This is a genomic window from Arthrobacter bambusae, assembly GCF_022606295.1.
Classification (GTDB): Bacteria; Actinomycetota; Actinomycetes; order Actinomycetales; family Micrococcaceae; genus Arthrobacter; species Arthrobacter bambusae_A.
The window spans coordinates 54,293-109,899 of sequence record NZ_JAHHZS010000010.1 but is presented as its reverse complement, the minus strand read 5'-3'; the positions used below and the strand labels follow the sequence as shown (position 1 = coordinate 109,899).

Sequence of the window (55,607 nt, the reverse complement as noted above, 5' to 3'; positions counted from 1 at the left end):
TTTTGATCCAGATTGATGCCCAGGGGCAGGTGGAAAGGGTGGAGTCCGAGTTTTTCGAGCCCGTCGGAGAGTTCCTGGATCCGTGGTTCGTGCTTCACCGGCGGGTGCGCATAGTCGCGGCTCGATGGCCCGGCGAAGGGATCCTCACCGTGCAGGCCGTGGACCATGAACTGGTGTTCGGCCTGGACATAGTAGGGTTCAAGATCTGCATAGCTGATGGGCCATGCCGGCGAGATCCCGCCGTGGTGGCGGATTTGTCCGAAGTCTTCCGGGGTAAGCCTGAAAAGCGCAGCCCCGTAGACCTTCGAATTGCCGCCTACGTAATAGTGCAACCCTGGATGGAACGGTTTGCCGGTCCGGTCGTAGAAGGTTTCGGCTGCTGTGTAGCGGCCCTTGGCGAACACCTCGCGGGAGTCCCAGTTGGCCCGCTCGCGCTTGAGGTAATCGCCCCGTTCCAGGAGCAGGATCCGCTTGCCGGTCCTGGCCAGTCTGCCGGCAAGGGTGCCGCCGGCGGGTCCGCTACCAATGACGACGACGTCGTACGCGTCACCTGCGTCGGTGGAGTGCGCGTTCACAGGCCGACGCTCCCCTGCATGATGCCGCCATCGACGAAGACGGAAGTCGAGGTCACATAGGCGGACGTGTCGGAGGCAAGGACAACGGCCATGCGGGCGATTTCCTCCGGCTTTGCCATGCGTCCGAGCGGTATGGCACCATTCAGGGACTTCAGCTTCCCGGCATCAGCCATGGTGGAGGCATTGATGGGAGTTTCCACCGCGCCGGGGCACAGGTTGAGGACACGGATACCGTGCTCGCCAAGTTCAACACCGGCCGTGCGCGTGAGCATCCTCATCCCGCCTTTCGAGACGCAATAGGCGGTGTTGCCGGGCATCGGCCAATCCTCGTGGACGGAGGAAACATTCAAGATCACCCCGCCACGGCCTTGGAGGATGAACTGCTTCGCCGCCAGTTGGGTGCCGAAGAACGCGCTCTTGAGGTTGATGTCGAGCACTTTCTGGTACTGCTCCTCCGAGGTTTCCAACACTGAGGTCCGGGTTTCGATCCCGGCATTGTTAACGAGTACATCCAAGCTACCGAAGGCTTCGACTGCCTTTTGCACGAGTGCCTGCAAACCCGCGAGCGAGCTGATGTCGGCTTCGAGTCCGACAGCTTTCCCGCCAGCCTCCTCGACGCGGGCGATCAGGGATGAGGTCTCTTCGGGGTGCGCTACGTAGTCGATGACAATGTTGGCGCCCTCGGCCGCCGCGGCGAGCACGATCGCTTCACCGATTCCGCTGTTGCCGCCCGTCACTATGACTGTCTTGTCTTTCAGGAGCATGGCTGTATTCCGTCCTGTTGAGTTCTCCGGCTGATGCCGGGCGCTTGTACCGGATGATGATGGTCCGGGAGCGTCCGGTGTGGATGTAGGGCTCATGGTACCCAGTCCAGCTGGATGCACATGGGGTGGCAGCCACAACGGTCCAGCCGGGGGCGACACGCCACCGGAGCCGGCGCCCCTTTGGGGCTCGCGTCAACTCGCGGCGAGGACGCTCTTCGTGACTGGTGGAGATTGGCTCAAGGATCCCCTGCATGGGCTTTGCTTGGACCTCCGGAAGGCGTGCGATGCAACAAGGCCAACGCCCGCGTAACCGACATGTCCGCCCGGGCGACTATCAAGGCTGTCAGCAAGGCAGCGGCAACGTGCGTGTCCAGCATCAGATCCGGTGAGTGCCCGGACGAAACGAAAGGCACCGCGGTCAACTGCCCAGGCTGAAATCCCGTCACCCCATGCTGATGCTGGGCAGGTGCCGGAACCGAGAAGTTTCCGGAGAGCCGGTCGAAAGCCAGATGCAGAACCTGCTGGGTCACGCCGCAGAGTATGAGCAACAACCAGTTCGGCAGATATATCCGGGACACCAGCGAGGCGCACATGCTCAGCAGAGCCGTCAATGCGATCAGCACCGGGGCTCCGGGAGATACTCCACCTGAGACCAGGTGGGCTGCCAGCCCCAGTCCGACCGCCGCCGGCCCGACTTCCCACCCCGGGAATCTTCGACGTCCATGGGATTTCTGCTCATCCACGCCCGGTCTCTCCGTTCCGTCGTTGGACGGGTTCCGCTCTCCTCCATGGTGCCGCCGTTTCGCACCCGAAGGAAGGCTTTCCGGGGCACATTCACCCGATTGGCGCCTGCGCTCCCGCTCAGCTCAACGATGTGTCGGCATCGGCGAGACCCACGCAATAATCATCGGTTATTTGAGAACAGCGACGGCGAGCGCGCGTACCCGCACCCCTTGGAACCTTTCAGGGTGAGTGCTTCGTGATCCGGATCTCGGCGCGGGCGGCCGAAGACCCGACGGTTCCCGAGGGGAGAGCGACCCGGGCCGACACAGGCCCAACCACAAAGTGGATCTGCTCCACGTGTGGGCTCCCGCATGAAAACGAAACACTCACCTTGGAACTGCTGCTGGAGCCTTGCTGGGAAACAGTCAGCAAAGCCTGGGGTGCGCCCACGCAGGCCGCGGTCACAGAGTAATCCCCGCTGTCCACGGCGTTATACCCGACTGCGAATGCCGATGGTGGGCCGGTAAGTCCTCCCGATCCCTCCAGCACCGTTCCAGCGGGCTTGAGCCCCATGACTTGCCGGAGGTCAGCCACTGTCGAAGAGGCCCCAGTCAGCGCTGCCGGGGTTGTCTCGGATTGTGGCGAGTAGGAACACGCGCTCAGACCGGCTATCAGCAGGACCGATGTGGCCGTAGCCGCGGTTCGCACTGGACGGCCTTCCATGCAACGGTCCCGCCGATTTACACCTCTCCGGACCTTTGACGCCATCATCGTTGCCCCCACACGCCTCTTTGGCTGAATTGAACAAACAGTAGCCCCTAGCCAGGCGCGGCGGAAGCGGCATCCTGTTCAGAGCCAGGCTAATTCCCGGATCTAGGATCTGGATCGACTTTGTCTTGCCAGGAATCGCGTCCAAAGCACGTGGACAAGTCCAGTGCCACGTGCTGACATGTAGGCATGCAGCCCTCGGCGCGCGATAAGCGGATCCGGATCTGCGGCGGACTGGTCATCATGGCCTTGGCGATCCTCTCGCTGGTCATGGTTTTCGCGTCCGGCCGCGAGCATTGGGCTGATATTCCTCTGGACGCCTTATACGGAATCCAGGCGCTGTTCACACTGGGCGCAGGCATCTATCTCGCCAGCGGCTGGCGCAAGGCAGCTCAAATGGTGATGGCTCCAGGGCGGGCCCGGCGTATTGCGCTGGCCGCTATTGCCGTGGCCGGAACAGCCGCAGTCGCCTGGGGATTCACGAACGGCGCCAAGGCTCTCATCACAGCTGCGTTGTGGCCGAACATGGTTGGCTTGTGGACTCTGCTGCAGTTCAGGACCATTGCCGAGCGCTTCCAACACAAGGAGCAATGGACCACCGCGTTGACCCTCGAGTTCGCTTTGGAGTCCCTGGCCCGGGTCTTCCGTCAGCCCGGGCTGAGCGTGACGACGGCGCGCCAGGACGTGTGGGTCGAGATAGAAAGGGAATGGAACGGAGGAACCTGGTCCCACAAGGACGCAGCCCGTTATATGAAATCGGCGACGGGCCTCCATTTTCGGATTGAAGAGATCGTCGGCGGGACCCGGATCACTGCCAACAGCGGAGACCGGACCGTGGGAGGCATGTACGACGTTCTGAAGCTCTCCGAGGAGATGAGCGCGACCGCGGTGGAACTGGCCCGGCAAGCAACCGCCCGCAACCACGAGGGCTGACACTGTCCTGGCTTTCAATCCGGATGCTTGCCCTCACGAACGTACGCAGATCGGACAGGACTCCCGCGTCCCGGGCCTTGACCGGAAACGTTCCCAAGTGCGTGGCTACCGCGGGGCGGTCAAGCGGGCGCCGACGTGCTTTGGCGCACCACCAACTCCGGCTCCACCACGGTGGCGCCGGTGCTTTCCCCGCCCTCGATCCCGCGCAGTATGAGGTCCATGCAGCGGCGGCCGAGTTCTTCGAAGTCCTGGTGCACGGTGGTCAACGGCGGTGTGAAAAACCCTGATTCCGGCTGGTCATCGAAACCCACCACCGAAACATCGCCGGGCACGCGGACACCGGCCTCGTTGAACGCACGCAGCACGCCCAAAGCCATCTGGTCATTGCCCACAAAGAGTGCCGTCGCGGTCCTTTCACCGGCGAGCTTCCTGCCGATCTCATAGCCGCTACCGGCGCTCCAGTCCCCCACCACCAGCAAGTCATCCTCAAGGCCCGCGGCCCGCAAGACCGCACTCCACCCTTCGGTCCGGGCCGCCCCGTCGATCCAGTCCTGCGGGCCCGCCACATGCCCGATCCTGCGATGTCCCTGATCCACCAGGTGCCTCACGGCCAGTTCCGCGCCGCGCTTCTGGTCCACCATGGCTCCGCCGACGGAGGCGTCGCCCAGCGATCCCGCGGCCACTACGGGAACCCCTGGGTTCATTTCCGCCACCGCCGGCAGGGACTCCGAATGCGGCACGATCACCACGATCCCGTCCACTGACTGGTCCAGGAAATGCCGGACCGCATCAAGGATCACCTCGCGGTTGACCGTCCTCAAGGCGGCGATACTGACGAAATAGCCGGCATCCCTCGCCGCCTGCTCGACGCCCAGCAAGGTGTTCGCAGGGCCGTATTGAGCCAGCTCGCTCGCCAGGACGCCGATGGTCCGGGAACGCCGGGTCACCAGGCTCCGTGCAGCAGTGTTGCGCCGGTATCCCAGTTCGGCAATGGCCGCCTCCACCCGCTCACGGGTCCCCTTGCTCACGTTGGGGTGGTCATTGATCACCCGGGACACCGTCTGGTGCGAAACTCCCGCCCGCTCCGCCACATCCTCAAGCCGAGGCAAGCGCCCGCTGGTATTTGTCATGGGGCTATTGTGGTCGATCCGGTGCGCAACCACGCAACGCGCCGCGAGCACCAGGCTTCCGACGAGCTGACAACAACGCTGTCACGACGACCACGCTGCTTGCCGTCTTTTCCGGTCCCAGACTGTCCATGCGATGAGGGCGGCGAAAGCGATCACTGCCAGGGCGGCGGAAAGCCCCACCATGACATCAATGGGCAGCAAATAGAGTAGGACGGCCCGTACGCAGGCTTCGGCAATCAGTCCCGCACCCCAAACGGCGGAGACCTTCAGGTGCCAGCGGTGCGCCGCCGGATTACTGTGGAAATCGCGGTCCATTTCCGCGGCGCGCTCCGGTCTCCACGTCTTGGCTGCGTCCAAAGTCAGGGGATGACCCAGCGCGGCCAGAACCAGGAACGAAATGCCCATGCCACCGGTGATTGCCGAATCCTTGAGCAGCAGAAACCGCGGGTCACCGGTGAGGAAGGACAGAACCAGCCCGAGTCCGAAGACGATGACCATCAGCATCGCAAACGGGTTCAGGGAGTGCCGTTTGGAGGCTGTCCAGAACAGCCGGCAGCCAGCTGCCGCCGTCGCCGCCAGCAGCGCAGCCCAGTCCGTGGCACCGGCTAGGTGCAGGGCGTAGTAGACAGCCAGCGGCGCCCCCACGTCCCAGGCGAGGCCGCGCACCAACGTACGCATCATGAATGTCGGACGCAACGGTCCCGAAGCTTGCTCAGCGTTCATTGGCGCGCGTCCATTTACGGAAACAGGGCCGTTCCATTGTCCCGATTGGCGGAATCGCCGCAACGGCGACCGCACCGAAATCGATGATCACCGGAGCCGCCATTTCAGCTCCTCCTCCGCTCATGACCGAGAGCTTCATGCGCCAGCAACGCCATGCTAGGTCCGTGCAAGAAGCCTCGTCAACGGGTCGCGGGCTCGCCTCACTTCACGAGTGCGCCTGCGTCGCCATCGTAAGGATTTCAGCCCCGCCCTCGGTGATCGCGATCGTGTGCTCACTGTGTGCTGTCCGGCAGCCTGTCGCACTTCGGAGCGTCCACCCGTCCGCGTCCGTGATGAGTTCGGCGGTGTCCGCCATGACCCACGGCTCGAGTGCCAGCAGCAGCCCTGGACGCAGTTCATATCCGCGTCCGGGCCGTCCGGTGTTCGGAATGTGCGGGTCCTGATGCATCGTCGATCCGATGCCGTGACCGCCGAACTCGGTGTTGATCGGGTACCCCGCCTCGCTCAGGACGGAGCCGATGGCATGGGCGATGTCGCCGATGCGGGCCCCCGGCACGGCAGCAGCTATCCCTGCGCTCAACGCGCGCTCGGTGGCGCCGATCATCGCGACGCTCGCCGGGGGCCGGGAGTCCCCCACGATGAAACTGATGGCAGAGTCCGCGGCGACCCCACCCTTGGAAACGGCGAGGTCGAGAGTCAACAGGTCGCCGTCGGCAAGCGAGTAGTTGCGTGGAAGTCCGTGGAGCACGGCGTCGTTGACTCCCGTGCAGATGTAGTGGCCGAACGGTCCACGACCGAAGGAAGGCGCGTAGTCGACGTAACAGGACAGTGCACCCGCCTCGACGATCATGGCCTTGGCCCACCGGTCGATGTCCAGCAGGTTCGTGCCGACCGTGGCGCGGCTCTTCAGCGTCTGCAGGATGTCAGCGACCAGCGCGCCTGTCTCTTTTGCACGTGCCAGTTCAGCGGCATTCAGAATCTCAATCATCCAATAACTATACCGGCCATATTATCCCGGTATAATCGGAACCATGGTCAGATTGCCGCTCACATTAGACGAGGTGGAGCGCGGACGGCGCCTCGGTGCCCTGTTGCGTCGCGCCAGGGGCCAGCGCTCGATTCTCGACATCGCCCTCGATGCGCAGGTCTCACCGGAAACCCTCCGAAAGATTGAGACGGGCCGCGTAGCGACCCCTGCCTTCCCCACCATCGCCGCGATCGCCGAGGTCCTGGGGCTCTCCCTCGATGTGGTGTGGGCCGAGATCAACCTGCCCGAACGTGGCGCCGAATCGACCCTCCCTGATCACAAGACACGTGAGCGCTTAGCCTCGTAATTCCCGCAACTGCGTTCAATTCTTCTCCTTGACCGCTATCTGTGTGGTGTCGCGTTGGGTGGCGGCCCAGCTGGCGAGGAGTTTCAGGGCGTCCTCGGAGGGGGTCCCGGGGTCTGCTGTGTAGACGTTGATGCGCAATCCCGGGTCCGTGGGTAATTCCAGGGCCTCAAAACTCAGGTCCAGGTCCCCGACGATCGGGTGGTGAAGGTGTTTGCGGCCGGCGCGATGGTACTTCACGTCGTGACGGGCCCACCGGGTCCGGAACTCCTCACTGCGGGTGGAGAGTTCCCCGATGAGGTCCGTGAGGTCCTTGTCGTACGGGTTCTTTCCGGCCGTGGAGCGCAGCACAGCGACGATATCGTCCGCTGCGCGTTCCCAGTCGGCGAAGAACTCCCGCGCTTTCGGGTTCAGGAACGTGAAGCGCGCACTGTTCGGCGGGACGGCCACCTCCGCCATCATGTCCAGATACAGGGCACGGCCCAGGTCATTCGCGGCGAGGACATCCCCGCGGTCGTTGCGGACCCACGCCGGAGCGGCCGTGATCGCATCGATGACCCGCTGCACACTCGGCCGCACTGTCTGCGGGCTGTGCCTGCGCCGCACCCGGGGAGAGGCAGTGGCGGCGCGGGCCAGATCAAAAAGGTGGGCCGTTTCGGCGTCGTCGAGCTTCAACGCGCGTCCGAGGGCTTCAAGGACACTGTCCGAGGCGCCGGAGAGGTTTCCCCGCTCCAGACGGATGTAGTAATCGATGCTCATCCCGGCGAGCATCGCGACTTCCTCCCGGCGCAGCCCGGAAACCCGCCGGTTGCCGCCGTAGACCGGCAGACCCGCCTCATCCGGGGTGATCCTGGCCCGGCGGGAGGTCAGGAACTTCCGCACGTCCTCGCTGTGTGTCATGGCAACCACGCTACGCCCGGTCGACGGCACGAGGGAGGCACTGACGTTACCCGGAACGGCCATGACTCCCGCCCCGCACGGAATCACGGTTGCATGGAAAGCATGAAACCTGAACCTGCAACGGCTTCCCACCCTGCCGGACACCCACATCAAGGGGGTACTGACGTGCCCTTCCACAACCCCGCACAACTGCATACCGTGAAAGGCATGGACATGGAACTTACTCTCAATAACGGCGTCACAATGCCAGCGCTTGGCCTGGGTGTCTTCCAAAGCGCCCCGGAGCAAACGACGGCGGCCGTTGAGGCCGCACTGGCCGCCGGCTACCGGCACATCGACACTGCCGCCGCATACGGCAACGAGCGGGAAGTCGGCGAAGGCATCCGCCGCTCACGCCTCGATCGGGCAGAAGTGTTCATCGAGACCAAAGTCTGGGTCAGCGACTATGGCTACGACGAGGCGCTCCACGCCTGGGACAAAGCGACCGGCAAACTCGGCGTCGACTATCTGGACCTGCTCATCCTTCACCAGCCCGCCCCGGACCGGTTCGAAAAAACCATCGCAGCGTACAAGGCACTGGAGGCCCTGCTCGCCGACGGGCGGGTGCGGGCGATCGGCGTCAGCAACTTCATGCCGCACCACCTGGAGCAACTGCTCGGCTCGACCGACGTCGTCCCAGCGGTGAACCAGGTCGAACTTCACCCCTACTTTACCCAGCCGGCAGTCCAAGGCGCCGACGCCGAACACGGCATCCTCACCCAGGCCTGGTCGCCGATCGGAGGGATCACCTTCTACCCAGGATGGGGTGGCCAGGAGCGGCGGAACGTCATGGAAGACCCCGCGATTGCAGCCATCGCACGGACTCACGGCAAGAGTCCGGCCCAGGTCATGCTCCGCTGGCACCTGCAGCAAGGCCGCTCCGCCATCCCGAAATCGACCAACCCGGCACGCATCGCCGAGAACTTCGACGTCTTTGGTTTCGAACTCAGTGCGGCCGAACTCGCCGCCATCGACGCGCTCGACACCGGCAACCGCAGCGGTCCGGACCCGGACGAAGCCCGCGAGGAGCGTTTCGCCATGGTCATCCCCGAAGCCTGAGACAGCCAGAAGCTTTAGACAGAGAGAAGGAACCAGCATGGAGTACCGTTCCCTTGGCCGCACGGGTGTGCAGCTCAGCCCCTTATGCCTTGGTGCGATGATGTTCGGCCCGTGGGGCAATAACGACATCGCCGACTCCGTCCGGATCATCCACCGGGCCCTCGACGCCGGCATCAACGTCATCGACACCGCCGACGTCTACTCCGGCGGGGCATCCGAGGAAATCCTCGGGCAAGCACTGGAAGGCCGCCGCGAGGACGTGTTCCTTGCTACGAAGTTCTTCATGCCCATGAACGAAGACGATCCCAACCAGCGCGGCGGATCCCGCCGCTGGATCATCCGGGCGGTCGAGAACTCCCTTCGCCGCCTGGACACCGACTACATCGACCTCTACCAGGTGCACCGGCCCAGCCCCGACACCGACGTCGAAGAGACCCTCGGCGCCCTCACCGACCTCGTCCGCCAAGGCAAAGTCCGCTACATCGGCTCCTCCTCCTACTCCGGATCCCAGATCGTCGAAGCCCAATGGGCATCCCGGGAACGGAACCTGGAGCGGTTCGTCACCGAACAGCCGCCGTATTCGATCCTGGTCCGCGGCATCGAAGAAGACATCCTCCCCACGGTCCAGCGACACGGCATGGGCACCCTCACCTACAGCCCGCTCCGCGGAGGCTGGCTCTCCGGGCGCTGGCGCAAAGACTCCGCGTCCGCACCCACCTCCTCCGCGCGCCCTAGCGCCCGCTTCGACATGAGCAGCCCGGCCAACCAACGAAAACTCGACATCGTCGAAGACTTGGCCCAGCTCGCCGAACAAACCGGCCTGACCCTCATCGAGCTGGCCATCGCGTTCGTGATCAACCACCCCGGCGTCACCGCCGCCATCGTCGGACCACGCACCATGGAACAGCTCGAGTCCTACCTGCCCGCCGCGGACATCACCCTGAGCACAGACGTACTGGACCGCATCGACCAGCTCGTCGCACCAGGAGTCACCGTCAACCCCGACGACAACAGCTACGGAACCCACGAACTCACACCGCAGGCCCGACGACGGCAGCAGCCGTGACGGCGAGGGGGGTGCGCCGCGATTCCCCTCATTCTTTGAGGGCGGCCCCGTGACGCATGCCGGCGGTTTCCTGCCCGTCGTCAAGGCCATGGGGCCGATGACCCAACACGATCGTGGAAACGTCGGCTTCCGAGGCCGCGGAGAAGGGACCGAGCCGCCCGTCGACAGCCCACCGGGTTTCCTCTTCTATCAAATCGGCGTTGATCCGTGCACCGGTCATGACGCCCTCGGCCGCCGCGGTGATCACCTGGGCCATCACATTGGAGACATTGCCCGCTGCGTACACACCCTGGACGGCCGTCGCACCCGTGGCATCCGCCTCGATAAACCGCCCCATCCCCATGGGGTGCGCCTGAGTACTCAGCCCGAGTGATTGCACGACCGCGGACCTGGCCTCCATCCGAGTGCCGACAGCGAGGGCCTGCATGTCGAAGGAGGAGCCCTGGCGGAGCGTGAGGCCCGCGAGGACTCCGTCGACAGCGTCAACAGAGGCCACGGCGCCGTCGACGACCCTCACGGACCGGGCGCCGAGCTTGTCCCATTCCTCGTCAGTGGGTTCCACCGTGTCATTGAGGAAAAGAGTGATGTCCGGGGACCACTGCCTGAACAACAGTGCCTGATGGACGGACATCGGACCGGTGCCCAGCACTCCAATCCGTTTCCCGCGGATTTCCCAGCCATGGCAGTAAGGACAGTGCACAACGCCCTTTCCCCATTGCTCACGCAGTCCGTCGATGGGAGGCAGTCCATCGGTCAATCCGGTGGTGACGAGGAGGCGCCTGCCGGAGAACCGGCGGCCATCTCCGAGCATCACTTCGAATAAATCCGTGGTGCGCCGTGCCGAAACGGCTTCGCCGTCAATGACGGTTCCCCCGTAGGAGACTACTTCATTGCGTCCGATGGACAGCAGCTCCGACGGGCTCATACCGTCCCGTGACAGATAACCGTGCACGCCCGCTGCGGGCGCGTTACGGGGTGCTCCGGAATCGATGACCAGCACCGAGCGCAGCGCGCGGCTCAGCGTCGTTGCCGCGCTGAGGCCCGCAGCGCCGCCCCCGATGATCACAACGTCATACCGCGCGGTGTCCATACTGATGTGCCCTTCGTTTGTCCTGAAAGTCCGCCGCCAGCGTCCTGCAGCGGTTACAAACCAGCTTTCACCTCACGAGAGGAAACTGGCAAACAACTTTGCTGATATGGCAAACTGCAGAGATGGCAAATGAGCTTGATGATGTTCTTGGAGCTGTCGGTCCCCGGCTTCGGGCACTCCGTACGGAAAGGGATCTCACCCTCGCAGAGGTATCCACCGCCTCCGGAGTATCGGTCAGCACCCTGTCCCGGCTGGAATCCGGCCAACGCAGGCCAAACCTAGACATCCTGCTGCCCCTGGCACGGTTGTACGGTGTTCCCCTTGACGATCTGGTCGGCGCCCCGCCCACCGGGGACCCGAGAATTCACCTGAGGCCGATCACCCATGGCGGCATGACGGCCGTTCCCCTCACCCGCCGCCCCGGCGGTCTGCAGGCCTTCAAGATGGTGCTCGCCGGTGATGCCCGCGGAGCCGAACCCGATCCGCGCGTTCACGAAGGCTACGAATGGCTTTACATCCTCAACGGACGGCTGCGCCTGGTGCTGGGCGACAAAGACTTCGAACTCCGCGCTGGCGAAGCCGCGGAATTCGACACCCGCACACCGCACTGGTTCGCCAGCGCCGACGGTAAACCCGTCGAATTCATCAGCCTGTTCGGGCAGCAGGGCGAGCGGATGCACGTACGCGCCCGTCCCAAGCCCTCATAGCCTGACGATAGTGCCGGGCCCCATCCTCATCACTTCGGCGTTCCCCGCGTTGCGCACACGGTGCAGCTACACCGGTTTGTGATCGGTACCCGAATCTTCCGCGCCCGACAGGAGTGCGTAATATCCCGGAACCCACTGCGGAAGACCGCTGGCGTTCATCGGGACCACTTCGATGTTGACCGGGCCGTCCGCAATCAATCGCCAGTCCGAGTGCGAAAAGACGCGCTGGCGTTCCGCGGAACCGAAATGCCCGGGCCGTGGAAGGTTTTCCAAGGCGCGCCGCAGCTGCACGGGCATGCTTTGCCGGGTGGCGCCGAGTTCGGTCAGGTAACCGAGGCTGTTTCCACGGAAGTTGGTTTCAGCCAGCAACAACCTGCCCCTGTTCCCGATGACGGTCCGCAGGTTGGCGGCCATGGCAGCCTGCTTGCCGGGTTTCAGGACGTGGAAGACCCCGCGGACAAAGACGTTGGCGGGCCCCAGCCGCTCCAGCAAGAGCTCTCCGGCCCCTGCCCCCGCCGCATCCAGAACCATGAAATCGGCGTTTTGGACGCCTTCTGCTTCCCTGCTGGCCATCTCGATCGCCCCCTTGGATACGTCGATTCCCAGGACCCGGGGAAACATGCCTGCAAGCCAGCGGGTGTGCGTGCCGTTGCCGCACCCGACGTCAACCACCGGAAGATCCGGATCAAAATGAGCCCCAATCGCGTCGGAGTACTGACCATGCTCGGCCGTGGAACCGGAGTCCCACAGCACGTCCCCGGAACGCCCAGTGGTGCGGATTCCACGCCAGTATCCTTCCCACGCTGTGTCCGGATTTCTGGGTGCCCGGGAAGCAAGGCGGACAACTGTGGGGACAAGCAGCATCTGGTCCCAAAGCTTTGACATGCGCTAACTCTACAGACGCCGTGCGGGCCGGCGGAGCTGATCCGGTATTTCCACGGGAGGTACCGGATATCCATAGAAGTACCCCTGCCCATAGAGGCAACCCATGGCCCCCAGCTGCGCCGCCTGTTCGGCGGTTTCGATGCCTTCCACGGTGGCGTTGAGCCCCGCAGCGAAAATCAGCTGCAGAATCGCAGAGACAAACTTTTGCTGCCGTGGATCCGACTCCATGCCCTTGATGAGGGACTGATCGACCTTCACAGTGTCCGCCGGAAGCGACCTGAGGTAGCTGATGGACGAATAGCCCGTGCCGAAGTCGTCAATTTGCAGCCCCACACCCAGCTCCCGGAGTCCGCTGAGGACCTGTTCTTGTCCGGTCTCACGGGCCATCAGCACGGTCTCGGTGATCTCCAAGACCAAACGCCGCGGCTCCACGGCGTACCGTGCCAGCGTGTCCCTGATGTCGTCCAGCAGGTCTGTCCGAAGCAATTCCGCGGCAGAAAGATTGATGTGCAGGCAATAGTCTGGCAGGTCCGGATCTGTTTGGCTCCAGCGCACCATTTGGGCAATACCTTCATGCAGCACCCACCGTCCCAGCTCAAAGATCAAGCCGGTTTCTTCTGCGATGCCAATGAAGCTGCCCGGCATGATGGTTCCGCGGACAGGGTGGTGCCATCGGACGAGGGCTTCGACGCCGATGACACGGCCGGAGGCCAATTCGACCACCGGTTGATACAGCAGCGCCAGCTCCCCTCCGGCAACAGCGGTGCGTAGCTCGGCGGTTATTCGCGACCGTTCCTGAACGGCGTCGAGCATGTCGGGGTGGAAGAGCTGAACATTGTTGCGGCCCCGCGCCTTGGCCTGATACATCGCAATATCGGCATCGCGCATCAGCTCCTCAGCCCGACACCCCGGAGTACCGATGCACACGCCGATGCTTGCCATCGCCCACACCGTTTCCATCCCGATGCACATGCTGTCCTGCAGGTACTCCGATGCGCGGTGCGCAATTCGAAGAATCTCAGCTTCCGTGGCTGCGGCAATGAGGATGGCAAACTCATCCCCGCCCAGGCGGGCCACCGTGTCCGTCGCCCTGACGGCGGAGCGGAGGCGCTTGGCAACTTCCACCAACACGGCGTCACCTGCGCTGTGGCCCAGGATGTCGTTAATGGCTTTGAAGGAGTCCAGATCCAGGAGCAATACGGCCGGAGCTTTTCCGCCGTTCGCGCTGGACCTGACCGCTTCCTGGATCCGCTCGGTGAGCAGCGTCCTGTTTGCAAGACCGGTGAGGGCATCCGTCTTGGCCATCTGTTCCAGCTCGACCTGTGTTCGCCGCAACATGGCCGTGCGGGCGGCCACCCGCTGTTCCAGATCCGCATGGATGTGGCCCAGTTCCTCCGCAAGCAGGTTGACGCCGGTGATGACAGCATCAATGTCGTCACGATGCGACGACGGTTCAATGCGGGCTTCCAGGTCACCCGCGGCCAATCGGACAACCCCATCAACCAGCAGCTGCAGGCGCGGGTCCTCAACGCTCTTCTTCGAGCTCATGCGATCCCAGCGTGCAGAAGCCGGAAGCACATCCGCGGCTCACGCACCCGCATCAAGCCAGTCCATGGCCTCACTGCGCGACGTGAAGAAACGAGTCGGGCAAGGCGGGACGTGCACTCCGAGGAAGAAGTTCGCGAGGACCCGGTCCACGGGCGACGTGCCCAACAAAGCTATGCGCGACGCGCCGCAGGGAATAGACCACACGCCCCTGGCCTCCCGGCTTACGGAAGCGACTGCTGCCATGTCGACAAGCATTGGATGCTGCTCCTGCTGGCATAGCTCATTGACTTTCGCCATGGCTTCGCGGGCGTCGTCAACCTGGATGGCGACCCCGGGCGCCCAACGCAAGTGGAGAAGTCCGTCGGCCCTCAAGACGACACTGGACTTTTCACCGTCCGCTGTTTCCGGTACCACGCTCACGTCCTCCCCCGGGCAGCCGCCGATCTCTTCGGCAACTCCCAAAAAGTAATCCGGCTTCCCGGCTTCCCTTGAAACGACGCCGGGGGCCGAGCTTTCGCCAACCCCGCCAGCGTAGCTTTCCCGCGCGTTTGTCCTCAAGCCCCTCCCCCGCTCACAGGCAGAGTTCGAGAGCGTCGAGCAATCGCTTCATCGAGCCGCCGAGGTTCCAGTCCGTAGCCAGACGCTCAAGTTCGCGGCGCGAGTCGTCGTCGACCGGGCGCAACCGCGCTCCCGCCTCCTCAAGGGTGGGCAGTGCGAGGTCGCGCACGACGTTCACAACAACGGGCGCGACCGCCAGATAGTCTGCGGACGCGGCGAGTTTGGACCTCACCGACGCCGCCAATCCGCTGCCGGGATCCGCCGCTGCAGCGAGCAACGCGTCGAGCGTGCCGTATGCCGCCAGCAACGACGCCGCTGTCTTTTCGCCAATCCCGGCCACGCCCGGCAGCCCATCGGAGGCGTCGCCGCGCAGCGTCGCGAAATCGGCGTACTGCTCGGGCAGCACGCGATATTTGCCGACGACGACGGCGTCGGTCACGATCTCGAGGTTCTTCATGCCTCTCGCCGTGTAGATGACGCGCACCTCGCCGGCGTCGTCGACCACTTGGAACAGATCGCGGTCTCCCGTCACGACGTCGACAGGAAGCTTCGCGTGGCTCGCATAGGTGCCGATGACGTCGTCGGCTTCATGTCCCGCGGCCCCGACGACGGCGATGCCCGCGAGGCCGAGCACCCGCCGGATCATCGGAACCTGCACCTGCAGCGCGTCCGGCACCACTTCGACGTCGGGAGCGCCCTCTACCGCCTCCGCGACACGATGCGACTTGTACGTCGGGATGAGGTCCACCCGCCACTGTGGACGCCAGTCATCGTCCCAGCACGCCACCAGATGCGTCGCCCCATAATCGGTGGTAAGCCTCGCGATCATGTCGAGCAGGCCGCGAACGGCGTTCACCGGCGTACCGTCGGCCCGGCGGATCGAATCGGGTACGCCGAAGAAGGCCCGAAAGTACAGAGAGGCCGTATCGAGGAGCATGAGGCGGTGAGGCATAACCGATCCTTGCATCAACAAACCCGATCCGGCGATCCGCCCCGCCGCCTGCCCCCTGAAACGTGTTGCAGCCAGACCGGAATTGCCCTTGCCGTTGCCGCCGTCCGGGAAGGTAATGGTGGTGGAGAACGCGCCCGTGCCGTCGGCATTGACGCTGAAGCTCGGCGGAGCGGGCCACCCTCCATCCGAAGCCTTCTTGCCGCCGGTCCGTTGGAAGGTGATGTTGATGGTTTCGCCGGCGATGTAGCCGCTTCCGGAGAAAGTAATGGATTCGCCGCGGGCTACGGTGCCGTCGGAAACGGTTCCGTACCCATTGCCCGGAGCCGGGTAGGTGGTCGCTGCCACGGCCGGAGGGGCGCCAGCCCGTGCGGGTGAACCTACGGTCCATCAGAGAGGGAATCCAGGCAGACCGTCGATGCTCCGAGCGTTCCTTTCGGCGCGGTAGGCAGACATGCCCTCCACGCCCTTTTTCTCTGCCTGGAGACGGAGAAGGTCGCGCTCTCCGGTCATCTCCATGACGGGAACGCCCCATCCGCATGAGTCGCTGACGCGTGTGACATCCACAGAGATGACCGCCCTGGTGCTCGGGTGGTGCGGATGGAGTGCCACCACCTCTTCGAATACAGCATCTCCCGGAAGGAACACTGAGCCGCGGCCGTGCAGGCGAACGATTCGGGGCCGGGGGCCAAACGAATTGAACATGAGGCACACGCGGCCGTTCTCCCGGATGTGCGCGATGGTCTCGACGCCGCTGCCGGTGTAGTCGACCCAAGCGACGCGATGGGAATCCAGGACTGAGAACGAGTCGTGGCCGCGGGGGGACATATTCACATGCCCGTCTGCTCCGAGGGGCGCGGTTGCGACAAACCACATGGGCTGTTCCTCGATCCACGCCTTCAGCTTCTCATCTATGGAATCAAATATTTGGGCCACGACCTGAGCTTAGTGGAACGGGATGCGGACCCCGCGCTTCGTCAAGGATCAGGTCCGCTCGAGGAGCTGCTGGTAAAGCGCACGGGTACCCGGGCCGGGCGAGACACCTAGCTGGTCGCGAAGAAGATCGGACAGCCGGCCGTACACGGCCAGCGCCTCGGCCAGATTGTCCTGGGCGGCAAGAGCCTTCATCAGGAAGCGATGCCCACTTTCGCGCAAAGGATCCAAGGCGATCAGCCGGCGGCCGGCACGGAGCGCTCCGGCAAGTTCCGCGCCGCCGAGGCCGAGCTCGGCGGCGGCGTAGCATTCCAGGGCCCGCAGCCGGATCTCGACGAGTTGGTTCCGGGTCTGATCGATCCAATCCGCGTCCTCCCCCGGCAGGAATCCACGTTCGGAGACGAACAGGGCCAGCAGAACCGGTCCCCAAGCCCGGGCCCAATCCTGCTGGGCCACCGCAGACTCTGCCCGGTGGATGGCGTCCACCGCAGCTTCGAGGTCAATCCATGCGTCCGGGAGATGCAGTTGTACAGTGACGCGCCCATCCACTGTCTCCGGACCGAAGACATGGCGAATCTTTGAGAGCAACGGATTCAGGCGCGCGTCGATCCCGGCTGAATCGGGAGAGTTCCACAGCGCCTCGGCGAGTTCCTCGCGGGGCACCTGCCGGTGCCGGTTGACGACAAGATAGGTGAACATCAGGCGCCCTTGACGACCCGGCAGGCCGTGATCAAGCCTGACACCGTCCCGCTCTATGACCAGTGGCCCGCAGATCTGGAGACGCAGCGTTGACTGCACGCTCATGACACCATGATCTCATGCGCCCTCGTCGCTCCGGAGAGGGCCCGGCAATGTTTGGGAGGTCGTCATGGCGAAGCTCATCCGATGCGAATGTGGGTTCGTCGTCCGCGGCGATACGGATGAGGAAGTGATCGGAGCGATCCGCGGCCACCTGGCCAGGGACCACCCGGCCCTCCTCCAAGCCGTCAGCCGCGAGGATCTGCTCGGGTGGATCCAAGTGGAGTAGGCGGACGCCCGACGCCAATGTAGCGCCAACTTTGAGCCAATATTGGGCCAATGACAAGCGCGCAGAATGTGGACATGCTCATCGAACCCATCTGGCTGGCAAATCACCTCTACGATCCTGCGGTCCGCGTCGTCGAGGTTGATGTTTCCGCGACCGCCTACGACCAATGGCACATCGACGGCGCCGTCCTGTGGAACATCTACGCCGACCTGAAAGACGAACGGTACCGCCCGATCGACGGGGACGCGTTCGAACGGCTGTTGGTCCGCTCCGGCATCGGGCCGGCGTCGACGGTCGTATGCTACGGCTACGCTCCGGCGCTCGGCTACTGGTTGCTCAAGTCGTACGGGCACGCCGACGTCGGCATCCTGAACTGCTCCCGCGACGCCTGGCGCGCCCAAGGACATCCCTACGGCACGTCCTCGATCCCTGTGGCAGAGGCTCCGTACCGGCTCGCCGAACGGGACCAGCGGCTGTTCGTGGACATGCGCGCCGTGCGGCAGGCCATCGGCCGCCCTGGAACGGCGATTCTGGATGTCCGTTCCGAGGCCGAATTCGTCGGCGAACGGTTCTGGCCCTCCGGCGGAATGGAGCCGGGAGGGCGCGCCGGCCACGTCCCAACGGCCGTCCACCGGCCGTTCGGTGATCTCTACGACCAGAACGGCGCCTTCCTCCCGATTGACGAACTGCGTCAGGCGATGCGCGTGTCCGAGCTCAACGACCAAGACGAGCTGATCACTTACTGCACCGTCGGGGGCCGCGCGGCCACCGCTTGGTACGTTCTCACCGAAATTCTCGGACACCACGGTGTCCGGGTTTACGACGGATCATGGGCCGAATGGGGTCTGTGCCCCGACACCCCGGTCGAGGCACCGCACGCTTCAGCGCGCTAGTGCTGCAAAAGCGCTCACCGCGAGCCGGAATCCGGAGAATAATGGCGGAAGGAGACCAAATAGGTCCGAAAGACTAGGAGCAACGGTGAAAGCCATCGTGTACGAAAGGACCGGGCCGTCGTCGGTCCTGGCTCTGCAAGACAAGCCACTGACCTCACCGGGACCGGGCCAGGTCAGGGTCCGGGTGGTGGTGTCCGGAGTCAATCCCACAGACTGGAAGTCCCGGGCCGGCAGCGGGACCGGAAACAAGTTGAAGGAACCAAAGGTGCCCAACCAGGATGGCGCCGGCGTGATCGACGAGCTCGGGCCCGGAGTAACGGGATTGTCCATCGGAGATCGCGTGTGGCTCTGGGACGTTGCGTGGGGCGGCAATGAGGGCACAGCCCAGGAATATGTGGTGGTGCCGGCGGCGCAGGCCGTCACACTTCCGGACACGGAATCCTTCGATACTGGCGCATCCCTGGGAATCCCGGCGTTGACCGCACACCGTGCGCTGACAGCCAATCAAAACGGACCGGCCAGGCTCTCCCCTGGATCTTTGGAAGGGAGCGTGGTGCTTGTCACGGGAGGCGCGGGCGCCGTCGGGCACGCGGCCATTCAGCTCGCCCGCTGGGCGGGGGCGACGGTTATCACGACCGTGAGCGGGGAGGAGAAAGGTGAACTTGCCCGTCAGGCGGGTGCGCACTGTGTGATCAACTATCGCACTGCCGACGTCGCGCAGACCGTGTATCAAGCAGCCCCCGGAGGCGTTGATACGATCGTCGACGTCAATGCTCCGGCGAACATCGGCACTGACCTCGAGGTGCTGAAGCCCGGGGGAACCATTTCCATTTATGCTGCTGCACCCGGTGAATCCTTGGCCATTCCCATTCGCGAGAGTATGGCCAAAAACGTTCAATACCAGTTCGTCCTCACGTACACCGTTGCCGATCAGCAAAAGAAGGCGGCCGTTGCGGCCGTCACCGATGCACTAACCGCAGGGGCATTACGTGTCGGCAACGAACACGGGCTCCCGTTAGTCCGCTTTCCGCTTGAGGAAACCGCGGCAGCCCACGACGCCGTCGAGCAAGGCTCCGTCGGAAAGATCCTGATCGACGTGTCCGATTCTTGAGTGAACCCCTCCGGGTGACGGCCGCGACCAAGCGCTTGACGACAGAACCGGGGCGAATCACCCCTTATCTGAGGGGTTCGATGTTCCCGTCACCTTGGGCGTGAGCGGAAGGTCGATGGATCCGAATTCAAATTCGTCTTCCTCCACTGCGGCCGCAATATCGTCGGGCTTCATCGCGAGGCTGACCGCGTAGTAGAACATGATGAGGCTGAAGACAACCACGAAGAGAATGTCGATCCACTCAGGCAGGACGTTGAGGGATCCACTTCCGTAGCGGCCCAGGAGCCCGATCACAAGGATGCCGATCAGCCACGGCCAGATCCAGGATGCGGCACGCCAGTCGATGTCGCGGCGTTGCTGCAGGGACTTGGAGCGGCGGAGCGCAATTTCGAAAATGATGCGGCCCAGGAGAATCGCTGTCAGCAGCTTCCATATCGCCTCGAACCCGGACCAATAAATGATCAGGTTGGCGGCCACGAACCCAAACGGAGTCAGTATCGACGGCCATGGAACCCGGTACGGGTGTTCGCGCCCGGAGTGCTGGCGGACAAGCGCACCCAGGGAAACCGGAGCGAACGCGTACATGATGGCCGTAGCATCGGTGACCAGCCCGACCAGGGACTGCCAACTGGGGAACGGCAACAGGGCGATCATTCCCACCACGAAGGACAGCAGGATGGATCCGAACGGAACGCCCCGCTTGCTGACCTTGGTGAGCGAGCCAGGCAAGGCGTCGTCCTCGCCGAGCGCGTAGGAAATCCGTGCGGAGGTTCCGACGTAGACCAAGCCTGTGCCGGCTGGAGAGATGACAGCGTCGATCAGAAGAACGGTGGCCAGCCATCCCGCTCCTGCGGCAATGGCCAGCTCGTAGTAAGGACCGAATGAACCGGCTCCCACCGGGTTCTTCCAATCATGAGCGATGTCACCAGGGTTGAGGGCCCCGATGAACGCCACCTCCAGAAGGATGTAGATCGCCGCGCCGACGAACATCGCGATGATGATCGCCCGCGCAACATCCTTCTTGGGGTTGCGGGCTTCGCCTGCCATCTGGGCGGCCTGTTCGAACCCCTGAAGCGCAAACACCACCCCGAGCGGAAGTGCGGCGAAAATCCCGTGAATGCCGTTCGGCGCGAAGCCACCCGCCCCCTGGCTGAAGTTCCCCGGGTGGAAGGTCAGGATGATGAGCACAACTATCGTGAGGACCGGAACCGCCGTCTTCCAGATCACCAGAATGATGTTGCTGTCCGAGAGCCACTTCGCGCCCAAGAGATTGACTACCGTGAAGAGTGCCAGCGAGAGAACTGCGATGAGCAACCCGATGGGAGTCAGTGTGGAGTCAGGGTTCACCATTTTGATGCCCGAAGCCCACGGTGCGCTGGCAAGATAGGTGATGCTCCCCTCTACCTCGATGGGAGCGATCGTGACCGCCTGAAGGTATCCGGCCCACCCCGCGGTGAATCCGGCAAGGGCACCGAATGCGTAGTGCGGGTACCGCGCCGTGCCACCGGCCACCGGATAGGCCGCCCCCAGATCGGCATGAATGAGGGCCAGAACCACCAGCAGGACCGCCGCGAGCAACCAGGAAATGATCGACGCCGGACCTGCAGTCTGCGCCGCACCGAGGGCACCCAGCAACCAGCCCGACCCAATGATCGAACCGAGGGAAACAAACAGCAATCCCCAGAACCCGACCACCCTTTTCAGGGCATGCAACCGCCCCTCGCCGGGCCTGACGACAACCTCACTTGCCATACAAACCACTCCCTCGGAGGGTCGCATACAGTCATGATCCTTTGACGATAGCGACGCCGCCGCGAACTGGAAAGAGGCACCGCGAGGAAACTCGCTAAAGTGCTCGGGAAATTTCCGGAGGGACTCTGAGCTGGGGAAAAGCCGGGCGGTCGGAGCGAGCCCCGAGCCGGGTTCCCGGCAGCGCGCCACTCCTGCGTGCCACGGAAGCCACACTCCCCCTGAACCTTCGTCCACTGTTGCCTTGCATCCAGTTTGACAGACGGATCGTTCCGTCACAAACTGTTTGAGAACGATCCATCACATCGGACCGACGCCCTGCTTACTCAGCGGAACAAGGAGGAATCCGAGATGAACGGCATTCGCGTAGCGGTCATCGGCAACGGAATTATCGGCAGGACACTCGCCGCCCGATTCGCCGAAGCAGGCCACACGGCCACCATCGGTACTCGCAACCCGGGCCGGGACGGCCTGGAGGACGCCCGCCACACGGGAGCCCGCGTTACGAGTATTGAGGAAGCCATCGACTCCTCCGAGGCCGTCGTGTGGGCGATCAACGGCGCCGCCATGGTCGAAGCCATCCCCGCCTACGGCCGGCAACTGGCGGACAAGGTGGTTATCGACGCCACCAACAACATCGGCGCCCCGACCATGAACAGCCTTGATTTGATCGCCGAACACGCCCCCACCGCCCCGGCGTACCGAGCGTTCAACAGCCTGGGTTGGGAAAATTTCGAGGATCCTTGCTACGGTGAAGAAACGGGCGACCTCCTCTACAGCGGGCCCGCGGGCCCCTCCCAAGCCGTCGCCGAAGCCCTCATCGCGGCCACCGGGCTGCGCCCGATCCGGGTCGGGGACAACGACAAAGCGAAAATCGTCGACGACTTCGTCACCCTCTGGTTCACCCTTGCCTTCGAAGCCGGGTTCGGCCGCAACCTCGGATTCAAAATCCTCACCCGCTGACCATTCCTGCAGTCACATCCCGCAGTCGGTTCCTGTACCCCAATCCGTACTTGACCATCCGCACTGAACAAGGAGATCCATCCATGAAGACCGCCATCCTCGGAACCGGCACCGTAGGCCGCACCATCGCAGCCCGCCTCGCTGAACTTGGCCATGCCGTCACTATCGGCACCCGTGACCCCGAGGCCACCTTGGCCCGCACCGAGCCCGACGCAATGGGCACCGCACCGTTCGGGGCCTGGGCCGCGGAAAACCCCGGTATCACCCTGGCAGCCTTCGCCGATGCCGCCGTCGGCGCCGAGATCATCGTCAACGCCACGAACGGCGGCGCTTCCCTGGACGTCCTGGCCCAGGCCGGGGCCGGAAACCTCGACGGCAAGATCATCCTGGACATCGCCAATCCCCTCGATTTCAGCAACGGCATGCCCCCTACCCTGTTCGTGAAAGACACCGATTCCCTCGGCGAGCAGATCCAGCGCACCTTTCCCGCCGCGCGGGTGGTCAAGGCCCTCAACACCATGAACACAGCCCTCATGACCCACCCGGACCGGTTGGCCGAGGCCAGCACGGTCTTCGTCTCCGGGAACGACGCCGACGCCAAGGACACCGTCACCGGGCTCCTGAAGAGCTTCGGCCACCAGGACGTCATTGACCTCGGCGACATCACCACCGCCCGCGGCACCGAAATGCTCCTGCCCGTCTGGCTCCGCCTCTGGGGCGCCCTCGGGACACCGGACTTCAACTTCAAGATCGTCCGCTAGATCCTCCAGACCTGGCCGTGCCGGACCGGCTCGATCGTCGATCCGGCACGGCCGCGAATCCATAAACCTACTCACGAAAGGCATCTCGCCATGAAAGCTGTTCAATTCGCCAACCCCGGAACCTCCCTTGAGACGGTCGAACTCGATGTTCCCGAGGTCCCGCGCGGGCATGTCCTGATCAAGGTCGCTGCCAATGGCATCTGCCACAGCGACTCCATGGCGGCCGCGGGCATGTCCTCCTCCTACCCCCGCACCCCAGGCCACGAAGTCGCCGGAACCGTGGAGTCCGTAGGCGAAGGCGTCACCCGCTGGACTGAAGGCCAGCGCGTGGGCGTTGGCTGGTTCGGCGGGGCATGCTTCGAATGCGAATCCTGCCAGCGCGGGGACTTCATCGCATGCACGGTCGGAAAGGTCACCGGCCTGAGCTCTGACGGCGGTTACGCCGAATACCTGGTCGCCCCCGCCGACGCCGTCGCCCTCGTCCCCGACGCGCTCAGCTTCGCCGAAGCCGCCCCGCTGATGTGCGCGGGAGTCACCACCTTCAACGGGCTCCGCCACAGCGGAGCCCGCCCCGGGGACCGCGTCGCCATCCTCGGCCTAGGCGGCCTGGGCCACCTCGGGGTCCAGTTCGCCGCCAGGATGGGCTTCGAAACCATTGCCATCGCCCGCGGCGCCGAAAAGGAATCATTCGCCAAGAAACTCGGCGCACACCACTACATCGACAGCACCACCACCGACGTCGCGGCCGAACTCAAGCGACTCGGCGGCGCCACGGTTGTCCTGGCCACCGTCACCGACGCCCAGGCCATGTCGGTCACCATCCCTGGACTTGCGTCCCGGGGCCGGCTCGTCGTCGTCGGGGTCCCGCACGAACCCCTCGCCGTCAGCGCAGCCGACCTCGTCATGGGCAGCAGCTCCGTCGCCGGCCACGCCTCCGGCACCGCGAAAGACTCCGAAGACACCCTCCGCTTCGCCGCGCTGACCGGCGTTCGCCCGATGATCGAGACCTACCCGCTGGAGAAGGCAGCCGAAGGCTTCGACCGCATGATGTCAGGCCAGGCCCGCTTCCGCGTCGTCCTCACCAACGACTAACGAAGGCCCGCGCATTGTTGGCGCCCGTGTCCATTCCCGACACGGGCGCCAATCGTGCCGCCACAAAGATCCATTCCTCTATTGCCGCTTGGCCCGGATCTGTAGGCTCAGCCACATGGAGAATTCAGAGTCGAGGCCCGATACCGAAGTGCTCAGTGTCCATGAGTGCTGGAGATACCTCCGTTCCGCCTCCGTCGCCAGGGTTGGCGTGGTCAGTGGCGACAGCGCGGAGATCTTTCCCGTCAATTTCCTGCCTGACGAGGGAACGGTAATATTCCGGACCGGACCGGGCACCAAACTGGACGCAGTCCTGGCCGGGAAAACGATCACCTTGGAGGCCGACGGTTTCAACACCTATGGCACCATCGCTTGGAGCGTCATCGTCAAAGGCCATGCCGAGATCGTCACGAAGGCCGACGATCTTCAGGAGTCCGCAGCAATGGAACTGTCTCCGTGGGAACCTGGCACCAAAGACCATCTGGTCCGGGTCACGCCCGCGGAATTGAGCGGCCGAAGGTTCGTGATCAACGCACCCTCCGAGTGATCGGACCCGCAGGATTCCTGGTCCCGAATCCGACCGTCGCCTCCCTGGCCCCACGGCGCAACCCGGAGGCGGGGCATAAGGGACCAAAGACTCTGTGATCTACTCCCCGTGCTTCGCATTCTGGAAGAGTCAGGCCGATTCCGGCCTGACCGGATCGAAGCAAGGAGGCAGCCATGACGGACTTGATCAGGTGGTTCGATAACCGCCGTTCACCCATTGAGATGATCGAACGGCTTTTCGAAGGTGATGTGGCAGCATCCGGGATCCGGGTCGAACAGTTGGTTGAAGGCACTACCCTGGTGGTTCGCGCCGAACTGCCGGGGATCGATCCGGAGAAGGATGTTGAAATCACGCTTGGGGACGGGTTTCTTGAAATAAGGGCTGAACGGCAGGAGAAGAAGGAGCAAAGGGACAAGGGCAGCTACAGATCGGAATTTCGCTATGGTTCCTTCGTCCGCAGGCTGCCAGTGCCGGATACGGTCCAAAAGGACGACGTCTCCGCTTCATACAAGGACGGCGTCCTCGAAGTGAGGGCCCCGATTCCGGAGAGGGTCCAACCCTCCTCGGCTCACAAGATCCCGATTACGCGGGAGTAGGCCACACGGTCCTGCCGCCGGGCCGGACCGTGCCTCCCGCTGGCGCGGATCCCGGCTGTGACTTTCGGCCCTACAAGCCGCGACAGCCCCGGGCCACGCTAGCGGGGTACGGATTCAACCTTATCGCGGGAGGAAAGTCATGGGCGGGGAAGCATCCACAGCCAGGATCGTTGTTGGCGTTGACGGATCGGAAGCCTCCATCGAGGCGCTGAGGCAAGCTCAGAGCCTCGCCGTGCCATTGGGAGCGCAGGTAATAGCTACGGTCTGCTGGGAGTTCCCCCAGGTCTATGGCGGCTACGTGGCCATGGGCATCGACGACTTCGAAGAAAGTGCCAAACAGGTCCTCAAGGAATCCTTGGCGAAGGTGTTCGGTCCGGATTTGCCGGACAACGTCGTCTCACGCGTTGTCCGCGGTCACACACGGGAATCCCTCATCGAAGCGAGCCGGGAAGCCGACCTGATCGTTCTCGGCAGGCGTGGCCACGGAGGATTTGGCGGGCTCTTGATCGGATCGGTGAGTTCCGCCTGCGTCGCCCACGCCCACTGCCCGGTCCTTGTTGTCCATGCTCCGGAAGCGAGCTGATCGGCGCGAGGAGAAACCAATGTCCGTTCCCGAGATGGATCCGGGCCGCTTCGACGGCGCCCGGCACGTCACGCAGGAGCTTAGCCAGGAGCGGTGCTGGGAGTTGCTGTGCTCTCAGGACACAGGCCGCTTCGGCTTCAACTACAAGAACAGAGTGATGATCCTGCCCGTCAGCTACCTCGTCCACGGCCGGGCAATCTACTTCCGCACCTCCGCTGCCGGGACCATCGGCGACGCCGTGCCTCGCCTGAGTTCATCGTTCGAGATTGATGGGGCACGGCCCGACCGGAGCGAAGGGTGGTCGGTCCTTGTCAGCGGTCCTTCCTCACACGTGGACGAGCCGGCGCTGCTGACCTATCTTTCGGGGCAGGTCATGGAAGAGCCCTGGGCAGGCGGCCCAAGGAATGACTTCATCCGGATCCACGCTGCGGTAGTGACTGGCCGACATGTGCATCTGGCCTGAATCCGGTTTCGGGCGCCAGGCGTCGACGGCGTCCGCGCTATTTGCTGTTCTTGACCCGGCGTATCCGGGTGATGATGGTGGGGCACGCCAGTTGGGCAAGGACTGCGTGGGCGGTTGAGCCCAGCAGGAGACGCTTTAGTCCGCCCCTGCCGCGGCTGCCGAGGACCAGCAGCTTCGCTGTCGATGCGGCTTCAGCGAGGGCCTGGGCCGGGGGATCGGTGGCCAGGACTTTGTGGACCACGAGGTCGGGGTACCTTCCCGCCAGGCCGGCAACTGTCTCGGCAAGGACCACCTGTTCTTCTTCCATGAACTGCTCGACGAAACTGCCCTTGGGCAACCCCTTTTGCAACCAGGCACCTGGTATCGGGCAGGCGTGCAGCACGGCCAGTTCCTGCCCTTCACGATCTGCCTCTGCCTCTGCGGCAGCGAAGGCTACCGCTTGCGTTGATTCCTCCGAACCGTCCACTCCGACGACGACTCCGCGGCGGGATCAATACGGTTCGAACATCAACTGTCGGTTCCACCTCAACTACCCGAGCTCTGCGGGTCCAAGCAGCGGAGAAGAACTCGGACGCCGTCGGAACCTCGGGGAACCGATACACTTCGAGGCCACGTACGCTCCGGTGCCCATGATAATGAATCCCGTGATTCCCAAAACCGGGGCTCGGGCCGCGACACCCGTCAGCAGGACAAGGCATCCGACGAGTGCGGTGAAAATGCCTGATGCCAAGTGCCTCCCGGCAGCAGGCTCAGTCATCGATTTCATCTTGGACGCGAATTTCGGATCATCGCGTTCCAGTTCCTGGGCGAGCTGTTCCAGGGTCTTCTTTTCGTATTCAGAGAGAGCCATCACGGGCCTCCTTTGCCGGCGTGGGTGGAAACTATTGGTGCTACAGCGGGTTGTCGAGCGGGACTGCTTCGAGATGTTCGGGAACCCTCGCGTTCCAGCCCAGTTCACGTTTGATGCGACGCCGCAGAGCATCGGAGGCGGCAGGTTCGCCATGGGTGATATAGGTCATCTGCGGTGCCTGGTCCGCTGCGTGCATCCAACGGATGATTTCGTCGGCGTCGGCATGCGCTGAGAATCCTTCAATGTGTATGACCTCGGCCTGGATGGGGACGTCCTGGCCGTAGATTCTGAGCTCCTTCGCTCCGGCCGCCAGGTCGGCACCGCGTGTTCCTCCGGCCTGGTAGCCGCTGAGGACGATGGCATTTTTCGGATCCGGACCATAGGCCTCAAGGTGGTGAAGGATCCTTCCTCCCGTGAGCATGCCGCTGGCGGAGATGATGATCATGGGTCCTCCCCTCAGATTGAGAAGCTTGGAATCGTCTGCGGTGCGTGTCATGGTGGCCAGCTTGTACATGTCTTCGAACTCGTCCACGAGCAGTCGGTGTTCATCCGCATGCTGCCGGTACATGTAGGAAGCGTCGATGGCCATGGGGCTGTTGAGATAGACCGGAATGTCCGGAATAAGGTGCTTGTGACGGAGCCTCGTGAGGTGGAGCATCAGCGTTTCTGCGCGGCCGACGGCGAACGCGGCAATCATGACGACTCCCCCTCGTTTGGCAACGCGGGACACGACCGCTCCGAGCTCGGCCTCCGGGTCCTGGTCCGGGTGGCTCCGGTTACCGTACGTAGATTCAGTGACAAGAATGTCGGTGGCCTCCAGTTCCCGCGGCGGGAACATGAGGGGATCGTCGGCACGGCCCAGGTCTCCGGTGAAGTGTATTGAACGCCCGTCTATGTCTAAATGGATTTGGGCTGCGCCCAGGATGTGTCCGGCCGGAAGGAAAGCGGCCACGATGCCGTCTCCAAGATCCAGCGGGGTATCGAAGTCCCGGGGCTCGAAAGCGTTCAAGGACCTGACCGCATCTGCCGCGGTGTACACAGGAAGAGCGGGAACATGCGCCGAGGAGCCCCGGTGGTCAGCGTAACGCGCTTCCTCTTCCTGAAGATGGCCGCTGTCCGGTAGCAGCAGCTTGCACAGTTCACTGGTTCCGTGGGTAGCGTAGATCGGCCCCGTGAAGCCGTCCCGGACCAGTGCCGGAACATATCCGGTGTGGTCAAGATGCGCGTGGGTGAGCAGCACAGCATCGATGGAACCGGGCGGGACGGGAAACGGCACCCTGTTGCGGTCCCGGATACGTTTATAGCCTTGGAAGAGGCCACAGTCGACAAGGATCCGAGTGTCCCCGGATTCGACGAGATAGCGGGACCCCGTGACAGTGTCCGTCGCTCCCAAAAACCGCAGTCGTGCCGGGCGTGTGCTGTTCATGTTGCCTCCTCGATATTGGCAGTGCCGGGCATCCGGGCGCTGCCGGATGCCCGGACCGGAATTGCGCGGCTACGGGGCCGGCATCACGTGGTGATGACGGTATTCCTCCGTGCTGGGCTTGATCGCCAAGGCCGTGACCACCACGGCGACCGCGCCCGGGATCCAGGCGCTCCAGGCGCTCCCCGTCATGGAGGTGAAGCCGGCAATCCAAGGCGCAACGAGGAGGACGACGGCGAACGCAGCTTGCGCCCATTCGGCGGCCGGCATCCCCGGCCTGGCCAGGTTGGTCACACCGGCGGCGACCAGCAGGACACCGAGGATGACCATGAACGCTGTGGACGATCCACCTTGACTTGTCCACAGCACCGAGAGTGCGGCATAGGCGCCGGCGGCGATGACCGTCCAGTCCTGCCAACGAGTCCACTTCTTCATCTGGATCGTGCTCCTTTGATCGGTTGGGTTTTTCTGATGGCCGCCCCGGCGGCGCCGGGACGGGGCTCCGGGTGTGCGGTTGCATCGGGCGCGTGGACGACGAGAACGGGACAATGGGCGTGGGCGACGCAGGCCGCGCTGACCGAACCAAGCAACAGGCCGTTGAACCCGCCGTGTCCGCGCCGTCCGACGACCAGCAACGAGGCGAATCTGCTGGCGTCGACGAGCGACTGCCGCGCGGCGCCGAGGACGAGCCTGGTCCGGACGTTTCGAGGAATTTGGGAGCCGAAGGCCCTCGTCATGGCGTCACGGAGTATTTCGGATGCCTGATGGCTGAATCCGTCCCGCCCCATCATTTCGTAGGTCTCATGACCCACGGGAAAGTCCCAACATGCCCACGCCTCGACGTTTGCTCCCAGTGCTGATCCGAGGCGGTGGCCTTCGCGCAGGGCCTCTACGGAGGCATCAGAGCCGTCGACGCCGACGATGATCTTGCCGTGCCGGGCTCCCGTGGTCATGGTGTTCCCTTCCGTTCCGCGTTTTCTCTAAGAATGGGCAGAAAATTCCCCGTCAAACAGGGCCGAAAGTCATGGCCCCGGCTTGGGTCCTTCGGCCCTTGTTTGCCATTGGCGGGCACGGAAAAATGACATTGCCGGGCAAACCATGACGGGCCGGCGGGACCGCAGCCACGGGCTGCCGGACAGGAGGATCATGGATGGCCCAGTACGATCCCCCAGCGATGCCCGGTTCGTCGGCGTACCGCCGATCCGTGTGTATGTCCTGGACGATCATGAGCTTGTCCGCAGGGGACTTCAGGAACTGCTGGAAAGCGAAGGCTTCGTGGTGGTTGGCATGTCCGGTTCGGCGGAGGAGGCGGTCCGACGCATTCCTGCGTTGCACCCGGATGTGTCGGTGTTGGACGCCCGATTGTCCGACGGCACGGGCATTGAAGTATGCCGGGATGTCCGCTCCGTTGACCCCACACTGAACTGCCTGATTCTGACCAGTTACGACGACGAACAAGCTCTTCGTGGAGCGGTCCTTGCGGGGGCGGCGGGGTATGTCTTGAAGGAAATCGGCGGCACCGACCTGATAGGTGCGCTCCGGCGCGCCGCGCGAGGCGAGTCCTTGTTTGATGGCGGGGTGAAGGCGCAAATCATCCGGCGCCTCACGGAACGCCATCGCGTAGATCCCAGGGTCGCCTTGTTGACTACCGAGGAGCGGCGGGTCCTTGACCTAGTGGGCCAGGGCCTGACCAACCGGCAAATCGGGGAACTGATGCAGCTCGCCGAAAAAACCGTGAAGAACTACGTTTCCTCGATGTTGGCGAAGCTGGGATTCGAACGTCGCACCCAGGCGGCGGTCCATATTGCCCACGGACCAGATACGGACCGTGGAACCGTCCGCTGACGGTCCGGCGGACCGGAACCTCAGTGGACCGGAACCGACCACACCACGGTTGTGCCCTTCGTCGGGGCGCTGGTCACCTCAAACGAACCGCGCAGCTCCAAGGCCCGCTGTTGCATGTTGACCAGACCATTTCCCGGGACAGCATCCCTGAAGCCCCTGCCGTCGTCTTTGATGATCAATGTCAGCATGCCATCTTCCACCGAGACGGAAACGCTCATTGCCTGCGCCTCGGAATGACGGACCGCATTGCTGAGGCCTTCGGAAATGACCGCCAGCGCGTTGATGACGATTCCGTCGTCGAGCACGGAATCGACTGCCCCGATGATCGTCAGGTGAGGGGCGAAGGGCAGCGACCTGGTGGCAGTGCGGACAGTCTGCAGTATCCGGCTGCTCAGCAACTCCTGCTCCCCGGAAGAATGCAACGAGTAAATGGTGTTTCGGAGGTCCCTGATGGTTTCATCCAGTTCCGCGGTGACCGCATTGATCCGAGTCAAGGCAGGTTCGCCTGTCGTGAACCGCCGCAGGCTCTGGATGCTGAGTCCAGCAGCGAAAAGGCGCTGGATGACAAGGTCGTGCAGGTCCCGGGCGATGCGATCCCGGTCCGAGAAAACCACAAGCTCTTCACGGAGCCGGTGAATCCGGTCAAGCTCCAAGCCCAAGGCCACGTGCGAACCAAAGACTGCGCCCATCTCCACATCCGTCTTCGCAAAGGGCCCCGTTCCAGGAGATCGAGCCAGAACCAGAAGCCCATGGTGGGCGCCCTGGGCGCTGAGATCGATCGCCAGGAGTCTTCCGATGGACAAGCCGTGAGCCGGTCCGAGGAGGTCTCCCGCTTCGTCGATGCAGGCGGGCATCCCGGTGGCCGCGACTGACCTGATGACGGCGGAATCCATAGGCAGGATGTTTCCGGCGAAATGTGCGCTTTCAGTCCCTGCGGCACCCGCGACACAATACGAGCCCACGCCCTCATCTGGAACGAGGATCAGGGCCAGCTGGGATTCCGATTCCCGGAGCGCCCGGTCGGCAATCTGGTCGAGCCCGACAATTTCCGGCTCCGCCGTCCGGTCTCCGCCGATCATCCGGCCGGTCACATCCATGCAGGCCTCAAGCCAGGACGAGCGTCGGCGGGCGTCCTCATAAAGCCGTGCGTTCTCGATGGCCACACCAGCGGCGGCGGCCAACGCGACGGCAAGATCCTCATCTTCGGGAGTGAAATCGCCGCCTCCTTCCTTTTCGGTCAAATAGAGATTGCCGAAAACGACGTCCCGAACGCGCACAGGGACACCGAGAAAGGATTTCATGGGTGGATGGTTCTCGGGGAATCCGTAAGATTTGGGGTGCTCGTGAAGATCATGAAGGCGAAGCGGCGCAGGCTCCGTAATCAGCAGGCCGAGGACACCATGCCCGGTCGGTAGCGGGCCGATACGGCTGGCAAGGTCCTCGTCGATGCCGACCGTGACGAAGTGACTTAGTGATTTGTTCTCACCGATTACCCCCAGGGCCCCGTAGCGGGCGTGCAGCAACCGGCAGGCGGACGTCACGACCCTGTCCAACACAGCCTCGAGGCTCAAATCTTCGGCGACCGCGACAACAGCTTCGAGCAGTCCGCGCATATGCTCCTGGGCTTCGAGGAGTTCTCCCGCCCTGGACAAGAAGTCCCGGAGGAGGTCTTCGATCCTGATTCCGGGGACGTGCGGGCGATCGGCCCGCACAGGATCTGGAGTAGAACCGTTCATTTACTGCCTTTCGAGCGGTATTGCCACACGGGGCAGGTACCCGTGTCGCGCCAGGTGGCACATCCGATGCCAGACTACTACCGAGTCCCGTGCTCGCCCAGATGACCGCGAGGCGATGGGCCTTTGTGCCCTGTTTCCCTCTCATCCCCGGGCGTAGCCTCTGCGACATGACCAACAAGCCATCAACACCTGAGCCAGAGATCCTGCAACCTCAACAATGCTGGGAACTCTTGCGCGGCGTCTCCGTAGGACGCCTCGCAGTCTGGGTAATAGACCACCCCGACATCTTCCCGATCAACTACAAGGTCGACCACGGTACCCTCGTCTTCCGGACCGGAGAAGGAACGAAGCTCCACTCAGCCCTCGGCGAAACACCCGTTGCGCTGGAGGCCGACGGCGTCAATCCGGACAACGGGGTGGCGTGGAGCGTGGTCGTGAAAGGGCAGGCTGGTGCCATTAAGCTCACCCAGGAGGTCCTCGATACGGTGGGTTTGCTCCTTTTCCCCTGGCAAGCGGGCCGCAAAGACCACTTCATCCGCATCGTCCCGACGTCGATCACCGGGCGCCGCTTCACCGTCACCCCTCCCCTGACCTGGTGGAGTCCCTTGGACGACGCCACCCGCGCCGGACTCGAATGAAGGGGCGCACGGCGGGCCTAAAGCCCCTAACGACGTCGGACAGCCGCCGGTAGCGTCAGGCTCATGAACCCTCAATCAGCGGATGCGATCGAAAGACTGAACCCTGAGGAATGCCTTGAACTGCTTGGCCAAACCACCGTTGGCAGGCTGGCCGTGATTGTCGAGAACCATCCGGACATCTTCCCGGTGAACTACATCGTGGACCACGGCTCCATCGTCTTCCGTACAGGGATCGGCACGAAATTCTGGAGCTCGATGCGGGACGCCTGCGCTCTCGAAATCGACGGCTTCGACGCGGGCTCCGGGAAGGCCTGGAGCGTCGTTGTCCGCGGCCAGGCGCACCTCATCGTCGACCGGGAGGAAAAGTCAGCCGCCGACGCCCTGCACCTCGATCCGTGGCAGCCGGGCAGTAAGAGCCACTATGTTCGCCTCACCTTGGATGCTCTGACCGGGCGACGTTTCAAGACCACCCGGCCCGACATCTGGGATACCCCCGTGTGGGATGCCCGCTCCGAACTCTTCCACTGACTTGCCGTTGCTTCCCGGTGTCACCGGGGGCACGGCTTGCACTCTTTGAATGGATCAATCATGAAAGCACTCGTCTATGGCGGACCAGGACAAAAGTCTTGGACCGACGTTCCGGACCCCATCATCATCCATCCAACCGACGCCATCGTCCGCATCGACACAACCACGATCTGTGGAACGGACCTCCATATCCTCAAAGGCGACGTACCGGCAGTCCAGGAGGGACGGGTCCTCGGGCATGAGGGCGTCGGAACGGTCACCGAAGTGGGTTCCTCGGTAACGGGACTAAAGACCGGAGATCGCGTCATCATCTCCTGCATCAAATCCTGCGGACACTGCGGCAACTGCAAGAAGGGCCTCTACTCGCACTGCGCCGGGGAGGAAGGCCAGTCCGGAACGGGTTGGATATTCGGCCACCTCATTGACGGCACCCAAGCCGACTACGTGCGCGTCCCTTACGCGGATAACTCGCTCTACAAATTGCCTCAGGGGGTCACCGACGACCAAGCGGTCATGCTCTCCGACATCCTGCCCACGGCGTTCGAAATCGGCGTCCAGGCCGGTCACGTCAAGCCAGGTGACGTCGTCGCTGTCGTCGGAGCCGGCCCCATCGGCCTCGCTGCGATGGCCACATCGAATCTCTACGGCGCCGCCACGATCATCGCCATCGACCCGAACGAAGGCCGCCTTGCCCGAGCCCGGGAGTTCGGCGCAACCGAGGTCGTGAACCCAGACGATCCCGGGTGGATCAGCGACGTCATGTCCCACACCGACGGCGCAGGAGTGGATGTCGCCATTGAAGCAGTCGGAATCCCGGACACCTTCGACATGGCCTTGCGGCTCGGGCGCCCGGGCGGAAATGTGGCCAACATCGGCGTACACGGTAGATCCGTTGAACTGCGCCTCCAGGACCTCTGGATCCGGAACCTCAACATCAGCATGGGCCTGGTCAACACCAACACGACCCCGATGCTGCTCCAGCTGGTGGCCCAGCACAAGATTCCCGCCGAGAAATTTGCGACCCACCACTTCCCCCTGGCACAGATCATCGATGCCTACGACACCTTCTCCAGGGCGGCTGAAACACACGCACTGAAGGTCATTCTCAACCGGGAATCCCACCACTAGGCATCATTTCACCCTCCCTGAGGCTCGTCCCTGAGGAGGCACACCCGAGCGGGGCGGCTCCCATGGCCTTGATCCTTCGTTTTCCCCTGGTAGCGTCCACGCTCCTCGCTGGATTGTGCGTTGGGGTATTGCTGGGCCTCGGTCAAATGCCTGCCGCACAGGCAACAGCGACTATTTATGCACTGGCTGTGGCCACGTACCGGGCCGTGTCCATGATCAGGGATCTCTTCCGGGGACGGTGGGGCATCGACCTGCTGGCGGTGACGGCCATCGTCAGCACCCTCGTGGTGGGGGAATATATTGCGGCCCTCATCATCGTCCTCATGCTCACCGGAGGAGACGCCCTGGAGGAATTTGCCCACGGACGGGCTACGCACGAACTGAAAGCCCTCCTTGAGCGGGCTCCGCGGATCGCGCACCGCGAGACCCCGGGCAACCCTGTGGAAGAGGTTCCCGTGAGGAGCATCCGTTCCGGAGACACGCTGTTGGTCAAACCGTCCGAAATCGTCCCGGTAGACGGTCTGTTGCTCTCCCCCGCCGGGACTTTCGATGAATCCTCCCTGACTGGCGAAAGCCTGCCGGTCGAGCACGGCAAGGGCGACGCCCTCATGAGCGGATCGGTCAACGGCGAAGAAGCCGTTCGCATGGTCGCGAGCGCCACTGCCGCAGACTCCCAGTACGGCCGAATCGTGGCCCTGGTCCAAGAGGCTGCGGCGAGCCGCGCACCGACAGTCAGGCTTGCGGACCGTTACGCCGTGCCATTTACGCTGTTTGCGTTCCTGCTGGCCGGAATCGCGTGGTACGTCAGTCAGGATCCAGAACGATTCGCCCAGGTGTTGGTCGTTGCGACACCGTGTCCCCTATTGATCGCGGCCCCTGTAGCATTCCTTGCGGGCACCAGCCGCGCAGCCCGCTCGGGGATCATTATCAAGAATGCAGGTACCCTCGAACAACTTGCCCGAGTCCGGACTGCAGTCTTTGACAAGACCGGAACCCTCACGCACGGCCGCCCCGCCCTGCAGGCGATACGGGTCGCCCCGACCGCCGCAGAAGGGACCTCTCCCGGGCGAATACTCCAACTCGCAGCGTCCGCTGAACAGTCTTCCTCCCATGTGCTGGCGGCCTCCGTGATTGATGCCGCGCGATCCTGCGGCCTGCTCCTGCTCCCCGTCAGCAGCGCCAATGAACACGCGACGCAAGGTGTCACGGCTGTCTGTGGGGACCAGACTGTGGTGGTTGGGAAAGCTGGCTTCGTTGGCTCGGCCACGACCGGCTTCGAACAAGCAGACGTGGCCAGCGGGCAACTTCGGATCTATGTCGGAGTGGACAAGCGCTTCGCCGGAACGCTGATCATGAGCGACCCTCTGCGGGAAAACGCGGTAGCCACCCTGGCCCAGCTGCGACGCCTCGGCGTGCGCGAAACCTTGCTCCTGACCGGTGACACTCTTTCCACCGCGTCACATATTGCGGCCGAAGCCGGGATAACGCGGGTCTTGGCCGATTGCCTGCCTGCCGACAAGGTGGCTGCCGTCGCTGAGTTGAACCATCGCCCCGTCATGATGGTCGGTGACGGCGTCAACGATGCACCTGTCCTGGCCGCGTCCGACGTGGGAGTAGCAATGGGTGCCAAGGGAGCCACCGCAGCCAGCGAATCAGCCGACGTCGTCATCATGCTCGATGACTTATCCAAAGTGGCAGATGCCGTGGACATCGGCCGGCGCACCATCCACATCGCCCGAACCAGCATCTGGACAGGAATTCTCCTCAGCGCGGGGTTGATGGCAGCTGCAGCATTCGGCTTCGTCCCGGCAGTGGCCGGCGCTCTCCTCCAGGAACTGGTGGATCTCGCGGCAATCCTGAATGCGCTCCGGGCCCTGGGACGCAGCCGAACGCCGGGCGCCTATTCGCCAGAGCCTGTTCTCCTACCCCTCCCGTCTCCGAAAATTAGACCGTGACTTTCGGCCCTAGCCTGCCGGTCGCCCGCCAGACAGGGTGGAGCAATGAACACAGAACCATCGTCGAATCGGATCATTGTGGGCGTGGACGGCTCCGAGTACTCGTCGGCAGCCTTGCGATGGGCAGGACGGATGACTGAGCGCCTGGACTTGCCGCTGGAAGCTATTACTTGTGTCGGCATGCCGGATCTCTTTTTCTCCTCGCGTATGGAGCAAGGGATCAGCAAATTCTCAAGCGAATTGGAAGAATCCGCCAGGCAACTGGTAGAACAAGCGCTTGACCGGGCTTTCGACGCGGATAGACCAGAGAACCTCAGCATCACAGTCAAGTTCGGGGCACCGGCCAAGGTCCTTGTCGAGGAGAGCAAGAACGCCCAGCTCCTCGTCATTGGCCGCCACGGAGAGGGCGGGTTCCTGGATCAGGCAATCGGTTCGGTAAGCCGGGCATGCGCGGCGCACTCACAATGCCCCGTGCTGCTGGTGGACCAAGAGGTCGACAACACCTGAGTCCAGTGTCGCTCGTTTCCGACCCCTCCCGGGTTGAGGACAGGAATCTGCTGACCCGGCTATGGGGAAAAGTCATGGCTGAGCGGTGGGCGGGCGGAACTCGGAACCTCTTTATCCGCCTCCCTGTGATAATGGTCGGCACGATCTCCACGAAGACCCGTTTTCCGGTGAGGTAGGTCCTTTCGGTCATTCAGAAATTTGTGAAAACTACGTACGTATATGGCATGGACACCGTCAAGGATCCGCGGGCGCAGTCGGTCCCCGGTCACGGCGGCGTCACGAGCGTCGCTAACGGGACTTCCGGCCCTGCCGGGCTGGACCAAACGAGCAGAGGATGGTGCGTAAAGCACCCGGAACGCGGGAGCCACATTTCATGGAGGCGGACAAAGTCATGAAAAAACCAATCGTTGTCGGCGTCGTTGACACCCAGGCGAGCCGGGCCGCGCTGGCTTGGGCAATGAACCGGGCGGCACGACGGAAACTCCCGGTGCTGCTCGTTCACGCCGTCGACAGTCGATGGCTCGACGAATCAGCCCATTCCAGCGAGGTGATCAAGGCCGCAGCAAACGAACTGCTGAGCAAAACCGCAGCATATGCAGGCGAATTGGAGCCATCGGTCCAGGTAAAAACCGTGCTGTTCCCCGGCAGCCCCGGGCAGGCACTCAGGAAGCAATCCAAAGGAGCCTCGATGGTAGTCATCGGAACCGGGCACAACTGGCCCGGAGGACCCGTCGCTGACAGGGCACTGCAGATCGCCGCCGTCGCCCAGGGCCCTGTCGCAGTAGTCGGGGAACAGAACATGACAGAGCGCCGCGGCATCGTGGTCGGCGCTGACGGTTCCGAAGAATCAACGCAAGCAGTTTCCTTCGCCGCCGCCGAAGCGGACAGGGACAACCAGGACCTGACAGTAGTTCACGCCGTCCCCGCGCCGCCGCTCATCCACCGAGCCATGCCAGCGGCCGACGTCGCCGAGGACATCCTGGAAGAAGAACGAATCGTCCTCGCCGAAACCGTCGCCGGTCTGGCCGAAAACTACCCCGACCTGATTGTCCACCAGGTTCTGGTATCCAACAACGAACCGGCAGAAGCACTCACGGAAGCCGCAGCCAACGCCACCATGCTGGTACTGGGAAGCCGGGGAAGAGGCAGCTTCAAACGCCTCCTCATGGGATCGACCGCCCACACCGTACTCAGATCCCTGCCCTGCCCAACCGTCATTACCCGCGTACGACGGGCGAAACTCACAGGTTAAAGCGAATCAACGGCGGACGGAGGGCAACGCGGTATGGTCACAGGTATCTACGTCAGTGCTGTCACACCGGAGTCCGGAAAATCGTTGGTGAGTCTTGGGCTGGCCGACACCCTGCACCGGCATGCAGATAGGGTCGGCTTCTTTCGACCGATCGTGGAAGGCCCCGACGCCGGCCACGATCCCATGATTCTCCTGATTCGGGAAATGTATGGGCTCAATCCATCCCTTTGCCTGGGTGGAATCACACTCCCCGTGGCGCTTGGCTTGTTGGGCGCCGGACGAGGTGACGAGATATTCGGGGACGCCGTCGTGGCGTACGGCCAGATCGCGAAGCAGTGTGATGTGGTGATCGTCGAGGGTTCAGGCCTCAGGGGCCACGACGCGGCCGCTGAATTCGACCTGAATGCCAGGCTTGCCAACAATCTGGGATTGCCAGTGCTGGCGGTGGTCGGCGCAAAGGGGCTGTCTTCCGAAGAAACTGCCGATGCCGTCGATGTGGCGCGCAAGGAGCTTGCTTCCATGCATTGCTCCCTTCTATCCGTCATGGTCAACCGGGCCGACGCCAGCACGGTCGGCGACATCCATGCCGCATTGCGGCCGGGAGTCAGCAGACGTCCTGTCTACGTCATTCCGGAAATAGCAGAGATATCGCGGCCGACGGTGGGAGACATTTCGGCCGCGCTTCGCTTGAGCCACGCGGGCGGCAGCACAGAGCTTGACCGCGACGTCGGCCGGGTCACCGTGGCCGCAATGACCGTAGGCAATTTCCTGAGTGGGCTCGGTACGGGGGACCTGGTGATTGTTCCCGGAGACCGGGCAGATGTGATGGTTGCTTGTTTGGCGTCTGCCTTGTCGCCCCAATTCCCCACCCCGAGTGCCATGATCCTGACCGAGGGGTTGGACGCGGATGCCCATGTCCGTCCACTGCTCAACCATGCACCGTTTCCGGTATTCACCAGCGAAGAAGGTACGTACACCGCGGCCCATTTGACCGCGGGCGTGCGCAGCGAAATACACGCCGGCCAGCACCGCAAGGTGGCGGCCGCACTCGGCGCATGGGCGCGCTGCGTTGACGAGCGGGAAGTTCTGGAAAGATTGTCCTTGCCAAGGCCAACCACCGTCACGCCTTTGCGCTTTCTGCACGAACTCATCGAGCGTGCCCGGGTACAGAAGCGGCGGATCGTCCTCACGGAGGGAGAAGACGCCAGGGTGCTCCGCGCCGCTGAGCTCCTGCACCGGAGGGATGTCTGTGAACTGATCATCCTGGGGAACAAGGCCGCCGTCGATGGGTTGGCCGCAGCTCAGGGGATCGACCTTGACGGGCTGGTTGTTGTGGATCCGGCAACGTCGAACTTGCGCGAGCGTTATGCAGCGGAATACCAACGGCTACGGGCGCACAAGGGAATGGTCTTGGCGCGGGCGCGGGAAATCATGCTGGAGGGAGCCTATTTTGGCACCATGATGGTTCAACTGGGCGAAGCGGACGGGATGGTTTCCGGAGCGTCCCACACCACGGCGAATACCATCCGTCCGGCCCTGGAGTTCGTGAAGACCCGGGATGGTGTGCGCACGGTGTCATCGGTGTTCTTCATGCTCTTCCCCGACCGCGTCCTCGTGTATGGCGACTGTGCCGTCATCCCTGAGCCGACGGAGTGGCAGCTTGCCGATATCGCGATTGCATCCGCAGACACCGCCGCGCAGTTCGGCGTGGAGCCCAGGGTCGCCATGCTGTCCTACTCCACTGGAGGTTCGGGCACAGGCGGTGCGGTGGACAAGGTGCGCCGCGCGACCGCTTTGGTCAAGGCGGCCCGGCCGGAGCTTCCCGTTGAGGGCCCAATCCAATATGACGCCGCCGTGGATGCCGCAATTGCCAATTTCAAATTGCCCTCGTCCACCGTTGCCGGCCAAGCGACGGTGTTCATCTTCCCCGACCTGAATACCGGCAACAACACGTACAAGGCTGTTGAGCAGTCGTCGGGGGCGGTCGCGGTCGGGCCCATCCTGCAAGGCCTCCGCAAGCCGATAAACGATCTCTCCAGGGGTTCAACGGTGGAAGACATCATCAACACTGTTGCCATCACTGCCGTACAGTCCCAAGTTGCCGCCCCCCTGGCACGAGACCAGGCTTGACGCAGCCTGTCAACGCGACGGGGCACTGCCTACGCGCACGCTCGTCCGGCCACGGTGAGGGCTACCCTTCCTCAGGCGGGGTGACCGTTCCTGCAGTGTCGCCGCCGTCGATGACGAACTCGGCTCCGGTGACGAACGAAGACTCATTCGAAGCCAGGTACAGGACGAGGTCCGCGACTTCCCCCGGATGACCCATCCGGCTGAGCGCCACGTGGCTCATGTCCATTGGCATGTCGGCCGCCATCGGGGTGGAGATGACTCCGGGATGGACAGAGTTCACCCTGATGCCGTGGCGCCCCAGATCCAGCGCGGCGCTCTTGGTCAGTCCGCGCACGCCGAACTTCGAGGCAGTGTACCCGGGGATCTGCTCATAACCCCGGATCCCGGCAATCGAGGAAATGTTGATGATCGAGCCGCCCTTGGACTGCCGCAGGGCCGGGATCGCGGCCTTGATTCCTTTGAACGTGCCGGTCAGGTTGACGCCGATGACGTTGTCCCACTGCTCCAGGGTGTAGTCCTCGATGGAGGCGAAGTTCACGATCCCGGCATTGTTCACCAGGATATTCAGGCCTCCGAAGGTTTCGACGGCGGCGCTCACCGCTGCCTCCCAGTCCTGCGGGCTGGTCACGTCGAGATGGACGTAGAGCGCGCTCGAGCCCATGCGCTCCGCGGTTTCCTTTCCCTCTTCGTCCAGGATGTCGCCGATGACAACTTTTGCACCTTCACCGTGCAGCCGGGAGGCCACAGCGGCTCCAATACCGCGTGCGCCTCCGCTGACCAGCGCAACCTTGTCGATGACCCGTTCCATGTGATGCTCCTTCAGTGTGACGGCGAGGACTCCAAGCAAGCTCAGGCTCGACTCTTGATCGCTTTGATCTAAGACTGGGCCCGCGCATCGGTCCTCGACAGGGCCGAAAGTCACAGGCCCGTCACCAGAATCAATCCGCTGCGGCAGTGACTTCCTTCTCCAGGCGTTCGACGTCGTGCCGGTGGCACAGTTCCGTAGCGGGGGTCATCGCGGCCGCGCTTCCCGCCGCGACAGCCGAGCTGAAGGCCGCCTCAACAGGGTGCCCCTGCGCCAACCGCAGCACGAACGCTCCAAGGAAACTGTCACCGGCTCCGACGGTGCTGAGCACCTGCACTGGCGGCGCCTGCAAACGGGTTACGCCCTTTTTGGAAGCCAGCACGGCTCCGGCGTCGCCAAGGGTCAGCGCAACATATTCCGCACATCCGTCGGCAACGAGTGCCAAGGCGGCATCGACCTGGCTTTCTTCACTCTGAAGCAGTGCTCCGAAGTGTTCGCCCAGCTCGCGCCGACTGGGTTTGACGAGAAAGACACCCTCGGCAAGCGCTTTGGAGAGGGCCGGCCCCGAGCTGTCCACAACGCATCGTGCATCGCCTTTCCGCACGACGCGGGCAATCCGGGCATAGAAGTCCTCCGGAACTCCGGGCGGCAAGCTGCCGCTGGCCACCACGTATCCGCCAACCGGAACTGACCGGGCAACGACTTCCAGGCAGGTGCCCCATTCCCCTTCGCTGAGCTCCGCGCCTTGGAGTACGAAACGGAATTGGTTCCCGGTCGAATCCTCATCCACGGTGAAGTTCTGTCGGGTGTCCCCCTGGACCGGTATGACCACCGAAGGGATCCGCTCAGCTTCTATCAGCCGCCGGTATGCTTCCCCGGTGGGTCCGCCTGCACTGTATACAGCCAGAACATTGCCCCCGAGCCGTTGGATTACCCTGGCAACATTGATGCCCCCGCCACCGGGGTCGAGGCGGCTGCCGCCGCACCGGAGCTTATGACCGCTGTAGACCCGCTCAGTCGAAGTGCTGACGTCCAGTGCTGGGTTCACCGTGAGGGTAAGAATCGGCTTCGCACGCGTTGGCTGGGGGGCTTCCATAAGAGCAAGCATAGGAGCAGCGATTCCTTACAGGGGCGAACCAGGTTTTGCGATTCGGGCAATAATCTGATCCGTCCAAGCGTCAATGGCAGACCAATCCCGCAGGTCCCCGAAACGGCCGCCGGCGAGCCGGAACATGAATCGGAGCGGCGCCGGCATCTGCGTGGCCCTGTAGACACCGGAGAAGACCTTGTGTCCGCGCAGCGGGACTCTCTCGGACAGGACTCTTCCGAGCCGCTCCTGTTGTATCGCTGCACCGCGCTTACGAAACGGCTTTGGCAACGCGTCGGCCATCCCGACGCTGAAGGCCCAGACGGGTCGCTTGGCCAACTCAAGTTCATGGCGTGAGAGGAACAGCAAAGCCGGAGGCAGCCATGCCTGGTTGTGGATGGCGCTGCCGACCACAATGCCCTCATAGCGGGAGACGAACACCACCTCCTCCACGGACCGGCATTCGACGTCGCCGAGCGCAACCTCCATGTGACTGTGACAGGTTTGGATGGCCCCGGTAGGACGGATATATCCGGCCCGACTTCATGACTCGCCGGGCACCTTGTGACGGTTATTCGTGGCCCCACCTTCAACGTTGGATTCATCAATGGATGGATGCGGCAGAAGGCTGGTCTGGATGGAGTCGAGAGTGGAGTTGTTCGCACAGATCCGAAGAGACGCCCGGGTTGAGGGCCTGTCGGTTCGTGCACTGGCAGGCCGGCATGGGGTTCACCGAAGGACGGTGAGGCAGGCCCTGGAGTCCGCGGCCCCTCCGGAACGCAAACCACGGCGAGGGGTCTCCTGGCGGCTAGAGCCGTTCAAACCCGCGATCGATGCCATGCTGGTCGAGGACACCACAGCGCCGCGGAAGCAACGCCATACGGCTCGGAGGATTCTTGCCCGGCTCATCGAGGAGCATGGTGCCCAGGGGCTGTCGTATTCGACGGTGCGTGATTACGTGCGGGTCCGTCGGGCGCAGATCGATGTCGAAGCCGGTCGCCGGGTTGAAGTGTTCGTTCCGCAGGAACACGCCCCCGGCGCGGAGGCAGAAGTGGACTTCGGCGAAGTCTGGATCATGCTGAACGGGGTGAAGACGAAGTGTCACATGTTCATCTTCCGGTTGTCCCATTCCGGCAAGGCCATCCACCGGATTTACCCCACCCAGGCCCAGGAAGCGTTTCTGGAAGGCCATATCGAGGCGTTCAACGAGATCGGCGGGGTGCCGGTTAAACACATCCGCTGTGACAACCTCACCAGCGCCGTCCGGGCTGTGGTGTTCGGGCAGGGCCGGAAACGAACGGAGAACGACCGGTGGGTGTTGTTCCGCTCGTTCTACGGTTTTGATCCTTTCTACTGCCAGCCAGGTATTGCCGGGGCTCACGAGAAAGGCGGAGTCGAGGGCGAGGTGGGCTGGTTCCGCCGCAACCGGCTTACCCCGATGCCCGTCGCGAGATCCCTGGAGGAGCTCAACCACCGGATCCGGGCCTGGGAGGTCCAAGACGATCAGCGGCGGATCAATGACCGGATCCGCACCATCGGCCAGGACCTCGCCGCCGAGCGCCCGTTCCTGGCACCGTTGCCGGCCGAAGAGTTCGATCCCGGTCTGGTGCTGAACCCGAGGGTGGACCGGTCATCGATGATCACGGTGCGGATGGTGAAGTACTCCGTGCCCGCGCGGTTCATAGGCAGAAGAGTCCGGGTGTCCTTGCGGGCATCGGAGCTTGTAGTGTTCGACGGCCGCGCGGTGGCGGCCCGGCATCAGCGGATCATTGCCAAGGGCGCACAGTCGGTCCAGCTGGACCATTACCTGGAGGTCCTCAAAACCAAGCCCGGCGCTTTGCCTGGCTCCACCGCGTTGGCCCGGGCACGGGAGTCCGGTGCTTTCACCAGCGCCCATGAAGCCTTCTGGGCCGCCTCGCGCCGGGTCAATGGCGACGCCGAGGGAACCCGTGAACTGATCGACATCTTGCTGCTCCACCGTTCCATGGACGGAGCAGACATCGAGGCAGGGATCACCGCGGCATTGGGAGTGGGCGCGGTCAGCGCCGACGTCGTCGCTGTCGAAGCCCGCAGACACGCTACAAACGTTTCGGCGGGTGAGGGCGGTTCGGACCGTCATCACGGTGCTCATGACGAGGTAAATGTGCAACGGGTTGTCAGTCTCACCCAGCGGCGGCTCATGGACCCCGCCGCTGTTATTGCGGGGCTCCCGGAGGACGCTCGCCCTCTTCCTTCGGTGAGTGTTTATGACGAGCTGCTCGCCAAACGCAACAAACACCCGGACAACGCGTCGAAGGAGAACATCTCATGAGCCCCACCGCCCCTGCCGTCACCATCACCCCGACACTGCGCCGTCGCCGCGGCCTGACCGAACAAGCCGCGGTCGCGGCCGTGGACCAGGCCTGCCGTCGGCTGCGCCTGCCCACCGTCAGGGCGGTCCTGGACGAAGCCCTCACCGTCGCAGGGAAGGAACAACTCTCCTACCAGGGTTTCCTGGCCGAACTGCTGCTTGCCGAGTGCGACGACCGGGACCGGCGCTCCTCCATCCGCAGGGTCAAAGCAGCAAACTTTCCAAGGAACAAATGGCTCGGAGACTTCGATTTCGATGCCAACCCGAACATCAACCCCGCCACCATCCACACCCTCGCAACCGGGGACTGGATCCGCAAAGGCTCACCCCTGTGCCTGATCGGGGACTCCGGAACGGGCAAAACCCACCTGCTCATCGGGCTAGGCACCGCGGCCGCGGAACAGGGCTACCGGGTCAAATACACCCTCGCCACGAGGCTCGTGAACGAACTCGTTGAAGCCGCCGACGATAAAGTCCTGGCCAAAACCATCGCCCGCTACGGCCGCGTGGACCTGCTCTGTATCGACGAATTGGGCTATATGGAACTGGACCGCCGCGGCGCCGAACTCCTCTTCCAAGTCCTCACCGAACGCGAAGAAAAGAACTCCATCGCCATCGCCTCCAACGAGTCCTTCTCCGGCTGGACCAAAACCTTCACCGACCCGCGCCTCTGCGCCGCAATAGTGGACCGATTGACCTTTAACGGCGCCATCATCGAAACCGGCACCGACTCCTACCGGCTCGCCCACACCATCGCTCAACAGGCCGCCAGCTAATCGGGGTGCGGCCAATGTGGCCGTTGCCGCCAGAGGCCCTGCAGCGTAGATTCACAGCATGCCCGGGCTGCTGACCCGGTACCAAGCTGGATTGGGCTCTGTCCCATGGGGGTCGGTTAGTATGTCCGAAATTAATGAGAGCCTCGAACGTGCACGGGCAGCGGTGAGATTCGCCCTATCGCATCCGCCCAGCCGGCTGTTCGCGGTCTATACGCAGGAAGACGAGGCACGGCCAACAGAGCGTTTTGCCGGGCTGTTGCGCTTGTATCCGACGCTGGAACCGCTTCTTCCGAGAGACGGGAAGGAAGTTGTGTGCTCGCGTGAAGGTCTGGAACGGTTGGACGAGGCAATCAGAAACCGGTCTTATCCCGCCGGCGACGTTGATGACTTTTCACGTGACGTTGCGCTCTACTACGCGGACACAGTCCTGGCAGCATTCCCTGGTGCATTCTGGATCGTTGAACCAGGAAGACTCCCTAGGGTTCAAGTTCCGGGCGGGCATTACATTGACATGTTTCAAATTGCGGCCGACCGGATCCACGCCGCCGAGCCATTTCTCTGCAAAACCTATGACAGGGTTATTCAGATGCCGGAAGCCGGAGGCGGGTCCGCAAAGAACCCGGCCCCCGGCTCTGGAACTTAGTTGCCGCAGGCCCAGAAATACGTACCGTCGTACGCGGCAGCCGTGTACCTCGTACCCCCGGAGTACAACTCACCGGTAGTGCTTCCCGAGAAACCGCTGTTGTTTCCGGTTGTGCACGTGAAGGTAGCAGCCGACGTCAAGGAACTGACGTAATAGGCTGCGTTGCTGCCCTCGCCGACTTGGTCCCACCAACCCCAATATGTGTCGTACTTGTTCAGGATGGAATCCATCCCGATGTAGTAGACACTGTAAGTGCACGAGGTGAGCGCTGAGTGCACAGCGCTGCTGTAAGTGTTCGAGTGGTAATCGAAGTAAGTGATCACGTAAAGGCCGCACCCGCTGGGAAAAGCCATGGGTGTCACCGACCCAGCCTTCTTACCTGCAGCCTTCGCCGGGGCTGGTTCGTAGGCGACTTTTTGTTCGCCAACGATCTTGCCGCCGTTGACACGAATTTCTTCCTTCACTTTGGCCAGGTGAGCGTCGAAATCTGCCTTGACTTTCGGTGACGACGCTTCAATCGGAAGTGGAGGAGCAGGCATGTAGCTCCCCGGATCAGCCGTCGTGGGGGCCGCGTTTGCACCTCCAATGCCCAACAATGCACTGAAAACAAGGCCGACCGCCATTGATAATGACATGATTCTTGCTCGTTGAGAGACCTTATTCACAACAATCCTTCCCCAGTCTGATCTTGACCATTCGTCAAAAGACCAACCAACGCAAGAAGGCGTGATGTGCTTCGAAATCCAGCCCCCAAACGGAAATCGGTCACATCGAAGGCCGCTCCCAAAACCTCAAGTCCAAGCGACTATTCGGGAGGGCACAAAGACGTGCTCTGATTCTGCAAGTGGCAGCAACGGAAGTCAACGGAAATCTCGGACCGATTGTCGGCCGGTCGATTCATCAGATTCGCGAGGGACAGCCATGGAGGCGGGACAAACGCAGTCCGCGGGGTGGGGCCAGAAATACCCGTCCTACCGGGGCCAAGAATACTTGACACAATCACTCCATGCGTGAAGCAACACGTTGAGCTACTTCCCGGGTGGACCCCAGGGCACTTGCGTAGGCAACAAGGTAGGTCATGCTCCAAGACTGGGCCTGATGATGGGCCCCTGCCAGAGCCAAAAGTCATCGGCCTATTGCCGACGCCCTCCCGGTCCTCCGAATGCCAAGGCTTCAGCCCGCCATGGCGTCCGGTGCGAGCAGGAGGAACTTCCGGAGCTCCCCGGCGGCCAAGAGGACCCTCTCGGAACCGACCCGGATGCAGACACCGGCCGCGTCTCCGGGTGCAGCCGAGACAGTCAACGTGCTGTGGTCGAGGCTGACTTCAAGCAACTGGTCCCGATATCGGACACGAAAGGACACCGCTCGTATCCCATTGGGCATCTTCGGGGAGAAAACGAGGGCATCCCTGGTGATCCTCAACCCGGCGAAGCTGCGCTGGATAACGTCGATCGTCCCCGCCATGGCGCCAAGGTGGATCCCTGTGTGTGTGGTGCCTCCCTGGGTGTCGTCAAGGTCAGCCGTGAGCGCTTCCCTGAAGGTGCTCCAGGCTCGGTCCGGGTCCATTGCAGCCAGCACCGAGGCATGGGCCACACGGCTGAGGGTGGAACCGTGGGCAGTGCGCGCGAGGTAGTACTCGACCGTCGCCGCGAGCTGATCCGTACTCACTGAGTAGCCCATCCGGGCGAGGAACAGCATGAGTTCCTGCTCCCCCAGCAGGTACAGGAGCATCAGCACGTCGGCCTGCTTGGCCAGCCGATACCGGTTCGTGCTGTCTCCTTCTGCTTCCAGGATCAAATCGAGGCGTTCGATATTCTTGTACTTGGACCGGTAATGTTCCCAGTCGAGCTCCTGCAAGTCTTCGTAACCGTCGAACTGGCTGATGATCCCTTCAGCGTCGAACGGCACGAATATCCTCTTGCTGACGTGGAGCCAGGTTTCCACCTCGGACGAGTCCACCGACAGACGCCCGCGAAGCTCCTCAAGGTCGTGTCCGTGAAGCATCGTCATGATCTCGTGGGCCTGTTCACAGACCCACGCGGCCATGACATTTGTGTAGGCATTGTCGTTCAATCCCCCGCCAGGGTCGTCCGGGTAGCCCGTATGGTACTCATCAGGACCCATGACTCCGCGAAGATGGAAGCGGTCCTGCTCGCCGTCGTATTCGGCCATGGAGGCGACGAGCCGCGCCACTTCCACAACCAGCTCGGCGCCACGATGCAACAGCCAGGCCCGGTCCTGCGTGGCCAGAAAGTACTGCCATGCATTGAACGCCACGGCCAGGCCGGCATGCCGCTGAAGATGGGAGTAGTCCGGTACCCAGCGGCCGGATCGCCGGCTGAAAAGCCAACGCGGAGTCTCCTCCCTGCCGTCACTGCCGCTTTGCCACGGGAACAGGGCACCCCGGAACCCCGCTGCGGCAGCCGCTTCCCGGGCGGCTGGCAGCCGCCGCCAGCGGTAGTCGATGAGAGAGCGGGTAACAGAGGGCAACCGTGAGGTAAGCAAGGGCAGAACGAAGAGCTCGTCCCAGAAGATGTGCCCGCGGTAACCTTCCCCATGCAGCCCGCGGGCTGGCACACCGGCATCCAGCTCCGCCGTGTGCGGGCTAAGAGTCTGCAATACGTGGAAGACGTGGAGGTTCAGGATCAGTTGGACCTGGAGGTTCCCGTCAATGGTGACGACGAACAAATGCAGCAATCTTCCCCACACGGCCTCGTGCTCGGCGAGCATCACGTCGAAGCCCTGCCCGGCGGCACTCAGCACGACCCTCGCACCAGACGCCGGGGAGGAGACGGCACGGTCGCGCGAGCTCACAATTGCCGCCGTCTTGAACACCGTAAGCGGCATTCCGTCAGTCAGCGCAACCTCAAACGAACGATAGTACATTCCGGCTTGCTGACTGGGCGTTCCGTTGCCTTCCAGCCCGGAAACCCGGGTACGTAGCGCGGTCGCGATCCTGATATGGCTTTGGATCGTCTCTACCTCGACCACCGGTATCGGTTCCCCTGGCCCAGACCCCTTCAGGACGAGCAGGTGATGGTGGGAAAGGAGCGCGTCCTCCGGGACATTTTCGTTGGACACGCCTGTGTCCACTCCGCTCCGGATACCCACGGACCCGCCCCAGCCCCTCGGTGTAATGGTTGTCTCCAGCGCCATCAGGTGAGGTTGGGCCATCGAGACGAACCGGCGCTGAACCAGTTCCAGCCGCCTCCCGTCAGTTGCTTCCAAGAGAACTTCCCGCCGTAGGGTGGCACGAAGCAGGTCAAGCACCCGCCGCTCCCGGCGGATCTTCAGGCCTCCCCGGGACCACCAGTCGGTCCCATCCAGCCGGACATCCAGGACAAGCCAGTTGGGAAGATTGACCATATGTTCGTCTTCGCTCGCCTGGCCTTGGATGGTACTCACCAACCTGTTGTAGACACCGGCGAGGTACGTGCCCGGATAGTGGACCTCGCTCCCCCGGCTCTCCGGGGCAGCTCCGCGTACGGCCACGTACCCGTTGCCGAGCGTGGTCAAAGCTTCCCGGTGGCCCTCGTGGGCCGGATCATAGCCTTCATATACCAAGCGCCACGGGTCGGTGAGAACCCGTCCCAGATCCAGCTCGCTCACGTCATCAAGCACGACGTCGGCACCCGCCGCCTCCAGCGCCGACCTCCTGGCGTGCGTCCTGTCTATACCGACGACGAGCCCGAATCCCCCTTGATGCGCAGCCTCCACGCCGGCAACGGCATCTTCAATGACGACGGCGCGGGCAGGCGCGATTCCCAGCCGGTGAACGACTTCAAGGAACAATGCCGGGTCAGGTTTGCCCGCAAGCCCCAACTCGCCGGCAACAGCACCATCGATGACCAGGTCGAAAGCATTCGATAACCCGGCGGCGGCGAGGACAGCGGACGCGTTCCGGCTGGACGTTGCAAGAACCACGGGCACCCGTCCTGAGCGCAGCCTTTCAAGAAGAGCAACGGTCCCCGGAAAGACCGCCACACCCTCGTTTCCAAGCCGCTCACTGAACAACTGGTTCTTGCGCTCAGCAAGGCCGTGGACCGACCATGCGGCAGCGGGGTCCGAGACGTCACCCGCCGGCAGTTCGATCCCACGGGACGCCAGGAAAGCTACTATTCCGTCCTCCCGCGGCCTGCCGTCGACATAGTTCTGGTAGTCAATGCCGCTGAAAGGCTCCTTCCGTATCTCTGGCGGAATACGGTCATCCTTCAATACCTCGTTGAAGAGGTCCCGCCAAGCTGCCTCGTGCACGGAGGCCGTGTCTGTGACGACGCCATCAAGATCAAAGATCACGACGTCAAAAGGCGACAAGGCGGCAGCGGCGGTTGGTGACTCCGTCATGACCCATCCCTACCAACCATCGGTCTTTGCAGCCGGTGGTAGTGGTCCCGGGGAGGGATTTTGCTCAGCGAACGACGAGTACAGCACACGGGGCGTGGTTGATAACCTGAGTCGAGACCGAACCGAGGTGCAGACCCGGAAACCCGCCGTGCCCACGGGACCCGACGATGATTAGTTCCGCGTCCTTGGCGGCGTCGAGTATGGCTGACGCCGCTGAATCATTGTGGACGACATGCCCAGTGGCAGCTATGCCCTTATCGGCGGCTGTCCTCAATGCGTCAGCCTGCAGCGTCCCTGCAAGTCGTTCGGGGGAATCTTCGGCCACGATCTCGCCGACGGCTGTTTCCAACACCGCCGGGTACCAGGACATCGGCGGCTTGCCCCACGCTGTGACCAGGCGGAGTTCGCCGTCGCGCAGGCCGGCCTCGTCTAGGGCCCACTTCAGCGCGTTCCGGGAAGGTGCGGAACCGTCAAAACCAACCACAATCACGAATGATCCTGTACCGGCCATCTCATTATCCTTTCGCTTCCCCACTGGGTCCGGACGGGTTGCCGCGGCTGGCGGCCACGTTATTCCGGTTGCACGTCGAGCTGGTTGTGGACCGCGGTCACATGCGGTGAGGACCACGCAGCTTTTCCTGCCGTTTTCCGTTCGTTCCAGTTCGCGACCCTCCCGGTGAGGGTCACTTCGGTCCCATCCACTTCGACGAGTATCTTTTCTGCGTCGAGCGCCGCTTGGCGGGCAATGGCGTTCTTCACCCGGGTTTTGGTGTCGAAGGCCGAGGCCCGCTCTTTGAGGGTGATGAGGTTCCGGACTGACTTGACCCCTCGAAGGTGTTCAACGGCGTGGGATGCCGCTTCACGCTCATAGTTCCAGTCGACAATTCCTGTCAGGGTAATGATGTGGTTGCTGACTTCTGCCGTTATCGACCCAAGGGTCTGCACGGAGTTTGCTTGAAGCGCGCTCTGCGCAGCTTCGGCAATGTCGGTGTCAGTGACCGGTCCGCCGAGGTAGTGGACCGTCAGATCATCCGCGAGAGCTGTAACCCCGCGGACCCGCAAGGCTGCCTTCTTTGCTGCCAGACGGACGGAATAGCTAGGGACCTCACCTGTCAGGGTCACGACTCCTGAAGTGACCGCGACGCCGATGTGGGAGGCATCTACCTCGGGCGTCCAGTCGAGCTCGTTCAAGACCGCTTGCTGTAGGTCATGATCGGTGCGGGGGGAACTGGTGGACATGGTCATGGTCGCTCCTTGGCGTTTCGTCTGGGCGGTAGATTTGCCACGAGCCGGGCCTCGGCTGTTGCAATGCGCGGGACTGTGCGGAGGAAGCTGTCCGGGTTGAGTGAGATTGAATCAATTCCTTCACCAACGAGGAACTCAGCGAACTCCGGAAAGTTACTGGGAGCTTGCCCGCATATTCCTATCCTGATGCCGGACGCGTGGGCCTTGCGGATGACGTCCCTGATCATCGTCATCACGGCCTCGTTCCGTTCGTCAAAGAGTGCAGCTAGTTGGGCGGAGTCACGATCAACGCCCAGGACCAGCTGGGTCAAGTCGTTGGAACCTATGGAGAAACCGTCGAACCGGCGGGCAAACTGTTCAGCCAGGATGACGTTGGACGGGATCTCGCACATCATGTAGACCTGAAGCCCGTCTTTTCCCCGTACCAGGCCATTCTCGGCCATCACGGCCAAGACCCGGTCTGCTTCATCTACGGTCCGGCAGAACGGCACCATCACCATGACGTTCATGAACCCGCAATGTGCGCGAAGCCTCTTGATTGCCCTGCACTCAAGATCGAATCCCGGGCGGTACTGCGGATGATAATAGCGGGACGCGCCCCGCAAGCCGATCATGGGATTCGCCTCCGTTTGCTCGAATACAGACCCTCCCATCAAATGCGCATATTCGTTCGTCTTGAAATCGCTCAACCTCACGATGACCGGAGCCGGATGGAATGGCGCGGCAAGCTTGGCAAGACCGAGGGCAAGGGTGTCCACGAAATACTCGGCTGGGTTGTCATAGCCGTTCGCCAGCTCGGTGATCGCGCGGCGTTCCCCGGCATCGGTGATCCGCTCAGGGAATACTGACGCCATCGGGTGGAGCCGGACCATGTCGTTGATGACAAATTCCATTCGAGCCAGTCCGATGCCCCGTGCTGGCAAGCGCCACCATTTGAACGCCGCGGCGGGGCTCGCGATCGTCAGCATGACGTCGGTTCGTGTTGGTGGAAGAGTGCCGAGGTCGATTTCCTCGGTTGCGCTGGCCAGGATCCCGTCATAGACATGCCCAGTGTCCCCGTCGGCGCACGACACAGTGACGGATTGCCCATCCTCGATGACGGAAGTCGCGTCGGAAGTCCCGACGACGGCAGTGATACCGAGTTCGCGGCTCACAATAGCTGCATGGCTCGTGGCCCCGCCACGGTCTGTAATGATGGCCCGCGCCCGTTTCATGACCGGCATCCAGTCAGGATCGGTTTGCTCCGTGACGAGCACGGAGCCGTCGATGAACCGCTCGATGTCAGAGGCTTGCTTGATCACACAAGCTGGCCCCGAGGAGATGGAGTCCCCGATGGCGGCGCCTTCCACCAGAAGGCTCCCCTGTTGGGTCAGGCGATGTGTGACCAGCATTGTGCTGCTCTTGCGGGCCTGGACGGTCTCCGGCCTGGCCTGGACGATGAATAGTTCGCCGGATTCTCCGTCCTTGGCCCATTCCATGTCCATCGGACGTCCGTAGTGGTTCTCAATCTGCACTGCCCACCGCCCAAGCTGGACGATGTCCTGGTCTTGCAGGACAAACGCCTTTTGTTCGGATTCACTGTTGTCCACGAGGACCGTTCCGCCGTCGTTGCCGGGCCTGTAGACCAACTTCCGCAGCTTGGCGCCTTTGGTCTTCTCGATGATCGGTGAGTAGTCGGGGAACGCGAGCAACGGCTTGAACACGCCGTATTTGTCGGGATTGACTGAACCTTGGACTACTGTCTCGCCGAGTCCCCAGTTCGCGCTGATCACCGCTACGCGTGGAAAGCCGGTTTCCGTATCGAGCGAGAACATGACTCCTGAAGCCCCGATGTCGGACCGGACCATCAGCTGAACGCCCACGGAAAGCGCCACGCCGGACTCTCCAAAATTCATCAGCTCGCGGTACGTTATGGCGCGATCGGTGAACAACGACGCATAGCAGCGCAGGCAAGCATCGAGCAACCCCTGCTCGCCCCTGATGTTAAGGTAGGTTTCCTGCTGCCCGGCGAAACTCGCATCGGGAAGGTCTTCCGCCGTCGCGCTGCTTCTGACTGCGACTGCAGGGTCCTTACGGCCGGTGCGTGCAGCCAGCTCGCGGTACTTTGCCCGGATACCTTCTTCAAGTTCAGGAGGAATCTTTCCACCAAGAACCATGGATCGCATCGCCGCGCCGGCACTTCTCAGGCTCAGCTTCCCCGCTTGAAAATCCGAGGCGGCCTCGGACAGCCTGGGCCCCAATTGGTTCCATGCCAGAAAGCTCCGAAATGCGGCAGCTGTCGTCGCGAATCCGTCGGGGACCCGTACTCCCTCGCCGGCCAAGGCGTGGATCAGTTCGCCCGACGAGGCATTCTTTCCCCCGACTTCTGACACATCCGTGGCCCTGACGTCCTGTAGCCAGACCACGCTGCGTGCATCCACAACCGTACCCCTGGCCGGGTTCATTCGATTCCGGCGCGGGTGGTGTCGTCGAGGGGCGACATCCACCTCATGGGCGGAGTCAGCGTGAATCTCCTGCCTGTTACCGACTCGGGCACAATTCTGATCAGAATGTCCTTCCCGACGCCCTGCCACGGGAACAAAGCACGCCTTACCGAATCGAGTGCTTGCCCTGCCCCGGTCTCCCGCTGGGCCTTTCCTTTAATCACAACACTCCACGCCATGCCGAATTCGGCGCTCACGCTGTCAGCTTCCAATGCGACTGCGGCATCGGCGTCAAGGGCTTCCTGCTTGGTTCCGGACCCGGTCCGGAATAGCAGGGATTCGTTGTCCACTTGGTAGTTCACTGGGAAGACATCCGGATGCCCGTCCACGACAAGTGCCAGACGTCCAACCGACGTTTCCGCAAGCAGCCTCCAACACTCCGGGGGCTCAAGGACTTCTGCTGCTGGGATATTGTCTTTGTTTGTCATGCTGCCCATGCTAGGGATCCGGTCCAACGCGAAACAGGGCACAAGGACCCCCTTCATCCCAGCCAGTACCGCGCGTTCTTTGAAACCGGAGAGCCCTGTCTCAGGGGCCGGGCCGCAGGGGTACCACCATCACGGGGACGCTGGAGAATTCCAGGACACGCAAGGTGTGGCTTCCAATGTACGGTGATGAACTACCGGGACGGTCCACCAGCGCGACGACTATCAGGGCCGCATCGACTTCACGGGCTTCGGCGAGGATTTCGGCCGCAACGCGGCCGGAGCGATGGCCTAGGGAGACCTCCACTCCTGCCGCCGCTCCCAGCGCGGCGACGTGGCGGAAGGCAGCCTCGGCTGCCGCGTCGGCATGTCTCGCGACCGCGGCGGAGTCGGAACCGCCGCGTTGTCCTGCCATCGCCCCTTCATCCGCGACTGTCACAACCCTCAAACTCGCGCCAAGCCGGCGGGCGTAGTCGACCGCCACTTCGGCGGCACGAAACGCGGCCCGCGAGTCGTTCACTGCCACCAGAATTACTTGCCCCATGGCACCGTCCCCGCACCGGAACCGCGCACCGTTCGGTCTTTGTTCCCAACGGAACGGTCGGCGGCCCATCGCAGGCGCAGAGCCTCTTCAAGTTCTTGTGCCTCAAGTCGCCGCCGGATGGCCAGCAATTCGTTTTCCAGTTCCGGAATCCAGCGGTTTTCAACCGCCCGTTGCCGGGTCCTCGTCACAGCAAGTTCCGTAGTCAGCAGCAGTTCCGCACGCTTGACGGCGGCAAGGCGGACGCCGGCTTCGAGCGCGCTGCGATGAAGGGAAGCTGTGTAGGAAAGGGCCGAGCTCCCGCCCATCGGGTGTGCCGCCGGGTGCCGGCACTGCGGATCTTCGGGGTAAGGCACGCCCATCGTGGTGGCCCACCGCAGCTGGACCCCTGCAGGTTCCAGCGGTGCAGCCGCAGCGATCTGCCTGCTTCCGTCCAGGGCCGCGGAGCGGCGC

58 protein-coding genes and 1 pseudogene (2 of these 59 running past the window's edge) are annotated in these 55,607 nt (G+C 63.1%); 26 read left to right on the top strand and 33 right to left on the bottom strand.

What is annotated here, in order from left to right:
- From KNN17_RS22530 to KNN17_RS09230, 3 genes are all read right to left on the bottom strand, one after another.
- On the bottom strand, positions 1-575 hold the 5' portion of the coding sequence (locus tag KNN17_RS22530) for a GMC family oxidoreductase (protein WP_241708446.1). Its footprint begins 1,018 nt before the window's first position; only the first 575 of its 1,593 coding nucleotides appear in the window; the start codon lies at positions 573-575; the stop codon falls past the left edge of the window.
- Positions 572-1,339: a glucose 1-dehydrogenase gene (locus tag KNN17_RS09235; protein WP_241708445.1), complete on the bottom strand. Its 768-nt coding sequence runs from the start codon at positions 1,337-1,339 to the stop codon at positions 572-574. Before KNN17_RS09235 ends, KNN17_RS22530 begins: the two co-directional genes overlap by 4 nt.
- Before the next feature lie 236 nt (positions 1,340-1,575).
- Positions 1,576-2,082 (bottom strand): hypothetical protein, encoded by a 507-nt coding sequence (locus KNN17_RS09230; RefSeq protein ID WP_241708444.1) that lies wholly within the window; start codon positions 2,080-2,082, stop codon positions 1,576-1,578.
- 937 nt (positions 2,083-3,019) lie between these two features.
- Between KNN17_RS09230 and KNN17_RS09225 the strand changes: the two genes are divergently transcribed.
- Positions 3,020-3,763, top strand: a complete 744-nt coding sequence (locus tag KNN17_RS09225; protein ID WP_241708443.1) for a hypothetical protein — start codon at positions 3,020-3,022, stop codon at positions 3,761-3,763.
- A 119-nt stretch (positions 3,764-3,882) separates the two neighbouring features.
- Here the strand turns inward: KNN17_RS09225 and KNN17_RS09220 are convergent, their stop codons facing one another.
- The 4 genes from KNN17_RS09220 to map all read right to left on the bottom strand — a co-directional run bounded on the left by KNN17_RS09220 (position 3,883) and on the right by map (position 6,604).
- Positions 3,883-4,893 (bottom strand): LacI family DNA-binding transcriptional regulator, encoded by a 1,011-nt coding sequence (locus KNN17_RS09220; protein ID WP_241708442.1) that lies wholly within the window; start codon positions 4,891-4,893, stop codon positions 3,883-3,885.
- A gap of 81 nt (positions 4,894-4,974) precedes the next feature.
- Entirely contained in the window at positions 4,975-5,616 is a 642-nt protein-coding gene (locus KNN17_RS09215; protein ID WP_241708441.1) for a VC0807 family protein, read from the bottom strand.
- Entirely contained in the window at positions 5,606-5,755 is a 150-nt protein-coding gene (locus KNN17_RS09210) for a hypothetical protein (RefSeq protein WP_241708440.1), read from the bottom strand. The genes KNN17_RS09215 and KNN17_RS09210 overlap by 11 nt, the downstream gene beginning before the upstream one ends.
- A gap of 66 nt (positions 5,756-5,821) precedes the next feature.
- Positions 5,822-6,604 (bottom strand): type I methionyl aminopeptidase, encoded by a 783-nt coding sequence (gene map / locus KNN17_RS09205; RefSeq protein WP_241708439.1) that lies wholly within the window; start codon positions 6,602-6,604, stop codon positions 5,822-5,824.
- 43 nt (positions 6,605-6,647) lie between these two features.
- Here map and KNN17_RS09200 point away from each other — a divergent pair, with 43 nt between their 5' ends.
- Complete coding sequence (locus KNN17_RS09200; protein ID WP_241708438.1) at positions 6,648-6,950, top strand: helix-turn-helix domain-containing protein; 303 nt, start codon at positions 6,648-6,650, stop codon at positions 6,948-6,950.
- A gap of 15 nt (positions 6,951-6,965) precedes the next feature.
- Here the strand turns inward: KNN17_RS09200 and KNN17_RS09195 are convergent, their stop codons facing one another.
- On the bottom strand, positions 6,966-7,847 hold the full coding sequence (locus tag KNN17_RS09195; RefSeq protein WP_241708437.1) for a helix-turn-helix transcriptional regulator: 882 nt from the start codon (positions 7,845-7,847) through the stop codon (positions 6,966-6,968).
- Positions 7,848-8,060: 213 nt separating this feature from the next.
- Here KNN17_RS09195 and KNN17_RS09190 point away from each other — a divergent pair, with 213 nt between their 5' ends.
- Together KNN17_RS09190 and KNN17_RS09185 are read left to right on the top strand one after the other, a co-directional pair.
- Positions 8,061-8,945 (top strand): aldo/keto reductase, encoded by an 885-nt coding sequence (locus KNN17_RS09190; protein ID WP_241708436.1) that lies wholly within the window; start codon positions 8,061-8,063, stop codon positions 8,943-8,945.
- 37 nt (positions 8,946-8,982) lie between these two features.
- Entirely contained in the window at positions 8,983-10,011 is a 1,029-nt protein-coding gene (locus KNN17_RS09185) for an aldo/keto reductase (protein WP_241708435.1), read from the top strand.
- A 28-nt stretch (positions 10,012-10,039) separates the two neighbouring features.
- Here KNN17_RS09185 and KNN17_RS09180 read toward each other — a convergent pair whose 3' ends face one another.
- Positions 10,040-11,101, bottom strand: coding sequence for an NAD(P)/FAD-dependent oxidoreductase (locus KNN17_RS09180; RefSeq protein ID WP_241708434.1), 1,062 nt, complete (start codon positions 11,099-11,101; stop codon positions 10,040-10,042).
- 122 nt (positions 11,102-11,223) lie between these two features.
- Here KNN17_RS09180 and KNN17_RS09175 point away from each other — a divergent pair, with 122 nt between their 5' ends.
- Positions 11,224-11,808 (top strand): helix-turn-helix domain-containing protein, encoded by a 585-nt coding sequence (locus KNN17_RS09175; RefSeq protein ID WP_241708433.1) that lies wholly within the window; start codon positions 11,224-11,226, stop codon positions 11,806-11,808.
- Between the two features lie 66 nt (positions 11,809-11,874).
- Here KNN17_RS09175 and KNN17_RS09170 read toward each other — a convergent pair whose 3' ends face one another.
- From KNN17_RS09170 to KNN17_RS09145, 6 genes are all read right to left on the bottom strand, one after another.
- A complete protein-coding gene (locus tag KNN17_RS09170) occupies positions 11,875-12,693 on the bottom strand; it encodes a class I SAM-dependent methyltransferase (protein ID WP_241708432.1) in 819 nt (272 codons plus the stop codon).
- 9 nt (positions 12,694-12,702) lie between these two features.
- The gene (locus tag KNN17_RS09165; protein ID WP_241708431.1) at positions 12,703-14,241 is read right to left on the bottom strand and encodes a putative bifunctional diguanylate cyclase/phosphodiesterase; all 1,539 of its coding nucleotides are present in this window, start codon (positions 14,239-14,241) and stop codon (positions 12,703-12,705) included.
- A gap of 39 nt (positions 14,242-14,280) precedes the next feature.
- On the bottom strand, positions 14,281-14,655 hold the full coding sequence (locus tag KNN17_RS09160; protein ID WP_078105326.1) for a DUF7793 family protein: 375 nt from the start codon (positions 14,653-14,655) through the stop codon (positions 14,281-14,283).
- A gap of 157 nt (positions 14,656-14,812) precedes the next feature.
- The gene (locus KNN17_RS09155) at positions 14,813-15,751 is read right to left on the bottom strand and encodes a 5'-3' exonuclease (RefSeq protein WP_241708485.1); all 939 of its coding nucleotides are present in this window, start codon (positions 15,749-15,751) and stop codon (positions 14,813-14,815) included.
- Positions 15,752-16,138: 387 nt separating this feature from the next.
- Positions 16,139-16,684, bottom strand: coding sequence for a pyridoxamine 5'-phosphate oxidase family protein (locus KNN17_RS09150; protein WP_241708430.1), 546 nt, complete (start codon positions 16,682-16,684; stop codon positions 16,139-16,141).
- Between the two features lie 48 nt (positions 16,685-16,732).
- Positions 16,733-17,485 (bottom strand): AfsR/SARP family transcriptional regulator, encoded by a 753-nt coding sequence (locus KNN17_RS09145; RefSeq protein WP_241708429.1) that lies wholly within the window; start codon positions 17,483-17,485, stop codon positions 16,733-16,735.
- A 64-nt stretch (positions 17,486-17,549) separates the two neighbouring features.
- Here KNN17_RS09145 and KNN17_RS09140 point away from each other — a divergent pair, with 64 nt between their 5' ends.
- From KNN17_RS09140 to KNN17_RS09130, 3 genes are all read left to right on the top strand, one after another.
- Entirely contained in the window at positions 17,550-17,708 is a 159-nt protein-coding gene (locus KNN17_RS09140) for a DUF1059 domain-containing protein (protein WP_241708428.1), read from the top strand.
- Positions 17,709-17,758: 50 nt separating this feature from the next.
- Complete coding sequence (locus tag KNN17_RS09135; RefSeq protein WP_241708427.1) at positions 17,759-18,601, top strand: sulfurtransferase; 843 nt, start codon at positions 17,759-17,761, stop codon at positions 18,599-18,601.
- 85 nt (positions 18,602-18,686) lie between these two features.
- Positions 18,687-19,712, top strand: a complete 1,026-nt coding sequence (locus KNN17_RS09130; protein ID WP_241708426.1) for an NADPH:quinone reductase — start codon at positions 18,687-18,689, stop codon at positions 19,710-19,712.
- Positions 19,713-19,769: 57 nt separating this feature from the next.
- Here KNN17_RS09130 and KNN17_RS09125 read toward each other — a convergent pair whose 3' ends face one another.
- Positions 19,770-21,464, bottom strand: a complete 1,695-nt coding sequence (locus KNN17_RS09125; protein ID WP_241708425.1) for an APC family permease — start codon at positions 21,462-21,464, stop codon at positions 19,770-19,772.
- A gap of 348 nt (positions 21,465-21,812) precedes the next feature.
- Here KNN17_RS09125 and KNN17_RS09120 point away from each other — a divergent pair, with 348 nt between their 5' ends.
- From KNN17_RS09120 to KNN17_RS09090, 7 genes are all read left to right on the top strand, one after another.
- Positions 21,813-22,424: an NADPH-dependent F420 reductase gene (locus tag KNN17_RS09120; RefSeq protein WP_241708424.1), complete on the top strand. Its 612-nt coding sequence runs from the start codon at positions 21,813-21,815 to the stop codon at positions 22,422-22,424.
- A gap of 83 nt (positions 22,425-22,507) precedes the next feature.
- Positions 22,508-23,185, top strand: coding sequence for an NADPH-dependent F420 reductase (locus KNN17_RS09115; RefSeq protein ID WP_241708423.1), 678 nt, complete (start codon positions 22,508-22,510; stop codon positions 23,183-23,185).
- A 90-nt stretch (positions 23,186-23,275) separates the two neighbouring features.
- On the top strand, positions 23,276-24,277 hold the full coding sequence (locus tag KNN17_RS09110; RefSeq protein WP_241708422.1) for an alcohol dehydrogenase: 1,002 nt from the start codon (positions 23,276-23,278) through the stop codon (positions 24,275-24,277).
- A gap of 115 nt (positions 24,278-24,392) precedes the next feature.
- Complete coding sequence (locus KNN17_RS09105; RefSeq protein WP_241708421.1) at positions 24,393-24,821, top strand: pyridoxamine 5'-phosphate oxidase family protein; 429 nt, start codon at positions 24,393-24,395, stop codon at positions 24,819-24,821.
- Between the two features lie 173 nt (positions 24,822-24,994).
- Positions 24,995-25,417 carry an Hsp20/alpha crystallin family protein gene (locus KNN17_RS09100; RefSeq protein WP_241708420.1) on the top strand — a complete coding sequence of 141 codons (423 nt, stop codon included), beginning with the start codon at positions 24,995-24,997 and terminating at the stop codon, positions 25,415-25,417.
- 139 nt (positions 25,418-25,556) lie between these two features.
- Positions 25,557-26,000, top strand: a complete 444-nt coding sequence (locus KNN17_RS09095) for a universal stress protein (protein ID WP_241708419.1) — start codon at positions 25,557-25,559, stop codon at positions 25,998-26,000.
- Positions 26,001-26,019: 19 nt separating this feature from the next.
- On the top strand, positions 26,020-26,463 hold the full coding sequence (locus KNN17_RS09090; protein ID WP_241708418.1) for a pyridoxamine 5'-phosphate oxidase family protein: 444 nt from the start codon (positions 26,020-26,022) through the stop codon (positions 26,461-26,463).
- Positions 26,464-26,500: 37 nt separating this feature from the next.
- Here KNN17_RS09090 and KNN17_RS09085 read toward each other — a convergent pair.
- The 5 genes and pseudogenes from KNN17_RS09085 to KNN17_RS09065 all read right to left on the bottom strand — a co-directional run.
- Positions 26,501-26,932, bottom strand: a pseudogene (locus tag KNN17_RS09085) (universal stress protein); the annotation flags it as partial.
- A gap of 60 nt (positions 26,933-26,992) precedes the next feature.
- A complete protein-coding gene (locus KNN17_RS09080; RefSeq protein ID WP_241708417.1) occupies positions 26,993-27,313 on the bottom strand; it encodes a DUF3040 domain-containing protein in 321 nt (106 codons plus the stop codon).
- A gap of 40 nt (positions 27,314-27,353) precedes the next feature.
- A complete protein-coding gene (locus KNN17_RS09075) occupies positions 27,354-28,739 on the bottom strand; it encodes an MBL fold metallo-hydrolase RNA specificity domain-containing protein (protein ID WP_241708416.1) in 1,386 nt (461 codons plus the stop codon).
- A 69-nt stretch (positions 28,740-28,808) separates the two neighbouring features.
- Complete coding sequence (locus KNN17_RS09070; RefSeq protein ID WP_241708415.1) at positions 28,809-29,171, bottom strand: SPW repeat domain-containing protein; 363 nt, start codon at positions 29,169-29,171, stop codon at positions 28,809-28,811.
- Positions 29,168-29,689 carry a universal stress protein gene (locus KNN17_RS09065; protein WP_241708414.1) on the bottom strand — a complete coding sequence of 174 codons (522 nt, stop codon included), beginning with the start codon at positions 29,687-29,689 and terminating at the stop codon, positions 29,168-29,170. The genes KNN17_RS09070 and KNN17_RS09065 overlap by 4 nt, the downstream gene beginning before the upstream one ends.
- A 193-nt stretch (positions 29,690-29,882) precedes the next feature.
- On the opposite strand from KNN17_RS09065, the gene KNN17_RS09060 reads away from it, so the two are divergent.
- Positions 29,883-30,581: a response regulator gene (locus KNN17_RS09060; protein WP_241708413.1), complete on the top strand. Its 699-nt coding sequence runs from the start codon at positions 29,883-29,885 to the stop codon at positions 30,579-30,581.
- Positions 30,582-30,601: 20 nt separating this feature from the next.
- Here the strand turns inward: KNN17_RS09060 and KNN17_RS09055 are convergent, their stop codons facing one another.
- Positions 30,602-32,317 carry a sensor histidine kinase gene (locus KNN17_RS09055; protein ID WP_241708412.1) on the bottom strand — a complete coding sequence of 572 codons (1,716 nt, stop codon included), beginning with the start codon at positions 32,315-32,317 and terminating at the stop codon, positions 30,602-30,604.
- Between the two features lie 167 nt (positions 32,318-32,484).
- Here KNN17_RS09055 and KNN17_RS09050 point away from each other — a divergent pair, with 167 nt between their 5' ends.
- From KNN17_RS09050 to pta, 7 genes are all read left to right on the top strand, one after another.
- Positions 32,485-32,955 carry a pyridoxamine 5'-phosphate oxidase family protein gene (locus KNN17_RS09050; RefSeq protein ID WP_241708411.1) on the top strand — a complete coding sequence of 157 codons (471 nt, stop codon included), beginning with the start codon at positions 32,485-32,487 and terminating at the stop codon, positions 32,953-32,955.
- Between the two features lie 63 nt (positions 32,956-33,018).
- Positions 33,019-33,483, top strand: coding sequence for a pyridoxamine 5'-phosphate oxidase family protein (locus tag KNN17_RS09045; RefSeq protein WP_241708410.1), 465 nt, complete (start codon positions 33,019-33,021; stop codon positions 33,481-33,483).
- 60 nt (positions 33,484-33,543) lie between these two features.
- The gene (locus tag KNN17_RS09040) at positions 33,544-34,611 is read left to right on the top strand and encodes a zinc-dependent alcohol dehydrogenase family protein (RefSeq protein ID WP_241708409.1); all 1,068 of its coding nucleotides are present in this window, start codon (positions 33,544-33,546) and stop codon (positions 34,609-34,611) included.
- A gap of 62 nt (positions 34,612-34,673) precedes the next feature.
- Entirely contained in the window at positions 34,674-36,566 is a 1,893-nt protein-coding gene (locus KNN17_RS09035; protein ID WP_241708408.1) for a heavy metal translocating P-type ATPase, read from the top strand.
- Positions 36,567-36,611: 45 nt separating this feature from the next.
- Positions 36,612-37,073 carry a universal stress protein gene (locus KNN17_RS09030; protein ID WP_241708407.1) on the top strand — a complete coding sequence of 154 codons (462 nt, stop codon included), beginning with the start codon at positions 36,612-36,614 and terminating at the stop codon, positions 37,071-37,073.
- A gap of 391 nt (positions 37,074-37,464) precedes the next feature.
- Positions 37,465-38,325, top strand: coding sequence for a universal stress protein (locus KNN17_RS09025; protein WP_241708406.1), 861 nt, complete (start codon positions 37,465-37,467; stop codon positions 38,323-38,325).
- Positions 38,326-38,358: 33 nt separating this feature from the next.
- A complete protein-coding gene (gene pta / locus KNN17_RS09020; RefSeq protein ID WP_241708405.1) occupies positions 38,359-40,455 on the top strand; it encodes a phosphate acetyltransferase in 2,097 nt (698 codons plus the stop codon).
- Between the two features lie 61 nt (positions 40,456-40,516).
- Here pta and KNN17_RS09015 read toward each other — a convergent pair whose 3' ends face one another.
- From KNN17_RS09015 to KNN17_RS09005, 3 genes are all read right to left on the bottom strand, one after another.
- On the bottom strand, positions 40,517-41,263 hold the full coding sequence (locus tag KNN17_RS09015) for a glucose 1-dehydrogenase (protein ID WP_241708404.1): 747 nt from the start codon (positions 41,261-41,263) through the stop codon (positions 40,517-40,519).
- Between the two features lie 130 nt (positions 41,264-41,393).
- A complete protein-coding gene (locus KNN17_RS09010; protein ID WP_241708403.1) occupies positions 41,394-42,368 on the bottom strand; it encodes a 1-phosphofructokinase family hexose kinase in 975 nt (324 codons plus the stop codon).
- A 15-nt stretch (positions 42,369-42,383) separates the two neighbouring features.
- A complete protein-coding gene (locus KNN17_RS09005) occupies positions 42,384-42,836 on the bottom strand; it encodes a flavodoxin domain-containing protein (protein WP_241708402.1) in 453 nt (150 codons plus the stop codon).
- 148 nt (positions 42,837-42,984) lie between these two features.
- Here KNN17_RS09005 and istA point away from each other — a divergent pair, with 148 nt between their 5' ends.
- The 3 genes from istA (at position 42,985) to KNN17_RS08990 (ending at position 46,116) form a co-directional block, all read left to right on the top strand.
- Positions 42,985-44,658 (top strand): IS21 family transposase, encoded by a 1,674-nt coding sequence (istA, locus tag KNN17_RS09000; protein WP_241708401.1) that lies wholly within the window; start codon positions 42,985-42,987, stop codon positions 44,656-44,658.
- A complete protein-coding gene (gene istB / locus KNN17_RS08995; RefSeq protein ID WP_241708400.1) occupies positions 44,655-45,473 on the top strand; it encodes an IS21-like element helper ATPase IstB in 819 nt (272 codons plus the stop codon). Before istA ends, istB begins: the two co-directional genes overlap by 4 nt.
- Before the next feature lie 121 nt (positions 45,474-45,594).
- Positions 45,595-46,116, top strand: coding sequence for a hypothetical protein (locus KNN17_RS08990; protein ID WP_241708399.1), 522 nt, complete (start codon positions 45,595-45,597; stop codon positions 46,114-46,116).
- Here the strand turns inward: KNN17_RS08990 and KNN17_RS08985 are convergent.
- The 8 genes from KNN17_RS08985 to KNN17_RS08950 all read right to left on the bottom strand — a co-directional run.
- On the bottom strand, positions 46,113-46,655 hold the full coding sequence (locus KNN17_RS08985) for a hypothetical protein (RefSeq protein WP_234750377.1): 543 nt from the start codon (positions 46,653-46,655) through the stop codon (positions 46,113-46,115). The genes KNN17_RS08990 and KNN17_RS08985 overlap by 4 nt on opposite strands.
- A gap of 634 nt (positions 46,656-47,289) precedes the next feature.
- Positions 47,290-50,460 carry an HAD-IA family hydrolase gene (locus KNN17_RS08980; RefSeq protein ID WP_241708398.1) on the bottom strand — a complete coding sequence of 1,057 codons (3,171 nt, stop codon included), beginning with the start codon at positions 50,458-50,460 and terminating at the stop codon, positions 47,290-47,292.
- A 64-nt stretch (positions 50,461-50,524) separates the two neighbouring features.
- On the bottom strand, positions 50,525-50,971 hold the full coding sequence (locus KNN17_RS08975) for a universal stress protein (protein WP_241708397.1): 447 nt from the start codon (positions 50,969-50,971) through the stop codon (positions 50,525-50,527).
- A 59-nt stretch (positions 50,972-51,030) separates the two neighbouring features.
- Positions 51,031-51,705 (bottom strand): BON domain-containing protein, encoded by a 675-nt coding sequence (locus KNN17_RS08970; protein ID WP_241708396.1) that lies wholly within the window; start codon positions 51,703-51,705, stop codon positions 51,031-51,033.
- Complete coding sequence (gene ppsA, locus KNN17_RS08965) at positions 51,702-54,149, bottom strand: phosphoenolpyruvate synthase (RefSeq protein WP_241708395.1); 2,448 nt, start codon at positions 54,147-54,149, stop codon at positions 51,702-51,704. Before ppsA ends, KNN17_RS08970 begins: the two co-directional genes overlap by 4 nt.
- Complete coding sequence (locus KNN17_RS08960; RefSeq protein ID WP_241708394.1) at positions 54,146-54,616, bottom strand: pyridoxamine 5'-phosphate oxidase family protein; 471 nt, start codon at positions 54,614-54,616, stop codon at positions 54,146-54,148. Before KNN17_RS08960 ends, ppsA begins: the two co-directional genes overlap by 4 nt.
- Before the next feature lie 100 nt (positions 54,617-54,716).
- Positions 54,717-55,157 (bottom strand): universal stress protein, encoded by a 441-nt coding sequence (locus KNN17_RS08955; RefSeq protein WP_241708393.1) that lies wholly within the window; start codon positions 55,155-55,157, stop codon positions 54,717-54,719.
- Positions 55,145-55,607, bottom strand: the 3' portion of a protein-coding gene (locus tag KNN17_RS08950; protein WP_241708392.1) for a V-type ATP synthase subunit D. It continues 185 nt past the right edge of the window; the window shows 463 of its 648 coding nt (coding positions 186-648); its start codon lies off the right edge, out of view; it ends in the stop codon at positions 55,145-55,147. Before KNN17_RS08950 ends, KNN17_RS08955 begins: the two co-directional genes overlap by 13 nt.

Excerpts from the sequence above, each read along its gene's own strand:
- KNN17_RS09235 (WP_241708445.1), bottom strand. The coding sequence starts at position 1,339 with ATGCTCCTGAAAGACAAGACAGTCATAGTGACGGGCGGCAACAGCGGA.
- KNN17_RS09225 (WP_241708443.1), top strand. The coding sequence starts at position 3,020 with ATGCAGCCCTCGGCGCGCGATAAGCGGATCCGGATCTGCGGCGGACTG.
- KNN17_RS09220 (WP_241708442.1), bottom strand. The coding sequence starts at position 4,893 with ATGACAAATACCAGCGGGCGCTTGCCTCGGCTTGAGGATGTGGCGGAG.
- KNN17_RS09215 (WP_241708441.1), bottom strand. The coding sequence starts at position 5,616 with ATGAACGCTGAGCAAGCTTCGGGACCGTTGCGTCCGACATTCATGATG.
- KNN17_RS09210 (WP_241708440.1), bottom strand. The coding sequence starts at position 5,755 with ATGAAGCTCTCGGTCATGAGCGGAGGAGGAGCTGAAATGGCGGCTCCG.
- map (WP_241708439.1), bottom strand. The coding sequence starts at position 6,604 with ATGATTGAGATTCTGAATGCCGCTGAACTGGCACGTGCAAAAGAGACA.
- KNN17_RS09200 (WP_241708438.1), top strand. The coding sequence starts at position 6,648 with ATGGTCAGATTGCCGCTCACATTAGACGAGGTGGAGCGCGGACGGCGC.
- KNN17_RS09195 (WP_241708437.1), bottom strand. The coding sequence starts at position 7,847 with ATGACACACAGCGAGGACGTGCGGAAGTTCCTGACCTCCCGCCGGGCC.
- KNN17_RS09190 (WP_241708436.1), top strand. The coding sequence starts at position 8,061 with ATGGAACTTACTCTCAATAACGGCGTCACAATGCCAGCGCTTGGCCTG.
- KNN17_RS09185 (WP_241708435.1), top strand. The coding sequence starts at position 8,983 with ATGGAGTACCGTTCCCTTGGCCGCACGGGTGTGCAGCTCAGCCCCTTA.
- KNN17_RS09180 (WP_241708434.1), bottom strand. The coding sequence starts at position 11,101 with ATGGACACCGCGCGGTATGACGTTGTGATCATCGGGGGCGGCGCTGCG.
- KNN17_RS09175 (WP_241708433.1), top strand. The coding sequence starts at position 11,224 with ATGGCAAATGAGCTTGATGATGTTCTTGGAGCTGTCGGTCCCCGGCTT.
- KNN17_RS09170 (WP_241708432.1), bottom strand. The coding sequence starts at position 12,693 with ATGTCAAAGCTTTGGGACCAGATGCTGCTTGTCCCCACAGTTGTCCGC.
- KNN17_RS09165 (WP_241708431.1), bottom strand. The coding sequence starts at position 14,241 with ATGAGCTCGAAGAAGAGCGTTGAGGACCCGCGCCTGCAGCTGCTGGTT.
- KNN17_RS09155 (WP_241708485.1), bottom strand. The coding sequence starts at position 15,751 with ATGCCTCACCGCCTCATGCTCCTCGATACGGCCTCTCTGTACTTTCGG.
- KNN17_RS09145 (WP_241708429.1), bottom strand. The coding sequence starts at position 17,485 with ATGAGCGTGCAGTCAACGCTGCGTCTCCAGATCTGCGGGCCACTGGTC.
- KNN17_RS09140 (WP_241708428.1), top strand. The coding sequence starts at position 17,550 with ATGGCGAAGCTCATCCGATGCGAATGTGGGTTCGTCGTCCGCGGCGAT.
- KNN17_RS09135 (WP_241708427.1), top strand. The coding sequence starts at position 17,759 with ATGACAAGCGCGCAGAATGTGGACATGCTCATCGAACCCATCTGGCTG.
- KNN17_RS09125 (WP_241708425.1), bottom strand. The coding sequence starts at position 21,464 with ATGGCAAGTGAGGTTGTCGTCAGGCCCGGCGAGGGGCGGTTGCATGCC.
- KNN17_RS09120 (WP_241708424.1), top strand. The coding sequence starts at position 21,813 with ATGAACGGCATTCGCGTAGCGGTCATCGGCAACGGAATTATCGGCAGG.
- KNN17_RS09115 (WP_241708423.1), top strand. The coding sequence starts at position 22,508 with ATGAAGACCGCCATCCTCGGAACCGGCACCGTAGGCCGCACCATCGCA.
- KNN17_RS09110 (WP_241708422.1), top strand. The coding sequence starts at position 23,276 with ATGAAAGCTGTTCAATTCGCCAACCCCGGAACCTCCCTTGAGACGGTC.
- KNN17_RS09105 (WP_241708421.1), top strand. The coding sequence starts at position 24,393 with ATGGAGAATTCAGAGTCGAGGCCCGATACCGAAGTGCTCAGTGTCCAT.
- KNN17_RS09100 (WP_241708420.1), top strand. The coding sequence starts at position 24,995 with ATGACGGACTTGATCAGGTGGTTCGATAACCGCCGTTCACCCATTGAG.
- KNN17_RS09095 (WP_241708419.1), top strand. The coding sequence starts at position 25,557 with ATGGGCGGGGAAGCATCCACAGCCAGGATCGTTGTTGGCGTTGACGGA.
- KNN17_RS09090 (WP_241708418.1), top strand. The coding sequence starts at position 26,020 with ATGTCCGTTCCCGAGATGGATCCGGGCCGCTTCGACGGCGCCCGGCAC.
- KNN17_RS09080 (WP_241708417.1), bottom strand. The coding sequence starts at position 27,313 with ATGGCTCTCTCTGAATACGAAAAGAAGACCCTGGAACAGCTCGCCCAG.
- KNN17_RS09075 (WP_241708416.1), bottom strand. The coding sequence starts at position 28,739 with ATGAACAGCACACGCCCGGCACGACTGCGGTTTTTGGGAGCGACGGAC.
- KNN17_RS09070 (WP_241708415.1), bottom strand. The coding sequence starts at position 29,171 with ATGAAGAAGTGGACTCGTTGGCAGGACTGGACGGTCATCGCCGCCGGC.
- KNN17_RS09065 (WP_241708414.1), bottom strand. The coding sequence starts at position 29,689 with ATGACCACGGGAGCCCGGCACGGCAAGATCATCGTCGGCGTCGACGGC.
- KNN17_RS09060 (WP_241708413.1), top strand. The coding sequence starts at position 29,883 with ATGGATGGCCCAGTACGATCCCCCAGCGATGCCCGGTTCGTCGGCGTA.
- KNN17_RS09055 (WP_241708412.1), bottom strand. The coding sequence starts at position 32,317 with ATGAACGGTTCTACTCCAGATCCTGTGCGGGCCGATCGCCCGCACGTC.
- KNN17_RS09050 (WP_241708411.1), top strand. The coding sequence starts at position 32,485 with ATGACCAACAAGCCATCAACACCTGAGCCAGAGATCCTGCAACCTCAA.
- KNN17_RS09045 (WP_241708410.1), top strand. The coding sequence starts at position 33,019 with ATGAACCCTCAATCAGCGGATGCGATCGAAAGACTGAACCCTGAGGAA.
- KNN17_RS09040 (WP_241708409.1), top strand. The coding sequence starts at position 33,544 with ATGAAAGCACTCGTCTATGGCGGACCAGGACAAAAGTCTTGGACCGAC.
- KNN17_RS09035 (WP_241708408.1), top strand. The coding sequence starts at position 34,674 with ATGGCCTTGATCCTTCGTTTTCCCCTGGTAGCGTCCACGCTCCTCGCT.
- KNN17_RS09030 (WP_241708407.1), top strand. The coding sequence starts at position 36,612 with ATGAACACAGAACCATCGTCGAATCGGATCATTGTGGGCGTGGACGGC.
- KNN17_RS09025 (WP_241708406.1), top strand. The coding sequence starts at position 37,465 with ATGAAAAAACCAATCGTTGTCGGCGTCGTTGACACCCAGGCGAGCCGG.
- pta (WP_241708405.1), top strand. The coding sequence starts at position 38,359 with ATGGTCACAGGTATCTACGTCAGTGCTGTCACACCGGAGTCCGGAAAA.
- KNN17_RS09015 (WP_241708404.1), bottom strand. The coding sequence starts at position 41,263 with ATGGAACGGGTCATCGACAAGGTTGCGCTGGTCAGCGGAGGCGCACGC.
- KNN17_RS09010 (WP_241708403.1), bottom strand. The coding sequence starts at position 42,368 with ATGCTTGCTCTTATGGAAGCCCCCCAGCCAACGCGTGCGAAGCCGATT.
- KNN17_RS09005 (WP_241708402.1), bottom strand. The coding sequence starts at position 42,836 with ATGGAGGTTGCGCTCGGCGACGTCGAATGCCGGTCCGTGGAGGAGGTG.
- istA (WP_241708401.1), top strand. The coding sequence starts at position 42,985 with ATGGAGTCGAGAGTGGAGTTGTTCGCACAGATCCGAAGAGACGCCCGG.
- istB (WP_241708400.1), top strand. The coding sequence starts at position 44,655 with ATGAGCCCCACCGCCCCTGCCGTCACCATCACCCCGACACTGCGCCGT.
- KNN17_RS08990 (WP_241708399.1), top strand. The coding sequence starts at position 45,595 with ATGTCCGAAATTAATGAGAGCCTCGAACGTGCACGGGCAGCGGTGAGA.
- KNN17_RS08985 (WP_234750377.1), bottom strand. The coding sequence starts at position 46,655 with ATGCCTGCTCCTCCACTTCCGATTGAAGCGTCGTCACCGAAAGTCAAG.
- KNN17_RS08980 (WP_241708398.1), bottom strand. The coding sequence starts at position 50,460 with ATGACGGAGTCACCAACCGCCGCTGCCGCCTTGTCGCCTTTTGACGTC.
- KNN17_RS08975 (WP_241708397.1), bottom strand. The coding sequence starts at position 50,971 with ATGGCCGGTACAGGATCATTCGTGATTGTGGTTGGTTTTGACGGTTCC.
- KNN17_RS08970 (WP_241708396.1), bottom strand. The coding sequence starts at position 51,705 with ATGACCATGTCCACCAGTTCCCCCCGCACCGATCATGACCTACAGCAA.
- ppsA (WP_241708395.1), bottom strand. The coding sequence starts at position 54,149 with ATGAACCCGGCCAGGGGTACGGTTGTGGATGCACGCAGCGTGGTCTGG.
- KNN17_RS08960 (WP_241708394.1), bottom strand. The coding sequence starts at position 54,616 with ATGACAAACAAAGACAATATCCCAGCAGCAGAAGTCCTTGAGCCCCCG.
- KNN17_RS08955 (WP_241708393.1), bottom strand. The coding sequence starts at position 55,157 with ATGGGGCAAGTAATTCTGGTGGCAGTGAACGACTCGCGGGCCGCGTTT.